Genomic DNA, 57,671 nt, shown 5'->3' with positions numbered 1-57,671 from the left:
CGAGCGCCTTGTCGTAGTAACGACCTTGCGACAGCCCCACGGCGCGCAGCGCCTTCGTGAGGTTGTCCTTGTCGAATTCGTGGATGCCGGAGAAGTCGATCGTGCCGATGGCCGGACGCTCGAGCACCTGAACGATCACGACGTTGCCTTCGGTCGCGATCTTGACGTCGTTGAAGAAGCCCGTCGCGTACAACGCGCGGATGGCTTCGGAAGCCTTGTCGTCGTCGAACGTATCGCCTTGCTTGATCGGCAGGTAGGAAAACACAGTGCCCGGCTCGACGCGTTGCAATCCTTCGATCCGGATGTCCTGCACCACGAATGGTGTCGTCGCGTGAGCCACCAGCCCATGCGCGGCGAATGCCGCGGCTACAACCGTCTTCGGTACAAAGCGATGAGGTTTAAACAACGTGCTTCCCCAGTGTGTATAGCTGCATCAGGTCAGACGGTCGTCATCGTGAACGCCGCCGGACACTTTAAAAATGGATTAAACGAGCCAGATCGTTGAAAAGCGCGATCGCCGACAATGCGACGATGCAGGCGAGTCCCGCTCTCTGCAGAACGAGCTGCCAGCGATCGGATACAGCTTTGCCGGTTACAGCTTCAACCAAATAATATAACAGATGCCCCCCGTCCAATACCGGAATTGGTAACAGGTTAAGCACACCGAGGCTAATACTGACGAGTGCGAGGAACGATAAAAACGCCGATGGTCCGAGACGCGCGCTCTTGCCTGCGTAGTCGGCGATCGTCACCGGACCGGACAGATTCTTCAACGACGCCTCGCCGACGATCATCCGTCCGAACATCCGCAACGAGTACACGCTCAGGTCCCACGTGCGGCGCGCGCCGAGTTCGACGCTCTCGAGCGGACCGTAGCGGACTTCGAGCGACGGCACCTGGGTGGCCAGCTCTGCGCCGATACGGCCGACGTCGTGGCCGGTCGCGTCGTCGCGCTGCGCGACCGGAACGATCGTGATGTTCTGGAGCGTGCCCTGTGTGTTCCCCTGCGCGCCGCGCTCGACCTGCAACGTGACGGCCCGGCCCGCGTGCGACTTGATCGTCGCGATGAAAGCGGTGGCGTTGTCGACGGCGCGGCCATCGATCGCACGCACGCGGTCGCCGGCCAGCAGCCCCGCTTTCTGCGCCGCGCTGCCCGCCTGTACGCCCGCCACCGACAGCGTGCCGCCGCCCGGCTCGAAGCCGATGCGCGACATGAAGTCGTCGTCGACGTCCTTGTCGGACACGTTGCGCAGATCGACAGGGAAATCGAAGGTGCCGTGCGCGTCCTTCGCGCTGAGAATCACGCGACGATGATCGAACGCCGCACCGAGCAGTTTCCAGCGCAGATCGGACCACGAACGCACCGTCGACGTAGCGCCACCGTCCGCATTGTCCGCATCGCGCACGGAGACCACCGTCTCGCCGCCGTCGAAACCCGCGAGCGCGGCAGGCGTGTTCGCCGCCGGTGCCGCGACGATCGCAGCCGGTTCGGTGACGCCGGTCGCGAACACCAGCGCGAACAGCACAATGGCAAGGATGAAATTGGCAATGGGCCCGGCTGCGACGATCGCGATCCGCTTGCCGACCGACTGCCGGTTGAACGCCTGCGGCAAATCGTCGACGGGAATCGGCGTGCCCTCTTCGCGCTCGTCGAGCATCTTCACGTAGCCGCCGAGCGGCAACGCCGCGATCGTCCATTCGGTGCCGGTCTTGCGGCTCACCCAGCGAACCAGCGGACGCCCGAAGCCGATCGAGAAGCGCAGCACTTTCACGCCGCACAACCGCGCGACGCTGTAGTGGCCGAACTCGTGCACGACGACCAGGACGCCGATCGCTACGACGAACGCCAGGATTTCGATCAGCAGATTCATCGCGGGCTCACTGGATCACTGGACGACGCGTTCCGTGCGATGAGCGCCCGCAGGCAGCCCGGCGATGATGCCGGCTGCAGCGCGGCGCGCGGCCGCGTCGGCGTCGAGTACATCGTCGAGGCTCGCGGCGCTGCGGTTCGGCAGCGCGTTCAGCACCGAGTCGACCACCTGCGCAATCGCCATGAAGCCGATGCGGCGATCGAGGAACGCTTCGACCGCGACTTCGTTCGCCGCATTCAGTGCGGCACTCGCGACGCCGCCTTCGGCGAGCGCTTTCATCGCGAGCGCGAGGCACGGGAAGCGCGTGTAATCGGGTTTCTCGAACGACAGCGACGCGACCTCGACGAGATCGAGCTGCGCGACGCCGGAGTCGACGCGCTCGGGAAACGCGAGCGCATGCGCGATCGGCGTACGCATGTCCGGGTTGCCGAGCTGCGCGAGCACCGAGCCGTCCACATACGACACCATCGAGTGGATCACGCTCTGCGGATGGATCAGCACGTCGATCCGGTCGCCCGGCAGATTGAACAGCCAGTGCGCCTCGATTACTTCGAGACCCTTGTTCATCATCGTTGCCGAGTCGACCGAGATCTTGCGACCCATCGACCAGTTCGGATGCTTGCAGGCTTCGTCGGGCGTGACGTCGATCAGCGACGACGGTTCGCGGGTGCGGAACGGGCCGCCCGACGCGGTCAGGATGATCTTTGATACGCCGCCGTGCTGCGCGGCTTCGCGCGGCAGGCACTGGAAAATCGCGTTGTGTTCGCTATCGACCGGCAGCAGGATCGCGCCATGGTCGCGTGCCGCGTCCATGAAGATCGCGCCGGACATCACCAGCGCTTCCTTGTTCGCGAGCAGGATGCGCTTGCCGGCGCGCGCGGCTGCCAGCGTCGGTGCAAGACCGGCCGCGCCGACGATCGCCGCGACGACGGTGTCGCACTGCGCGCTTTCCGATACGTCGACGAGCGCCTGGGCCCCGTACGTCACCTCGGTGCGGCTGCCTGCGGCACGCAGCTTCGCCGCGACCTGTGCGGCCGTGGCGGCATCGCCGACCACCGCGACTTCGGGTGCAAAGCGCAGGCACTGCTCGACGAGCTTGTCGCCGTTACGGTGCGCGGTCAGCGCGTAGATCGAAAAGCGCTCGGGATGACGCGCGACGACGTCGAGCGTGCTGTCTCCAATCGAGCCCGTGGAACCGAGCAATGTCAGACGTTTTTGCATGTATCTTTCTCTAGCCGAGCGGCTCTAGCCAAGCAGCAGCATTGCGAGTGGCAGCACCGGCAGCAATGCATCGATGCGATCGAGTACGCCGCCGTGTCCCGGCAGCAGACCGCTGGAATCCTTCACGCCGGCCTGTCGTTTCAGCATCGATTCGAACAGGTCGCCGATGACGCTGAACGCGACCAGCACGGTCAGCGCCACGAGCGTCCGCAGGCCGCCCATTTGCGCGTAAAGCGCAGAGTACAGCGTCGGATCGAACGTGTGTACGGCCACCGCGAGGACCGCGACGATCATCACCGCCAGCCAGCCGCCGACCGCGCCTTCCCAAGTCTTGCCGGGACTGATCGACGGCGCCAGCTTGTGGCGGCCGAACGCTTTCCCGGCAAAGTATGCGCCTATGTCGGCGAGCCAGACCAGAAGCAACAGGGACAGAACGAACGGCACACCGGCGATACGCGCGGCGACAAGCGCATGCCAGCACGCGACGAACACGACGATGCCCGCGAGGAACAGGAACGGACGCCATGCGCCTTCGGCGAGCGTCGGCTTGCGCAGCAGCACGAACGGACCGGCCAGCACCCAGAACACGGCAGCCGCCTGGAACAGCGGCCGCGGTGACTGCAGGCCAGTGCCGAGCCGCGTGCTCGCGACCAGTGCGACCGCGGCGATCAGCGCATAGACGATCGGGCCCGCGCCGCCGAGCTTCAGCAGACGCGCCCATTCCCACGCGGCGAATACGACGACGAATGCGATCAGTGCGCCGAATGCGCCGACCGGCGCGAACAGCGTGACCGGCAGGAAGATCGCCAGCAGGACGACCGCCGTGATGACACGGGTCTTTAGCATGGAAGCGAATCGGCGTTTTGCGATTGCGGCTCGAGCTGGGCGCTCGTACGGCCGAAACGGCGCTCGCGCTCGGTATAGGACGCCATCGCGCGGCCGAGCGCGTCGGCATCGAAATCCGGCCAGAAGGTGTCGGTGAAATAGAACTCGGTGTACGCGAGCTGCCACAGCAGGAAGTTGCTGACGCGTTGCTCGCCGCCGGTCCGGATGAAGAGATCGGGCTCGGGCGCATAGGCCATCGCCAGATGCTCGGCGAACGATTCCTCGCTGATCTCTACTGCCTCGCCCGCTTGCGCCGATTGCTCGGCGAGCTTGCGGGTGGCCTGCATGATGTCCCAGCGGCCGCCGTAGTTCGCGGCGATGGTCAGCGTGAGACGCGTGTTGCGCGCGGTCTTGGTTTCCGCACGGCGAATCAGATCCTGGATGCGGCGGTCGAACATCGACAGATCGCCGACCACACGCAAGCGGATCCCGTTCGCGTGCAGCTTGCCGACCTCGCGTTCGAGCGCGGTGACGAAGAGGCGCATCAGGAACGATACTTCGTCGTTCGGGCGACGCCAGTTCTCCGAGCTGAACGCGAACAGCGTCAGGTATTCGACGCCCTGGCGCGCGCATGCCTCGACGGTTGCGCGCACCGCGTCGACGCCGCGCGTATGACCCGCCACGCGCGGCAAACGACGCTGCGTCGCCCAACGGCCGTTGCCGTCCATGATGATCGCGATATGTCGCGGCACCGATGCGACGTCAGGCACGTGCACGGTTGAGCTGGTATAGGTCATGGCCGTCGGGACAGTGGCTGCAAATAAAGAAGTGAGGACCTTGAAGGTGCGATGCCCGAGGCATCACACCTTCATGATCTCGGCTTCTTTCGACTGCACGAGCGCTTCGATCTCGCTGACGAAACGGTCCGTCAGCTTCTGCACGTCATCACCTGCGCGACGCTCGTCGTCTTCGGAAATTTCCTTGTCCTTCACGAGCTTCTTCAACTGCTCGTTCGCGTCGCGGCGCAGGTTGCGCACGGCGACCCTGGCCGTTTCGCCTTCGCTCTTGACGACCTTCGTCAATTCGCGACGACGCTCTTCGGTGAGCGCGGGCATCGGCACGCGGATCTGGTCGCCGGCGGTGGCCGGATTCAGTCCGAGATCCGATTCGCGGATCGCCTTTTCGACGACCTGCACCATCTTCTTTTCCCACGGCTGCACGCCGATCGTGCGCGCATCGACGAGCGTCAGGTTCGCGACCTGCGAGATCGGCACCGGCGAACCGTAGTAATCGACCTGGATGTGATCGAGCAGACCGGTGTGCGCACGGCCTGTGCGGATCTTCGACAGATCGTTCTTGAATGCATCGATCGAGCGCTGCATTTTCTGCTCAGCGCCCTTCTTGACGTCAGCTACAGACATGTTTGAACCTCCGGACCTTCAAAACGGTGCGGGCTGGCCTGCGCGCATCAAGCGGCGGCTCTTGCCCGCGTTCGAACCCACAATTTCCGACAGCGAGTTTACACGTGGACGAGCGTGCCTTCGTCCTCACCCATGATGATGCGTTTGAGCGCGCCTGCCTTGAGAATCGAGAACACGCGGATCGGCAGCTTCTGGTCGCGGCACAGCGCGAACGCGGTGGCGTCCATCACCTGCAGGTTACGGCCGATCGCTTCGTCGAAGCTGATCGTCGTGTAGCGCGTCGCGGTCGGGTCTTTCTTCGGATCGGCCGAATAGACGCCGTCCACCTTGGTCGCCTTCAGCACGACTTCCGCGCCGATTTCCGAACCGCGCAACGCGGCGGCAGTATCGGTCGTGAAGAACGGATTGCCCGTGCCGGCCGCGAAGATCACGACCTTACCTTCCTCGAGCTGACGGATCGCGCGCGGCCGGATGTACGGCTCGACGACCTGATCCATCCGCAGCGCGGACTGCACGCGCGCCTCGATGCCCGCATGACGCATTGCGTCCTGCAGCGCGAGCGCGTTCATCATCGTGGCAAGCATCCCCATGTAGTCCGCCGTCGCACGGTCCATACCGGCTGCGCCGCCCGCGACACCGCGGAAGATATTGCCCCCGCCGATCACGACGGCGAGCTGCGTGCCCAGCCGCACTACCTCGGCCACGTCCGCCACCATGCCTTCGATCGTTGCGCGATTGATGCCGAAAGCATCCTCGCCCATCAGAGCTTCACCGGAAAGTTTGAGGAGAACGCGTTTGTAGGCAGTGGGCATAGAGGTATCCAGATCGCGCGGAACGGGGCAACTAGGGGCAACAACAAGGAACTAATGTAGGGGTGAAACGCTGATTCCGGCAAGCGTCGCCAAATTGATAGGCCCTGAGGCCTCTCGGGACGGACGTGCCGCGAGGATCAAACCCGCGGCAGACCTTGCGGCGCTGCCGTCCGCGGCAGGCTCTTGCCCCGCCGCGGGTACGACGATACGACCAGGATTGCGTCGCGCGATGACGCGCCGACGCTTATTGTTGCTTTGCAGCAGCGACCTGTGCGGCGACTTCGGCAGCGAAGTCGTCCTGACGCTTCTCGATGCCTTCGCCGACCACGAACAGCGCGAACTTCTGCACCGACGTCGATGCGGCCTTCAGCATCTGTTCGATGGTTTGCTTGTCGTTCTTCACGAACGGCTGGTTCAGCAGCGACACTTCCTTCAGATACTTCTGCACGCTGCCGTCAACCATCTTCGCGACGATTTCAGCCGGCTTGCCCGATTCGGCGGCCTTCTGTTCGGCGATGCTGCGTTCCTTCGCGATCAGATCGGCCGGCACTTCGTCAGACGACAGCGAGACCGGCTTCATCGCGGCGATGTGCATCGCGACGTCCTTGCCGACCTGCTCGTCCGCGCCGGTGTACTCGACCAGCACGCCGATGCGCGTGCCGTGCAGATACGCGGCCAGCTGGTTCGACGTTTCGAAACGCACGAAGCGGCGGATCGACAGGTTTTCACCGATCTTGCCGACGAGCGCGAGACGCACGGCGTCGACGGTCTGGCCTTCGAGCGGCAGTGCTGCAAGAGCGGCGACGTCAGCCGGGTTCTGCTTCGCGACCAGTTCAGCGACGGTCTTCGAGAACGTGAGGAAGTCGTCGTTCTTCGAAACGAAGTCGGTTTCGCAGTTCAGTTCGACGATCGCACCTGCGTTGCCGCCGATGAACGACGAAATCACGCCTTCAGCCGTGACACGCGATGCAGCCTTGCTCGCCTTGTTGCCCAGCTTCACGCGCAGCAGCTCTTCAGCGCGCGCCATGTCGCCGTCGGCTTCCGTCAGCGCCTTCTTGCATTCCATCATCGGCGCGTCGGTCTTCGCGCGCAGTTCTGCCACCATGCTTGCGGTAATTGCCGCCATCGTCTGCTCCTAGAGTCTGTCTTTCACACGCCGTCCGCATTCGATGCCGACGGCAAGAATTCGTTTCCGTGTGGTGCGATTTTTCTGCACCGCCGGTCAAGCTATCAAAGCGACATGACTTAAAAAAAGGGGGCCTGTAGAAAGCCCCCTTTTTTGCCGGTCGCGGGGTCGCTTACGCTTCCGCGTTGACCTCGACGAACTCGTCGCCGTCGTCGCCGCGTGCGGCCTGGACCACTTCGTTCACTGCGTTCGCACGGCCTTCGAGGATCGCGTCGGCTGCGCCTTGCACGTACAGTGCAACGGCCTTGCTCGCGTCGTCGTTACCCGGGATCACGTAGTCGATGCCTTCCGGCGAGTGGTTCGTATCGACCACTGCGATAACCGGAATGCCGAGCTTGTTCGCTTCGGTCACGGCAATCTTGTGATAGCCGACGTCGACCACGAAGATCGCGTCCGGAATGCCGCCCATGTCCTTCACGCCACCGATCGACTTCTGCAGCTTGAGCATTTCGCGTTCGAACAGCAGCGCTTCCTTCTTGCTCATGCGTTCGGTTTCACCGGCCTCGAGCGATGCTTCCATGTCCTTCAGGCGCTTGATCGATACCTTCAGCGTCTTGAAGTTGGTCAGCATGCCGCCGAGCCAGCGCGCGTTGACGAACGGCATGCCGGCGCGTTGTGCCTCTTCGGCGATCGTGTCGCGCGATTGACGCTTCGTGCCGACAAACAGGATCGTGCCGCGGTTCGCTGCCAGTTGACGCACGTACTTCAGCGCGTCGTTGTACATCGGCAGCGTCTTTTCGAGGTTGATGATGTGAATCTTGTTGCGATGGCCGAAAATGAACGGGGCCATTTTGGGATTCCAGAAGCGCGTCTGGTGACCAAAGTGGACACCGGCTTCCAGCATTTGACGCATGGTAACTGCCATGTAAATCTCCGCGAGGGTTGGGTCTTAAACCGGCTGCTGCATCTGCCGCGCGGCCTTCGCTCTCGAAGGCTCGACGCCGCGGACACCCTGGGTGCGCCGGCTTGCGAATGTGCTGCCTGTATTTCTTCGAGATGCCGGGCCACGGACTCCATGCCCCGACGCTCTCCGGCCCGCGCGGCGCAGGAAGCGCCCGCCGCGTGAACCGCATCCGCCGCTCTTTGCTTTTCTGCTGGCCTGTGACCGATCCAGAGATACCGGAGACGATCCAAACCGTAAAAACAGAGAGCGACTTAGCCTTCGATTATAGCACGGGACTATCGGCCGGCTCAAGCCGCCCAATCGCCCGGGATGAGCCGCAGCAGGCGCGGCCATCACCGCCGCTCCGGGATCGTCCGAAGGCCTTCAAAAGCCAGCGGCACCCTCGATATGGTGCGATAATTCGCCAGATAGACCGCATTTCAGGCACGTCACATGGCTATTACGATCAAAAACGAACACGATATCGCGCAGATGCGCGTCGCCTGCCGCCTCGCGAGCGAGGTGCTCGACTACATCACACCGTTCGTCAAGGCGGGCGCCACGACTGCCGAACTCGATCGCCTGTGTCACGAATACATGCTGAACGACCAGGGCACGGTGCCCGCGCCGCTCAACTACCAGCCGCCCGGCTATCCGCCGTACCCGAAAGCCACCTGCATTTCCGTCAACGATGTGATCTGTCACGGCATCCCCGGCGAGAAGACGCTGAAAAACGGCGACGCGCTGAACATCGACATCACCGTGATCAAGAACGGCTACTTCGGCGATACGAGCCGGATGTTTATCGTCGGCGAAGGATCGATTCTCGCGAAGCGGCTCGTGCAGACTACCTACGAATGCATGTGGCTCGGCATCGAGCAGGTGCGCCCCGGCGCGCATCTCGGCGACATCGGCCATGCGATCCAGCGGCATGCGGAAGCGCAGGGCTACAGCGTCGTGCGCGAATACTGCGGTCACGGCATCGGCACGGTGTTCCATGAAGATCCGCAAATTCTCCATTACGGTCGCCCCGGCACCGGTCTCGAACTGCAGACCGGCATGATCTTCACGATCGAGCCGATGATCAACGCGGGCCGTCGCGACATCCGCACGATGCCCGATCAGTGGACCGTGAAGACCAAGGACCGCAGCCTGTCCGCGCAGTGGGAACACACCATCCTCGTGACGGAAACCGGTCACGACGTGCTGACGGTCTCCGCCGGCACGCCCGCCCGGCCGGCGCTCGTCGCCGCGACCGCCTGACGCCTTCGTCCCTCGTCCGCTTCCCGTCCGCCGTGTGCCCATGAGTAGCGTCCCGGTTGTTCCTCTGTTCAGTGCCACGTCGCTCAAGGCTGACTACAAGACGGCCAAGACCGCGCTACTCGAACGCTTCCGGACGGCAGGCAACGTCGACACGCTGATGCGCTCGCTCGCGCGTCTCACCGATACCGCGTTGCGCGGCGCGTGGGCCGCGTGCGAGTTGCCGTCGTCGCTCGCGCTGCTGGCCGTCGGCGGCTATGGCCGCGGCGAACTCGCGCCCTACTCCGATATCGACATCCTCGTACTGCTGCCCGACGGTCCGAGCCCGCAGATCGAGGGGTGTCTCGAGCGCTTCATCGGCCTCGCGTGGGACCTCGGGCTCGAACTCGGCAGCAGCGTGCGCACGGTCGAGCAATGTCTCGAGGAAGCCGCCAACGACATCACCGTGCGAACCTCGCTGCTCGAGGCACGCCGCATCGTCGGCAGCACGTCGCTCGCTGATGGCTTCGCGCAGCGCTACCGCGACGCACTCGATCCGCGTGCATTCTTCCAGGCGAAGGTGCTGGAAATGCGCCAGCGCCACGCGAAATTCCAGGACACGCCGTACTCGCTCGAGCCGAACGTCAAGGAAAGTCCGGGCGGCCTGCGCGATCTGCAGTTGATCCTCTGGGTCACGCAGGCGGCCGGCTTCGGCAGCAGCTGGCGCGAACTCGATGCGCGCGGACTGATCACCGGCCGCGAAGCGCGCGAACTGCGCCGCAACGAAGCGTTTCTGAAAACCCTCCGCGCGCGGTTGCATGTGATTGCAGGACGTCGTCAGGACATCCTCGTCTTCGATCTGCAGAATGCCACCGCGGCCAGCTTCGGTTACGAGCCGACGGCCGCGAAGCGCGCGAGCGAACAGCTGATGCGCCGCTACTACTGGGCCGCAAAAGCCGTCACGCAGCTGACTACAATTCTGATCCAGAACACCGAGGCGCAGCTGTTCCCGAACACGAGCGGCATCACGCGCGTGCTGTCGGACCGCTTCGTCGAAAAGCAGGGCATGCTCGAAATCGCGAGCGACGATGTGTTCGAACGCGAACCGCAGGCGATCCTCGAAGCGTTCCTGCTGTACGAGAAAATCCGTGGCGTCAAAGGGCTGTCCGCGCGCACGCTGCGCGCGCTCTACAACGCGCGCGACACGATGGATCAGCACTGGCGCCGCGACCCGGTGAACCGCCGTCAGTTCATGGAAATCCTGCAGCAGCCGGAAGGCATCACGCACGCGCTGCGGCTGATGAACCAGACGAGCGTGCTCGGCCGCTATCTGCTGAACTTCCGGCGCATCGTCGGACAGATGCAGCACGACCTGTATCACGTCTACACGGTCGATCAGCACATCCTGATGGTGCTGCGCAATCTGCGCCGCTTCGCGGTCGCCGAACATGCACACGAGTATCAGTTCTGCAGCCAGCTGATCGCCAACCTCGAGCGACCGTGGGTGCTCTACGTGGCAGCGCTCTTCCACGACATCGCGAAGGGCCGCGGCGGCGATCACTCGAAGCTCGGCATGGCCGATGCTCGCCGCTTCTGCCGCGAGCACGACATCAATGCGGAAGATTCGGCGCTCGTCGTGTGGCTCGTCGAGCATCATCTGACGATGAGCCAGGTCGCACAGAAGCAGGACACGAGCGATCCGGAAGTCATCAAGCGTTTTGCGGAACTGGTGGGCAGCGAACGTCGGCTGACCACGCTTTATCTGCTGACCGTCGCCGACATCCGCGGTACCAGCCCGAAGGTCTGGAACACGTGGAAAGGCAAGCTGCTCGAAGACCTGTACCGCGCGACGCTCGCAGTGCTCGGCGGCGCGCGTCCCGATGCGCATTCGGAACTCAAGTCGCGTCAGGAAGAAGCGCTCACGCTGCTGCGGCTCGAGACGGTGCCGGAGAACGCGCATCGCGCGCTGTGGGACAAGCTCGACGTCGGCTACTTCCTGCGTCACGACGCCGCCGATATCGCGTGGCAGACCCGCGTGCTGTACCGCTACGTCGATACGCCGACGCCGCTTGTCCGCGCGCGGCCGTCGCCGATCGGCGAAGCGCTGCAGGTGCTCGTCTACGTGCAGGACCGCCCCGACCTGTTCGCCGGCATCTGTGCGTATTTCGACCGCAACGGACTGTCGGTGCTCGATGCACGCGTCAGCACGACGCGGCACGGCTACGCGCTCGACAATTTTCTCGTCGCGCACACCGAGCGCGACGTGCATTACCGCGACATCGCGAACCTGGTCGAACAGGAACTCGCCGCCCGGCTGACGGCCGGCGGCACATTGTTGCCGGAACCGTCGAAGGGTCGCCTGTCGCGACTCTCGCGTACGTTTCCCGTTACGCCGCGCGTCGACCTGCGGGCCGACGAGCGCGGCCAGTACTACATCCTGTCCGTGTCGGCGAACGACCGGCCAGGCCTTCTGTATTCGATCGCGCGCGTGCTGGCCGAGCATCGGGTCGGCGTCCACGCGGCGCGGATCAATACGCTCGGCGAACGCGTCGAGGACGTTTTCCTGCTGGATGGATACGGCCTCTCGGACAACCGCCTGCAAATTCAGGTCGAAACCGAACTGCTGCGCGCGATCGCAGTGTGAGATTCCATGCGAGTCAAATTGACAGCGAAGCATCCGCGGCCGGCTACGCCGGAACGCGCCCCTGTGCGTTTCGGCAGCGCGTCGGCACGCAAACCGGTGCGCGCCGCGCCGGGTAAGTCTGCAAACGAAGGCGGGTCTAAAGGGGCTGCCGCAAAGGGCGCGCCGGCGAGAACGTCGGCGGCTAAAAGTGCTGCGCCGCGTACAGGTGCGGCAGGTGCAGGTGCCAGTAAACGCCCTGCAAGCGGGTTTGCCCGCTCAGGCAGCGACGATACGCGACGCGAGCGTTCGCCGTCCGCAGGCGGTGCGGCCGCTCGAAGCCCGCGTCCCGACGCAGCACCGGATCGCGAACGCCGCCCGACCGACCGCAGTGCGACCGGTGCATCACCCCGTTACGCGGCGAAGGATCGTCCCCCGCGTGACGACGCGTCCGCGAAGCCGCGTCGTGCGGAGGGCGCACCGCGCCGTTTCGATAGCGATCGTCCGAAGCCTGCTGGTGAACGTGGGCGCTTCGATGCGGAGCGTCGTCCCGGCGGCGACCGTAGCCGCACCGATGAGCCGCGCAAACGCGCCGACGGTGAGCGTGGGCGCTTCGATGCAGAACGTCGGCGGCCCGATGGCGAACGCAGTCGCTCTGCCGCCCCCCGTGGACGTGCCGATGGCGAGCGCGGAAGTTTCAGCGCGGAACGTCGCGGTCCTGCTGGAGAGCGCAGCCGTTCCGCCGAACCGCGTGGGCGTGCTGACGGTGAGCGCGGAAGTTTCAGCGCGGAACGTCGCGGTCCCGCAGGAGAACGTAGCCGCTCGACCGAACCTCGTCGACGTGCTGACGGCGAACGTGGAAGTTTCGGCGCAGAACGTCGCGGTCCCGCACGCGACCGTAGTCGTTCCACCGAACCACACCGACGTGCCGAAGGTGAGCGCGGAAGTTTCGATAAGGAGCGTCGCAGTCCGGCCGGAGAACGCAACCGCTCCGACGAACCGCGCCGACGTGTCGATGGCGAACGCAGCCGCACCAGCGACGCCCCTCGACGCAGCACAGCCGACCGCACCGACGCCCCGCGCAGTCGCGATCGCGATTTCACACGCGCACCGCGCTCGACCAGCGAACGCGGCGCCGCTCCCGCGCGCGGCGAACGCCGCTTCGCGCAGCCGGTAAAGAGCACGACATACGGGGATCGCGAGGACCGCCCAGCCCGCGCACCGCGCGCATCGGCCGACGATCGCCCGGCCCGCGCCCCTCGTGCAACCACCCGCAAGAACGACGACGACGCCCCGCGCGCAGCAAAGCCCCGCGCCCCGCGCCGCGAGCCCGACGAAGCGCCGAAAAAACACGTAGAGCCGCAGGATTTCGAAGACGCGCCGGGCACGCTGCGCCTGTCGAAGCGCATGTCCGAACTCGGCCTCTGCTCGCGCCGCGAAGCCGACGAGTGGATCGAGAAAGGCTGGGTGCTCGTCGACGGTGTGCGGATCGACACGCTCGGCACGAAGGTCCATCCCGATCAGCGCATCGAGATCGACCCCGCTGCGCAGGCCATTCAGGCGCGACTGGTCACGATCCTCATACACAAGCCGGTCGGCTACGTATCGGGTCAGGCCGAAGACGGCTACGAGCCGGCGGTCACGCTGATCTCGCCGGAGCATCACTGGGCCGGCGACCGCTCCGCGATCCGCTTCGCGCACGTGCATCTGCGCGCGCTCGCGCCGGCCGGTCGTCTCGACATCGATTCGACCGGGCTGCTGGTGCTGACGCAGGACGGCCGCGTCGCGAAGCAGTTGATCGGCGAGCATTCGGATGTCGACAAGGAGTATCTCGTCCGCGTGACTTACGACGACGTCGACACCGATGTCGAGAGCCGCTTCCCGGCGGAGAGTCTAGAGTTGCTGCGTCACGGCCTGTCGCTCGACGACGTGCCGCTGAAACCCGCGCTCGTCGACTGGCAGAACGGCGAGCAGTTGCGCTTCGTGCTGCGCGAAGGCAAGAAGCGGCAGATCCGCCGGATGTGTGAGGCGGTCGGCCTGCAGGTCGTCGGCCTCAAGCGCGTTCGGATCGGCAATGTCGCACTCGGCTCGTTACCGCAGGGACAATGGCGTTATATGGAGCCGCACGAGTCGTTCTGATCGTGCTCCAGCAACAAAAAAAGCCCGCGTCTGAACGCGGGCTTTTTTATCGCATCGAGACATCGAAGTAGCAAGGCAGCGAAACACCCATGCCCCGCTACATCGGCCACCCTCAATCGTCGCTATTCGGATCGAGGTCCGGAAACAGAACCTCAGTAAAACCGAACTGTGAGAAATCGGTGATCCGCATCGGGTACAGCTTGCCGATCAGGTGATCGCATTCGTGCTGCACAACGCGCGCATGAAACCCTTCGGCGACGCGGTCGATCGGTGTGCCGTACTGGTCGAAGCCGTGATAACGGATCATCGAGAAGCGGCTCACCGCGCCGCGCATCCCCGGCACCGACAGACAGCCTTCCCAGCCCTCTTCCATGTCCTGCGACACCGGCGTGATGGTCGGATTGATCAGCACGGTCTCGGGCACCGGCGGCGCATCAGGATAGCGCTCGTTATGGCCGAAGCCGAAAATCACGACCTGCAGATCGACGCCGATCTGCGGTGCCGCGAGCCCGGCGCCGTTCGCGTCGTGCATCGTCTCGAACATGTCCTTCACGAGTTCGTGCAGTTCGGGTGTGTCGAAGTGATCGACCGGAGCGGCGATGCGCAGCAAACGCGGATCGCCCATCTTGAGAATTTCGCGAATCATGTTGAATGCCCCTCCAGGAGCGTGCGCATACCATCTTCGTCGAGCACGGGGATGCCGAGTTCCTCGGCCTTCGCCAGTTTGCTGCCCGCCTCCGCACCGGCCACCACGTAATCGGTCTTCTTCGACACCGAGCCCGCGACCTTCGCGCCGGCCGCCTCGAGCATTTCCTTCGCGTCTTCACGCGACAGGTTCGGCAACGTGCCGGTCAGCACCACCGTCTTGCCGGCCAGCACGCCGACCGGCGCCTTCGGTGCCGGCGGTCCCTCGGGCCACGTGACGCGGCCAGGTGCGCGCAGCTGTTCGATCACCGTGCGGTTGTGCTCTTCGGCAAAGAACTGATGCAGCGCTTCGGCCACCACTGGTCCGACGTCGTTCACTTCGAGCAGTTCCTCGACCGACGCGCTCATCAGCGGATCGAGCGAGCCGAAATGCTTCGCGAGATCCTTCGCGGTCGATTCGCCGACGTGCCGGATACCGAGCCCGTAGATGAAGCGCGCGAGCGTGGTGTGCTTCGCCTTGTCGAGCGAGTCGAGCAGGTTCTGCGCGGATTTGTCGGCGAAACGATCGAGCGCGGCGAGCGTCGAGAAGCCGAGGTTGAACAGATCGGCCGGCGTGCGCACGAGGTTCTGATCGACCAGTTGATCGATGATCTTTTCGCCGAGCCCGTCGATGTCGAGCGCGCGACGCGCCGCGAAATGCCATAACGCCTGCTTGCGCTGCGCCGGACAAAAGAGGCCGCCGGTGCAGCGTGCAATCGCTTCGTCCGGCAGACGCTCGATGCTCGACCCGCACACCGGGCACTGCGTGGGCATCACGAACTCGTGCGCGTCGGCCGGGCGCCGGTCGGGCAGCGCGCCGACCACCTCGGGGATCACGTCGCCGGCGCGCCGCACGATCACCGTATCGCCGATGCGGATGTCCTTGCGACGCACTTCGTCTTCGTTATGCAGCGTCGCGTTCGTCACCGTCGCGCCGCCGACGAACACCGGCTCGAGCCGCGCGACCGGCGTGATCGCGCCGGTGCGACCGACCTGCACGTCGATCGCGAGCAGTTTCGTCAGCGCTTCCTGCGCGGGAAACTTGTGCGCGAGCGCGAAGCGCGGCGCACGCGACACGAAACCGAGCTTGTCCTGCTCGTCGCGCCGGTTGACCTTGTACACGACGCCGTCGATGTCGTACGGCAGCCCTTCGCGCTTCTCGCCGACCGCATGAAAGAACGCGAGCAGCCCTTCCGCGCCGTGCACGACCGCGCGCTCGCCGTTCACCGGCAAGCCCATTTCCGCGTACCAGTCGAGCATGTCGCGATGCGTCGCCGGCATTTCGATACCTTCGAGCATACCGATGCCATAAGCGAAGAACGACAGCGGACGCTGCGCGGTGATCCGCGAATCGAGTTGCCGCAGACTGCCGGCCGCCGCGTTGCGCGGATTCGCGAACTCGCGTTGTTCGGCCTCGCGCTGCCGCGCGTTGAGCCGTTCAAAGTCGCGCTTGAACATCAGCACTTCGCCACGCACGTCGAGCACCTTCGGCACGCGTTTGCCCTTCAGCGTGAGCGGAATCGAGCGGACGGTGCGGATGTTTTCGGTGACGTCCTCGCCGGTCGTACCGTCGCCGCGCGTCGATGCCTGCACGAAGCGGCCGTCGACATAACGCAACGAAATCGCGAGGCCGTCGAACTTCAATTCGCACGCGTATTCGACCGGCGACGTGCCGAGCGCATCGGCGATGCGCTTGTCGAAGGCGGCGATGTCCTCATCAGCGAAACCGTTGTTCAGCGACAGCATCGGCAGATCGTGGACGACCGGCTCGAAGCCGCGCGCCACTTCGCCGCCGACACGCTGGGTGGGCGATTCGGGTGTGATCAGATCGGGATGCTCGGTCTCGATCTGCTGGAGTTCCTTGAAGAGCCTGTCGTACTCGGCATCGGGCAATTCCGGCTGATCGAGCACGTAGTACGCGTGGTTCGCGCGTTCGAGCTCGGCGCGCAGCTGGATAGCCCGCTCGGCCGGGGCGCTCGATGCCGTTCTGGAAGCACTGGTTCGGGCCATGCTGTGAGCGGTTCGCAGAGGATGGTGGGACTTTGGATTATCGCAGGAAGCGCGCGCTGTGGCATCGGCCGAATGGCCGGGTTGGTGCGCGCGCGGACGGTGCTGAATGCGGCGGACGGACCCTGTGACGCGATCCGGGTCGGGTCGGCACGGGGTGGCACTGCAACGATGCAACTCACGCGGCGTCACCGCACCGGCTAGCCGTCGGGCAAAGCACCGCGTGAATGAAGCGTGTAAGAAGTGAGCCAACAGCGAGCAGAAGGCAGCCTCGCGGGCGGCGACACGAGTCGCCGCCGCCAGCCCGATTACTGGCTAAACAACCGCCGCGTAGCCGGCGACCCCGCCGGAATCCCCGCCTGCTCGAGCTTCGCGTACAGCGTCATCAACTGCTTCTCGATCGCGAGCAGCGCAGTCTCCGGCAACGGACGACGCTGATCGTCGACCACCCGTCCACCGATCCGCTCAGCCAGCGATTTCGCGTAGTCGCACATCAGCCGGAACGGCAGGATGTCTTCGTCGGCGACCGGCACGTCGAGCACCAGCGTGATCATCTGGCCGCCCTTGTAGGTCAGGTCGTCGCGCAGGAAGTTGGTATCGCCGAACTGCAGCATGAACACCGGGCTCTGCTTTGCGTCGAGCTTCACGAAGCGCGTACCGTCGCGCGACAGCAGCAGCCCGTCCTGCGACGCGACCGCCTGCACGTAGTTCGCCGACCACGGCGCGCCGTCGGACATCACGTTGATCGACAGTTGCGCGTCGCACTGCGCGGCGAAGCCGTCGAGCTCGCGCGCCATCGACACGGTTTCGAGCATGTCGGGGAATTCGGGCACCGCGTCGATCGCATCGGCGAACTGCTGGACGCCGGCGACGAACTCCGAGAATTCGAGTTCGTTCAGCGGACCGCTGCGGTTCGCCAGCTGCGCGGCCGCACGCAGGTCCTCGTAACGCACGCCGTTCTGCAGCAGTTCCCACGCGCCGCCGCCTTCGGGCTTGCCTTCGATATGCACCGGCTTGCTGCCCGCGCGGCGCAGCCGCTGCGCGAACGGAATCACCTTGTCACCGGCAACGGGGCCAGCCGGACGGATCGGCACGATGCAGTCGATACGACGATCGACGATCGCAGGCGGCGCCGACGAGATCGTCGTCGCGGCGGGCAGGATCGGTTCGACCGGTTCGTCGTGTTCGTCATGGGGCACATCGGCCGTGTCGGGGAAACCGTTCGGCACGGTCGACTCGGCCTGGATGTCGGCGGGCGTATCGAGCGGCGCAACGGCGCCGAACGTCGGTTCGACGCGTGCGGCCTGCGCGTCCGGTTGGCCGGCCGCCGCGGGTTCGCGACGGACCGTCGGCCGCGCCGGTTCGATGAACGGGCTCTGTTCCGCCTGATCGTCCCGGGCCAGCGCATCGGCAGCATTGGCCGCGTCGGCCGGCATCGGCCGCGGCATCCGGCGACGCACCTTCGCGCCCTGCCATGCGTTGTACGCCACCACGCCGCCGACCACCACGGCGCCAGCGCCGATCAAACCGAGTGTCAACTCGTCCATGCACGCTCCATCAGCAATTCCTTTTTATCTGCGCTTTTATCGGCGCCGCACGGCCCGTTCGTGGAGCCGCGCGATCTGCTCGATATACGCTCTCACGCGCATCGCGCCATCTGTTTCAACTGCATTGTTTCAGGCCATCTTTCAGGCTGCATTCTGGACGAATCCCGACGCGCTTTCCATGTCGACTGCGACGATCCGCGACACGCCCTGCTCCTGCATCGTCACGCCGATCAGTTGCTGCGCCATTTCCATCGCGATCTTGTTGTGCGAGATGAACAGGAACTGCGTCTTCTCCGCCATCGCGCGAACGAGGTTCGCGAAGCGCTCGGTGTTCGCGTCGTCGAGCGGCGCGTCCACTTCGTCGAGCAGACAGAACGGCGCCGGATTCAGCTGGAACATCGCGAACACGAGCGCAGTCGCGGTCAGCGCTTTCTCGCCGCCCGACAGCAGGTGAATCGTCGAATTCTTCTTGCCCGGCGGCTGCGCCATCACCTGGACGCCGGCATCGAGAATTTCGTCGCCGGTCATGATGAGCTTCGCCTGGCCGCCGCCGAACAGACGCGGGAACAGCTCGCCGAAATGCCGGTTGACCTCGTCGAACGTGCCTTGCAGCAGCGTGCGGGTTTCCTGGTCGATCTTGCGGATCGCGTCTTCGAGCGTGTCGATTGCGTTGGTCAGGTCGGCCGATTGCGCGTCGAGGAACGCCTTGCGCTCACTCGCAGCCTTCAGCTCGTCGAGCGCCGCCATGTTCACCGGACCCAACGCGGCGATCGCGTTATTGATCCGCGTGACTTCGCCCTGCAGGTACGCGGGCTTCATGTCCGGCGTGAGCTTCGCCTGCAGCTCGGCCTCGTCGACGCCCGCTGCTTCCAGCTGTTCGATGAACTGCTCGGCGTTCAGGCGCGCGGCCTGTTCCTTCAACTGCAGTTCGGTGATGCGGTCGCGCAGCGGCTGCAAAGCGCGCTCGGCGGTAAGACGCGTTTCGTCGGCCTGACGCAGCTTCGCGGTGAGGTCGTCGAGTTCGAGCCGTGCGGCCTGCAACGCGGCTTCCTTCGCTGCACGGATTTCGAGCGCGTCCTGCAGCCCGGTGTGCGCGGTCTGCTGGTTGATCGTTTCGAGTTCGGCGCGCGCGTCTTCCAGCGATACGGCAACGCGTTCGCTCTGTTCGTGCGCGATCTGGATGCTGCGTTTCAGCTCGTCGATCCGGTTCGCCATGTTGCGCGCAGCGAAGCGCGCATCGGTGGCTGCACGATCGAGGTCGCGCGTTTCGGCGCGCGCGGCGCTCAGGGTTTCGTCGAGTGCTTCGAACGCGAGCTGGTTATCTTCGAAACGCGCCTGCAACTCGGCGAGCTGCGCGTCATGCCGTTCGAAGTTCGTTTCCGATTCGGCGCGCAGCGCGCGCTGCTCGTCGATCTGCGCGGTGATTTCCTCAAGCTCTTCGCGGATCTGCGTGCTGCGCTGCGTGTAACGCTCGTGTGCCTGCGCGAGCTTTAGCACGTCCATCTGCAGCGCATGCACGCGTTGCGTCGCGCGCTCGGCCTGCTGACGCACGTCGGTCAGCGTTTGCGATGCCTGCGTGTGCGCCGCTTCGGCACGAATGGCCGCGCTGCGCGCTTCTTCCGCGAGTAACGCCTGCGCGCGCACCTGGCGCGTCAGGTTCTCGATTTCCTGCTGACGCGCGAGCATCCCGGCCTGCTCGGAATCGGCCGCATACAGCTGCACGCCGACGCGCGTCACCTGATGCCCCGCCTTCACGACGAACGAGCCGCCTTCCGGCAATTGCGTGCGTGCGGCGAGCGCCTGCTGCAGATCGTCCGCGACGAACGCGCGGCCGAGCCAGTCGTTGAGGACCGCGCGCAAACCCGCGTCGTCGATGCGCACGAGCGACAGCAGCGGCCGGAGCGCAGACGGTGTTTCCGGCGCGGCACCTGCCGCAGGCGGCGAGTAGAACGCGAGCTTCGCGGGCGGTGCGTCGGTGGCGAATGCCTTCACCCAGTCGAGGTTCGATACCTCGAGCGCGGCGAGCCGTTCGCGCAGCACGGATTCGAGCGCCGTTTCCCAACCCGGTTCGACGTGCAGCTTCTTCCACAGCCGCGGCAGCCCACCCAGTTCGTGACGGTCGAGCCACGGCTGGATCTTGCCTTCCGTCTGGACGTTTTCCTGCAGCTGTTTGAGCGCTGCGAGCCGTGCGTCGAGCTGATGGTTCGACGCGCTTTCGGCCTGCACGCGCTCCTGCGCGGCGCGGCGCTCCGCGTCGAGACGCGGCAGCGTTTCCTGCGCGTCGGCGAGTTGCGCCTGCGCGTCGTGGAGGATTTCTTCCTGCTCGGCGAGCTGCATGCGCTGCTCTTCGAGCTGCGCTTCGTCCGGTGCGTCGAGACCGCCGGCTTCCGACTTCAGACGCTCATGCCGCTGCTGCAGCTGTTGCAGCTGCTGATCCGCATTGCGCTGATGCGCGGCTTCGAGTTTCAGCCCCTGTTCGGTCTGCGCGATGTTGCCGCGCTCTTCATTCAGCTGCGTCTGCGCATCGCGCCAGCGCGCTTCGAGTGCGGGTAGCGCATCGTGCTTCGCGGCTGCATTTTCTTCGGCGACGGCGGCGAGTTCTTCGGAGACCGCCAGTTGTTCTTCGGCTTCTTCGAGATCGCCGCGCGCTTTTTCGGCCTGCGCCTGCCATTGCTCGCGCTGCGCGGTCAGCGCCGCGATCTGCGCCTGCACGCGATTACGCGACTCGACGATGAACTTGATCTCCGCCTCGAGCCGGCTCACCTCGGCATTCGCTTCGTAGAGCGAACCCTGCGCACCCTGCATCGCGTCGCTGGCCGCGTAGTGTGCAACTCGCAGCGTTTCGAGTTGCGCTTCGACTTCGCGCAGCTTCGCGGTATGCGCTTCGAGGTCGATCTGCGCCTGCTCGATCGCGCGTTGCTGGCGTTCCTGCTCGTTGCCCGCATCGTTCTTGCGCAGCAGCCACAGCAGACGCTGCTTCTCTTCGCCGTCGACCTGCAGTTCCTTGAACTTCGTCGCGACGACCGCCTGCCCTTCGAGCTTTTCGAGATTCGCGCCGAGTTCGCGGACGATGTCCTCGACCCGCGTCAGATTCTCACGCGTGTCGTGCAGACGGTTCTCAGTCTCGCGACGACGTTCCTTGTACTTCGACACGCCCGCGGCTTCTTCGAGGAACACGCGCAGCTCTTCGGGCTTCGCCTCGATGATCCGCGAGATCATCCCCTGCCCGATGATCGCGTACGCGCGCGGCCCGAGGCCGGTACCGAGGAAGATGTCCTGGATGTCGCGGCGACGGGCCGGCAGGTTGTTGATGTAGTAGCTCGACGTGCCGTCGCGCGTCAGCACGCGCTTGACGGCGATTTCGGCGTATTGGCCCCACTGGCCGGCGGCACGGCCGTCGGCATTGTCGAAGATGAGTTCGACGCTGGCCCGGCTACCCGGCTTGCGCGCGGTCGAGCCGTTGAAGATCACGTCCTGCATCGATTCGCCGCGCAGTTCGGATGCGCGCGATTCGCCCAGCACCCAGCGGACGGCATCGATGATGTTCGACTTGCCGCAGCCATTGGGACCGACCACGCCGACGAGCTGGCCCGGAACCTGGAAATGCGTGGGATCGACGAAGGATTTGAAGCCAGCGAGTTTGATCGAGGTCAGACGCACGGCGATATCGCTGTTTGAAAAGAGAAAAGGAACACGGACCGCGGAGGCCGGCCGCGCCGTTCGACTACCCGGCGAGACGACACGCGGACCCGCCGCGAACCTGGCGCCGCATACGCACAATCAGGCGCGCTGCGGCGGGCATGGGGAATCATACCATCGCACGCGAGCGGTCCCGGCGGGTTGCTGTGTCCGCTGCATCGCTCTGTGTGATGTCCTGTTCACCGTCCTGCACGCCTTCATGCATAACGGGTGCGCGCCGGTGCGCCCAGCTCGCGAGCAGCGACGCCAGCACGATGCACGCGCCGCCCGCCCACTCGCGCGGACCGGGTGTCTCGCCGGCGAACAGCCACGCGGACAGCGCGGTCACGACGATCTCGAACAGCATCACCACCGACGCGCGATTCGCGGCCACCCGAGCGAGCCCGTACTGCACGAGCACGTTGTTCGACGCGAGCACGAAGCCGAGCGCCAGGACCAGCAGCACCGCAAAGCCAGGCTGCACGACATGCGCGAGCGGCAAACTGGCGGCAGCACCCGCAGGCGCGAACACGGTCTCGAGCAACACCGCACACGAACTGAAAACCGCCGCGCCACCGAAGATCGTCGCGGTGCGCACCTCGGCCTTCATGTCCGGCAGCACGCGACTCGTCTTGACGATCAGCACGTTGCTCATCGCGAAGCCCATGCCTGCCGCGAGGCCGGCCCATTCGGCGGGATTGCCGGGCATCGGCATGCCGAGTCGCGGCGACCACAGCATCAGCATCGCGCCCGTCAGCGACAGCGCGGCGAGCCCGGCCGTCGTCCACGTCAGACGCTCGCGCAGCACGAAGTGCGCGAACAGCGCGGTCCATGCGGGCGTCAGATAGAACAGCAGCAGCACGCGCATCACTTCGCCGTGAATCGTGCCCCACACGAAACCGAGATTGGTGATGCCGGATGTGAAACCGAGGGCCGGCACGAGCCAGTGCCAGCGGACTGTCGCGAGTGCGCGGCGGCGCGCGATCAGCACGCACAGGAACGCGGCTGCGCTGGTCAGCGCGCTGGCCTCGGTGCCGCTGACGCCGAGCGCCGCGAGCATCCGCAGCGGATACCAGATCACGCCCCAGACCGACGCGCCGAGCATGATCGCGAGCACGGGCCACGCGTGTAAGGCGCGGTGGGTCATGCGGCGCTCCGCAGACGGAGCGTTGCGTTGTGCGTGGCGTGTGCCGCTGCCGGTCCGAAGAGTACTGCCATTACCACCACCCGTTTCTCCTGTGTCGACCGGTGTCGGCGATTTGCTTCAACGCCCGCTCCGATCCCAAAGTGTTTGCTTGCTGCGGCCCGTGCAGGACGGTTGCCGTGTTCGCTATCCTGCCTGCCGTCCGCGCGGAATGCGAGCGCTTTCGACCGCCTCGGGCAGGCCCGGCGTCCGCGTATCGGCGACCAGCCGCACAGGCCCGGCCCCACGAGGCCACGCTATAATCGCGAAGTCATGCGGGCACTGCGGCAGACGCTACGCCCGCGCTGTTTTTCATGCGCCGCGTGTGCCATCGCTGCAGTCCCGTTACAGGTTCGCCGCGCGCCCGCCCCCGTTGCCTATCGTCCGTCTTCATCAAGCTCGACCGCCCACGTGAATCCGCTACTCGACTCTCTCCAGCCCTACCCGTTCGAAAAGCTGCGCTCGCTGTTCAAGGGCGCGACGCCGCCGGCCGCGTTGCCGCACATCAGCTTCGGCATGGGCGAGCCGAAACACCCGACGCCCGCGCTGATCCGCGACGCCGTGATCGATTCGCTCGGCGGCCTCGCTTCATATCCGTCGACGCTCGGTTCCGAAGCATTGCGCACGGCCATCGCGCAGTGGGTCATGCGACGCTACAACCTGCCGTCGGTCGATCCGCTCACCCAGGTGCTGCCGGTCGCGGGCTCGCGCGAGGCGCTGTTCGCGCTGGCGCAAACGGTCATCGATCCGTCGCGTCGGGTCGGCGGCGAGGCGGCGATCGTACTCTGCCCGAACCCGTTCTATCAAATCTACGAAGGCGCCGCGCTGCTCGCCGGTGCGCAGCCGTATTTCGCGAACAGCGATCCGGCGCGCAACTTCGCGTGCGACTACGCGTCGATTCCCGCCGACATCTGGGCGCGCATCCAGCTGCTGTACGTGTGCTCGCCGGGCAACCCGACCGGCGCAGTGCTGACGCTCGACGACTGGCGCGAGCTGTTCGCGCTGTCCGACCGCTACGGCTTCGTGATCGCATCGGACGAGTGCTATTCAGAGATCTACTTCGACGAAGCGAATCCGCCGCTCGGCTGCCTCGACGCGGCACACCGGCTCGGTCGCGGCTTCGAGCGTCTGGTGATGCTGTCGAGTCTGTCGAAGCGCTCGAACGTGCCCGGCATGCGCTCGGGCTTCGTCGCCGGCGATGCAGCGATCCTCGCGAAATTCCTGCTGTACCGCACCTACCACGGCACCGCGCTGTCGACGGTCTATCAGGCCGCGAGCGTCGCCGCGTGGAGCGACGAGGAACACGTGCGCGAAAACCGCGCGAAGTACGTGCAGAAGTTCTCGACCGTCACGCCGATGCTCGCCGACGTGCTCGACGTGCGGTTGCCGGACGCCGCGTTCTACCTGTGGGCCGACGTGACGCGCACCGGCCTCGCGGACGACGAATTCGCCCGGCGCCTGTACGCCGACTATAATGTGACGGTTCTGCCGGGCTCGTATCTCGCACGCACCGCGCAAGGCACGAATCCGGGTCGCGGCTTCGTCCGGATGGCGCTGGTCGCCGACGTCGACGAATGCACGACAGGTGCGCAGCGCATCGTCGATTTCTGTCGGGGTCTCGCACGTTAGCTCGTGCGTTAGGCCGCTGCCCCGCACCCGCCGCTTCATCACCGATTTCATCTACTTTCTCTTCAAGCAGCCACGCATATGTCGCAACAACTTCAGCAGATCATCGATAACGCCTGGGAAAACCGCGCCGAGCTGTCGCCGAAAGCCGCGCCCGCCGACGTGCGCGAAGCCGTCGCACACGCAATCGAACAACTCGATCGCGGCACGCTGCGCGTCGCCGAAAAGAAGGACGGCGACTGGGTCGTCAATCAATGGCTGAAGAAAGCCGTGCTGCTGTCGTTCCGTCTTGAAGACAACGTGCCGCAACCGGCCGGCGGTTACTCCCAGTTCTACGACAAGGTGCCGTCGAAGTTCGCGAACTACACCGCCGAAGACTTCGCCGCCGGCGGCTTCCGCGTCGTGCCGCCGGCCATCGCGCGCCGCGGCTCGTTCATCGCGAAGAATGTCGTGCTGATGCCGTCGTACACCAACATCGGCGCGTACGTCGACGAAGGCACGATGGTCGACACGTGGGCCACCGTCGGCTCGTGCGCGCAGATCGGCAAGAACGTGCATCTGTCGGGCGGCGTCGGCATCGGCGGCGTGCTGGAGCCGCTGCAGGCGAACCCCGTCATCATCGAAGACAACTGCTTTATCGGCGCGCGTTCAGAGGTGGTCGAAGGCGTGATCGTCGAAGAGAACTCGGTGATCTCGATGGGCGTGTACCTCGGCCAGAGCACCAAGATTTACGATCGCGAAACCGGCGAAGTCACGTACGGCCGCATTCCGGCCGGCTCGGTCGTGGTCGCGGGCAACCTGCCGTCGAAGGACGGCTCGCACAGCCTGTACTGCGCGGTGATCGTCAAGAAGGTCGACGCGAAAACGCGCGCGAAGGTCGGCCTGAACGAACTGCTGCGAGGCGACTGAGCGATGGCTGCTGCGCCGAAAATCGTCGTCTACGGCATCCCGAACTGCGACACCGTGAAGAAGGCCCGCGTGTGGCTCGAGGAACACGGCGTCGAGTTCGAGTTCCATGACTTCAAGAAACTCGGCGTCACGGCGCCGCTCGTGCAGGACTGGCTGAAGGACGTGTCGCTCGACGCGCTGGTGAATCGCCGCGGCACGACATGGCGCGCGCTGTCCGACAGCATGAAGGCCGCCGCCGACAGCAAGGACGGTGCAATCGCGCTGATGATCCACAAGCCTTCGGTGATCAAGCGTCCGGTGGTCGTCGTGAACGGCCGCGTGAAGACGCTCGGTTTTTCGGCGGAGCAGTACGAGACGCTGTTCAGTTGAGCGGCCTGGCGGCAAAAAGCCGCCCGCGCGCTGCACGAACAAGATGGTTGCCGGCCCCTGGGCCGGCATTTTTTCATTCGAATGTGGTCGATAACGAATTCATGTCCGGCACCCTCGCCCTTACCGAACAGCTGATCGCACGCGCGTCCGTCACGCCCGATGACCAGCACTGCCAGCAACTCCTGACCGAGCGCCTCGCCGCGATCGGCTTCACGTGCGAGACGATCGAGTCGCACGGCGTCACCAATCTGTGGGCCGTGCGACGCGGCACGGCGGGCACCACCGGCAAGTTGCTCGTGTTCGCGGGCCACACCGACGTCGTGCCGACCGGCCCGCTCGAACAATGGACCTCGCCGCCGTTCGAACCGACCCAGCGCGACGGCAAGCTGTACGGTCGCGGCGCCGCTGATATGAAGACGTCGATCGCCGGCTTCATCGTCGCGAGCGAGGAATTCGTCGCGGCGCATCCGGAGCATCGCGGCTCGATCGCGTTCCTGATTACGAGCGACGAAGAAGGCCCCGCCACCGACGGCACGATCAAGGTCGTCGAAGCGCTGCAGTCGCGCGGCGAACGGCTCGACTACTGCATCGTCGGCGAACCGACGTCGAGCGCGACGCTCGGCGATATGGTGAAGAACGGCCGACGCGGTTCGATGTCGGGCCGGCTGATCGTCAAGGGTGTGCAAGGCCATATCGCGTATCCGCATCTCGCGAAGAACCCGGTGCACGAACTCGCACCCGTGCTCGCCGAGCTGGTCGCCGAACGCTGGGACGACGGCAACGAATATTTCCCGCCGACCACGTGGCAGGTGTCCAATCTGCACAGCGGCACCGGCGCAAGCAACATCATTCCGGGCCACGCGGAGCTGCTGTTCAACTTCCGTTTCTCGACGGCGAGCACCGTCGAAGGTCTGCAAGCCCGCGTTCACGCGATCCTCGATCGTCACGGTCTCGAATACGATCTGCACTGGAGCATCAGCGGCCTGCCGTTTCTCACGCCGCGCGGCGATCTGTCCGACGCGCTCGCGAAGGCGATCGTCGATGAAACCGGCGTCACGACCGAACTGTCGACCACCGGTGGCACGTCCGACGGCCGTTTCATCGCGCGCATCTGCAAGCAGGTCGTCGAGTTCGGGCCGCCCAACGCCAGCATCCACAAGATCGACGAACACATCGATCTGGCATTCATCGAGCCGCTGAAGAACGTCTATCGCCGCGTGCTCGAACAACTGGTCGCATAACCTGGGGCTGGGACCATCCATGACACTTCCGTTTTCCACTGTCCGCGACGTGCTGCGCTTCGCGGTGTCGCGTTTCAATCAGGCCGGCCTCGCGTTCGGCCACGGCTCGGCGAACGCGTACGACGAAGCGGCGTATCTGGTGCTGCATACGCTGCATCTGCCGCTCGATCTGCTCGACCCGTTTCTCGATGCACGCCTCACGCCCGCCGAAATCGACGCGGTACTGAACGTGATCGAGCGACGCGCGCAGGACCGCGTGCCCGCCGCGTACATCACGCACGAAGCGTGGATGCACGGCTTCCGCTTCTACGTCGACGAGCGGACGATCGTGCCGCGCTCGTTCATCGGCGAACTGCTACAGGACGGTCTGCAGCCGTACGTCGCCGATCCGGAACAGGTCGTGTCGGTGCTCGAGCTGTGCACCGGTTCCGGTTGCCTCGCGATCCTCGCCGCGCACGCGTTTCCGAACGCGGACATCGATGCGGTGGATCTATCCGCGCCCGCACTCGAAGTGGCCGCGCGCAACGTGCGCGACTACGAACTCGACGAGCGCGTCGCGCTGTTCGAGGGCGATCTTTATACGCCACTGGCCGGGCGCCGCTACGACGTGATCCTGACCAACCCGCCGTACGTCAACGCGCAGTCGATGCAGGATCTGCCGCCCGAATACCGGCACGAGCCGGAGATGGCGCTCGCAGGGGGCGCGGACGGCATGGACATCGTGCGACGCATCATCGGTAGTGCGCGCGAGTGGCTGACCGACGAAGGCGTACTCGTCGTCGAGATCGGCAATGAACGCGAACACGTCGAGGCGGCGTTCGGCGGCCTCGACCTGGTCTGGCTGCCGACGAGCGCAGGCGACGACAACGTGTTTCTGATCCAGGCCGCCGATCTGCCGGTCTGATTTGCACGGCGGCAGGTCTCACGCATAGTGGTGCCCGCGCGCGACTCGCTTCGGTAAGATGGGCGTGATCCGCCGGGGCTTCTCCTGCATGCCGTGCATGGAGAACGCGCCGGTTCACTGCCGCTCGCCTATGCCACTCGATCTACTTCATCTCGGCCCGCTCCTCCTGCTCGCTCACGTCCTGGGCGCAGTCGCCGCGTGCCACGCGATCCTGCATACGCGGACGTCGCAAGGCGCGATTGCGTGGGCGGTGTCGCTGGTCGCGATGCCGTATCTGACACTCGTGCCGTATCTGTTTCTCGGCCGCAGCAAGTTCGCCGGTTACGCGGATGCGCGGCGCATCGAGAACGAAACGCTGCGCTCGCGCGCGCATCCGCCGGAGTGGGACACGCATGCGTCGTCGGCAGGTGCGCCGACCGATGTGCTCGGCCACAGTCTCGTGCGCTCGCTCACGCATCTTGGCGGGATGCCGTTCCTGCCGGGCAACACGGTGCGCACGCTCGTCAACGGCGAAGCAACCTTCGCGGCGATCCTCGAAGCAATCGAGCAGGCGCAGCACTACGTGGTCGTGCAGTTCTTCATCGTGCGGGCCGACGCGCTCGGCGACATGCTGAAGGAAGCGCTGCTGACGAAGGCCGCGCAAGGCGTGCGGATCTACTTCCTGTACGACAGCATCGGCAGTTTCGATCTGCCGCATCGCTACATCGCGGCGTTGCGCGCGGGCGGCGTCGAAACGCATCCGTTCGCGACGAACCGCAAGTTCGTCAACCGCTTCCAGCTGAACTTCCGCAATCACCGCAAGATCGTCGTCGTGGACGGCGAGCGCGCGTTCGTCGGCGGGCATAACGTGGGCGTCGAATATCTCGGCGCGAAGCCGCCGCTGTCGCCGTGGCGCGACACGCACATCGAGGTTCGCGGACCGGCGGCAGCCAGCATCCAGTTCGTCTTCACCGAAGACTGGTACTGGGCGACCCAGCAACTGCCGCCGCTCGACACACCACCGTTCGATGAGACCAGCGAGGGCATGCATTGCCTCGTGATGCCGACCGGCCCCGCCGACCGCTTCGAAACCTGCTCGCTGTTCTTCGTCGAATCGATCAACGCGGCGCGCAAACGAGTCTGGATCACGACGCCGTATCTCGTCCCCGACGAAGCGGTGCTGTCCGCACTGCGGCTCGCGGTGCTGCGCGGCGTCGACGTGCGCATCCTGATTCCGAGCCGCCCCGATCACAAGGTAGTGTTCGCCGCATCGACGCTCTACGCGTACGACGCGGTACGCGCCGGCATCCGCATCTTCCGCTACCAGCCGGGTTTCATTCACCAGAAGGTCGTGCTGATCGACGACGTCGCCGCTGCGGTGGGCAGCGCGAATCTCGACAACCGTTCGTTCCGCCTGAACTTCGAGATCATGGTGCTGACCGTCGACCACGGTTTCGCCATCGAGGTCGAGACGATGCTCGAGCACGACTTCACGCAGGCCATCGAGATCGATCGCAGCGAGTATCGCGGCGCTCCCGCATGGCGACGCATGGCGATGCATGTGGCGCGGCTGTTCGCGCCGATCCTGTAGTCTCCTACAGCAGCTTCTCGATATCCGCGCGAATCGCATCGGGTTTCGTCAACGGCGCATAGCGCTTCACGACGTTACCCTCGCGGTCGATCAGAAACTTCGTGAAGTTCCACTTGATCGCCTCGATGCCGAGCAGCCCCGGCGCTTCTTCGGTCAGGTATTTGTACAGCGGATGCGCGTTCGCGCCGTTCACGTCGATCTTGTCGAACATCGGAAACGACACGCCGTAGTTCTTCTCGCAGAAGCTGCCGATCTGCGTCGCGTCGCCCGGCTCCTGCTTGCCGAACTGGTTGCACGGAAAGCCGAGCACTTCGAGCCCGCGCTCCGCGTATTCGCCGTACACCGCCTGTAGCCCCGCGTATTGCGGCGTAAAGCCGCATTCGCTCGCCGTGTTGACGATCAGCAGCACCTTGCCGCGATACCGGTCCAGCCCGATCGTCTCGCCGCCGAGCGTACGCGCCGAGAAATCATGGATCGATGCCATACGTCCTCCCGTGAAAGCGCCCAGTCTAAGCGAAAAGGCCCGCGCCGGGAGCTAGCCGTTCGGCCGATGCTCAGGGCGTCGCTGCGCAGTCTAGAATAGCGACTTTCCCGTTCCGAGCATCTGCGTTCCCGTGATCCGTTTCAACCAGTTCAGCCTTGCGCGCGGCATCAAGCCGCTCTTCGATCAAGCCACGTTCACCCTCAACCCGGGTGAGAAGGCCGGCTTGATCGGCGCGAACGGCGCGGGCAAGACCACCCTCTTCGCGGTGCTGCGCGGCGAACTGCACGCCGACGCCGGCGATTTCTTCTTGCCGCCCGCGTGGCGCATCGCGCACGTGATGCAGGAAACGCCGTCGGTCGCGCGCTCCGCGCTCGATTACACGCTCGACGGCGACACCACGTTGCGTGCAATCGAAGCCCGTATCGAGGCGGCCTCCGCGGCACACGACGGCGCCGCCGAAGCCGACGCGCACGCGGCCTTCGCCGACGCCGACGGCTACACCGCGCCGGCACGCGCCGAAACGCTGCTGCTCGGCCTCGGCTTCACGCTCGAACAGACCCGCGAGCCGGTCAGCAGTTTTTCGGGCGGCTGGCGCATGCGGCTCAACCTCGCGCAGGCGCTGATGTGCCCGTCCGATCTGCTGCTGCTCGACGAACCGACGAACCACCTGGACCTCGACGCGATCGTCTGGCTCGAAGACTGGCTGCATCGCTATGCGGGCACGCTGATCGTGATCTCGCACGATCGCGAATTCCTCGATTCGATCTGCAACGTCACGCTGCACCTCGAGAACCAGCAGGTGAAGCGCTACGGCGGCAACTACTCGCAGTTCGAAATCCTGCGTGCGCAGCAGCTCGCGCTGCAACAGGCCTCATACGACAAGCAGCAGAAAGCCGTCGCGCATCTGCAGAGCTTCATCGATCGCTTCAAGGCGAAGGCGAGCAAGGCGCGTCAGGCGCAGAGCCGCGTGAAGGCGCTCGAACGGATGGAACTGATCGCGCCCGCGCATGCAAGCTCGCCGTTCACGTTCGAGTTCCGCACGCCCGAGTCCGCGCCGAACCCGATGCTGGTAATGGAAGACGTGCGTTGCGGCTATCTCGCGGAAGACGGCTCGCCGATTCCGATCGTCGACCAGGTCACGCTGTCGATCCAGAACGGTCAGCGCATCGGTCTGCTCGGTGCGAACGGCCAGGGCAAGTCGACGCTGATCAAGACGCTCGCCGGCACGCTCGGCGCGCTTAGCGGCGACGTGCGCGAGGGTAAGGGGTTGCGCGTCGGCTACTTCGCGCAGCACCAGCTCGAAACGCTGCGCCCCGACGATTCGCCGCTGCAGCATCTCGCGCGCCTCGCACCGGACACACGCGAACAGGAACTGCGCGACTTCCTCGGCGGCTTCAACTTTCCCGGCGAAATGGCGAGCGCGCGCATCGCGCCGTTCTCCGGCGGCGAGAAGGCACGGCTCGCGCTCGCGCTGATCATCTGGCAGAAGCCGAACCTGCTGCTGCTCGACGAGCCGACCAATCACCTCGACCTCGAAACGCGGCATGCGCTGACGATGGCGCTCGCGCAGTTCGACGGCACGCTGATTCTCGTATCGCACGACCGGCATCTGCTGCGCGCGACGACCGATCTGTTCATGCTGGTCGCGAAGCATCGGCTGCAACCTTTCGACGGCGACCTCGACGACTATCGCGACTGGCTGCTGCAGCACGCGGCCGAACAGCGTGCCGCGTTGAAGGCGGCGGGATCGTCGACCGGTTCACCAGGTAGCGATGCGGACGCGGGCGTCAATCGCAAGGAACAGCGGCGTCTCGAAGCCGAGACGCGGCAAAAGCTGTCGCATCTGAAAAAGCCGCTGCAGACGCGGATCGCGAAGCTCGAAAAGGAAATGGACGCGCTCCACACGGAGAAGTCGACGCTCGATGCCTTCGTCGTCGATCCGGCCAGCTACGAGCCCGCCCTCAAGACCCGGCTGACCGATTCGATCCGGCGCCAGGCGGAAGTGAATGCGCGCCTCGAGGCGCTCGAAGCCGAATGGCTCGGAGCACACGAGGAACTTGAACAGATCGGCTGACGGCACCTTGCACGGTCCGCGCCGGCTTCGATGAGAGGTTCGCCTTGTCCGTCCTGTCGTCCGGGTTTTCGTCCTCCCCTGCCGCGCTGCAAGGTCTGCGCGTACTCGATCTGACGCGTCTGCTGCCCGGCCCCGTCGCCACGCTGCGGCTCGCCGAACTCGGTGCCGAAGTGCTGAAGATCGAACCGCCCGGCGCCGGCGACGCTACCCGCACGATGATGCAGAGCACGAGCGACCGCGTCGCAGGCCGACCGAGTGCGTTCTACCGGCTCGTCAATCGCGGCAAGCGCGAGATGCGGCTCGATCTGAAATCGGAAGCCGGGCTCACGGTGCTGCGTGCGCTCGCACGCGAAGCGGACGTGCTGATCGAGAGTTTCAGGCCAGGCGTGATGGACCGGCTCGGCGTGGGTCATGACGCGCTGCTCGCGCTGAATCCGAAGCTCGTCTATTGCGCGATCAGCGGCTACGGCGTGCAGGGGCCGTTCTCGCAGCGCGCGGGTCACGACATCAACTACGTCGGCTATGCGGGTGTGCTCGATCAGCTCGCGGATCGCGACGGCGCACCGGTGCTGCCCAATTTCCAGATCGCCGATCTGCTCGGCGGCGCGCTCAGCGCGGTCACGCAGATTCTCGCGGCGCTGTGGCATGTCGCGCGCGGCGGCAATGGACGCTTCGTCGATGTATCGATGGCTCATGCGACCTACGCGCACAACGTGGTCGCGCAAGTCGCGCTCGCGAACGACGGCACGACGCCGCCCGCGGGCGGCGGTCTGCTGAACGGCGGTGCGCCCTGCTACAACCTGTATCGCACGCTCGACGGACGCTGGCTCGCGGTCGGCGCGCTCGAACTCAAATTCTGGGAAACGCTGTGCACGGCGCTTGGCCGGCCGGACTGGGGCGCGCGCCACTGGAGCCTGGGACAGGCAATCGGTGGGCCGGACGCGGCTGCGCTGACGCAGGAACTCGCCGCGATCATCGCGGGCAATCCGCTGGAAGACTGGGTGGCGTTGCTGGAACCGCTCGACTGCTGCGTGTCGCCGGTGTTGACGGCTGCGGAGGCCGCGCGGCATCCGCTGTTTGCGCCTCAGCTGGACAGCGGCGAAGACGTTAGCGACGCGCCGGATTAATAGCCCGGCACGTCGTCAGATGCCAGCAGCAATTTGAGTCAGACTAAAACGCCTAGCGGCGCGGCAAGGTTTGCCGCTGCGTCGGGCCATCGTCGATGAGCGTATGTTTGCGGCCCTGCACATGCTGGCGAATGGTCGCGCGCACCTGGTCGGCGGTCACGTTCTCGGCGACGACGCGGCGCGAGAGTTGCCCGTGTTCATCGATCCACTCGACGATCCGGCAACCGCCGCCCCACGGCGGCTGGATCGGCGGCGACACGCGGCAGCCGCGCAGATTCGAGAGTCGATCGCTCGCTGCTTCATGAGGCTGTTTCAAGACGTCATCCTTTCCGCTTCGGGGGACACGAATACACACCCGGTCAGCATAGGGAAAACGTGCAGCAGTCTGGTTACAGTAATCCCGGTGTTATTTACAGCGGATTACAGGGGCACGATCTACTCGATCCGCCCGATTCGTCACTCGAGCGTCCGCACCCGGTCAATCGCCTGCTCGATGCGTTCCACCGCGATCACCTGCAATCCGTCGATCGGCTGCTTTGGCGCATTCGCCTTCGGAATCAACGCAATCGAGAAGCCGAGCTTCGCGGCTTCCTTCAGACGCTCCTGACCGCGCGGCGACGGCCGGATCTCGCCGGCGAGCCCCACTTCGCCGAACACGATCAGCCCCTTCGGCAGCGGCTTGTTGCGCATCGACGAATGGATCGCGAGCAGCACGGCGAGATCGGCCGCTGGCTCGGTGATCTTCACGCCGCCGACCGCGTTCAGGAACACGTCCTGATCGAAACACGCGATGCCCGCGTGCCGGTGCAGCACGGCGAGCAGCATCGCGAGCCGGTTCTGTTCGAGCCCGACCGCGAGGCGTCGCGGATTCGGCACGTTCGCGGTATCGACGAGCGCCTGCACTTCGACGAGCAGCGGCCGCGTGCCCTCCTGCGTGACCAGCACGCACGAGCCCGGCACCGACTGCTCGTGCTGCGACAGAAACAGCGCAGACGGATTAGCGACACCGCGCAGGCCGCGCTCGGTCATCGCGAACACGCCGAGTTCGTTCACGGCGCCGAAGCGGTTCTTGAACGCGCGCACGAGGCGGAACGACGAATGCGTATCGCCCTCGAAGTACAGCACGGTATCGACAATGTGCTCGAGCACGCGCGGCCCCGCGAGGTTGCCCTCCTTCGTCACGTGGCCGACCATGATGATCGCGGTGCCCGACTGCTTCGCGACGCGCGTCAGTTGCGCCGCGCACTCGCGCACCTGCGCGACCGAGCCGGGTGCGGACGTGAGTGCGTCCGAGTAGATTGTCTGGATCGAATCGATGACCGCGACGTCGGGCCGTTCGGCCGCAATCGTCGCCTGGATTTTTTCGAGCTGGATTTCGGCGAGCAGTTGCAGGTCGTTCGCCTGGCTGCCGGTTTCGAGCAGCGACAGCCGCTGCGCGCGTAAAGCGATCTGCGCGGCCGATTCTTCGCCGCTCACGTACAGCGCGCGCCGCTCGCTCGAGATCGCCCCGAGCGACTGCAGCAGCAGCGTCGATTTACCGATGCCCGGATCGCCGCCGATCAGCACCACGCCGCCCGCGACAAGACCGCCGCCGAGCACGCGATCGAATTCGCCGACGCCGGTCGAGAAACGCGGCACGTCCGATGCTTCGATGTCCGCGAGCCGCTGCACCGGCGCGTTCTTCGCGAGCGACTGATAGCGATGCGTGCCCGCCTGCTCCGCGACGCCCTCGACGAGCGTATTCCATGCGCCGCACGCCGGACACTGGCCCTGCCACTTCGGCACCTGTCCGCCGCATTCGCTGCAGGTGTACAACGTTTTCTGTTTAGCCACGCGTGTTCCGCTGTTGCTGCGATTTATCCTGGTGCTGTATGCGCATTCTGCGCGTTCACTCGGCTCTTACGGGCACGCGCTGCGCGATCGCGCACATCAGTTCGTATCCGATCGTGCCACACGCCTGCGCGACTTCGTCGATCGACAGCGAGGCGCCCCACAACTCGACGCGCGAACCGACGCCCGCATTCGGGCATGGCGTGAGGTCGACGGTGATCATGTCCATCGACACGCGACCGACCACCTGCGTGCGCACCCCATCGACGATGATCGGCGTGCCTTCCGGCGCGATCCGCGAATAGCCGTCCGCATAACCGCACGCGACCACGCCGATGCGCATCGGTCCGCGCGCCGCGAACTTCGAGCCGTAGCCGACGGTCTGCCCGTCGGTGAGCGTCTGCACCGCGATCAGCTCGGACGCGAGCGTCATCGCCGGCTGCAGACCCGTGCCCGCGATCGCGCTGTGCACACCCGACGGCGAACCGCCGTACAGGATGATGCCTGGCCGCACCCAGTCGAAATGCGACTCGGGGTGCCACAGCGTCGCCGCGGAATTCGCGAGGCTGCGCGCGCCGGCGATGCCTTCCGCGCCGCGCTCGAACGCGGCCATCTGGTGAGCGATGCCTCGCTCGCCGTCGGCATCGGAGAAATGGGTCATCAACGTGATCTGCCCGATGCCCTGGCATGCGCGCGCGCGCTCCCACGCGCTGCGAAAACGCTCGGGCGTGTAGCCGAGGCGATTCATGCCGCTGTTCATCTTCAGCTGGATGTTGACCGGCTTCGACAGGCGCGCCATTTCGAGCATCCGCATCTGCTCGTCCGAATGCACCGCCGTGGTGAGGCTGTAGCGATCGATGACGTCGATGTCGGTGGGACGGAAAAAACCTTCGAGCAACAGAATCGGTCCGGCCCAGCCGAGTTCACGCAACTTCACGGCTTCTTCGAGGTCCAGCAGACCGAAGCCATCGGTTGCGCGCAATCCGGGGAACGCTCGCGCGAGACCGTGGCCATACGCATTGGCTTTGACCACTGCCCAGACCTTCGATTTCGGCGCGTGGCGGCGGACGACAGCGAGATTATTGGCGAGTGCGGCGGTGTGAATCGTGGCTGAGAGAGGGCGCGGCATGAGGGTTTTTCATAAAGACGCTTGCGAATCAGCGGCTTACTGGGCGTTTTCGATACGTCCGGAGCCCGCTGGGCGGCGCGATCAAGGATTTTGCTAGTCCGAATGCAGCTATTTTCATGATATAAAGCCGTGCGCACAACCCATTTCGAACGGAATAAGCCCGAACGCCGACCGCACGCGGGGGCCGGACAGACAGCGGCGAGGAAAGCATCGCATCAGATGAAAAAAGGTTTTTACACCATTATGGCCGCGCAGTTTTTTTCCTCGCTGGCCGACAATGCGCTTCTGATCGCTGCTATTGCACTGCTGAAAGATCTTCACGCCCCGAACTGGATGACGCCGCTGCTCAAGTTGTTCTTTGTGCTGTCGTACGTCGTGCTCGCGGCTTTCGTCGGCGCCTTCGCGGACTCCCGTCCGAAGGGCCGCGTGATGTTCGTCACCAATACGATCAAGGTGGCGGGTTGCCTCGTCATGTTGTTCGGTGCGCATCCGCTCCTTGCATACGGCATCGTCGGCTTCGGCGCAGCCGCCTACTCGCCGGCCAAGTACGGCATCCTCACCGAACTGCTGCCGCCTGACCGGCTCGTTGCCGCGAACGGCTGGATCGAAGGCACGACCGTCGGTTCGATCATTCTCGGCACCGTACTCGGCGGTGCGCTGATCAGCCCGCACATCGCGGCGCACGTGATGAAGTACACGCCGCCGAACATCAACACACCGGCCGAAGCCGCGATGCTCATCATCATCGCGATCTACATCGTCGCCGCACTGTTCAATCTGCGTATTCCCGATACCGGCGCGCGTTATCCACGCCAGGAACGCGGGCCGATCAAACTGGTCACCGATTTCGCCGAGTGCTTCCAGGTCCTCTGGAACGACAAGCTCGGGCAGATCTCGCTCGCGGTCACGACGCTCTTCTGGGGCGCCGGCGCGACGCTGCAATTCATCGTGCTGAAGTGGGCCGAGGTGTCGCTCGGCATGTCGCTGTCCGAAGGCGCGATCCTGCAGGCCGTCGTCGCGGTCGGCGTCGCGGCCGGCGCGATGATCGCCGCCGCCCGCGTGCCGCTGAAGAAGTCGCTGTCGGTGCTGCCGGTCGGCATCATCATGGGCATCGCGGTGATGCTGATGGCGTTCTACACGAAGCAGTTGTTCCCGGCGCACTGGGGCATCTATTTGGGCAGAATGCATGTGCCGGGTTACCTGCTGGTTGCGTATCTGTTCCTGATCGTCGTCGGCGGGCTGTCGGGCTTTTTCGTCGTACCGATGAACGCGCTGCTGCAGCATCGCGGCCACGTGCTGCTGTCGGCCGGTCACTCGATCGCGGTGCAGAACTTCAACGAGAATCTGTCGGTGCTCGTGATGCTGTGCCTGTACGCGGTGCTCGTGTGGCTCGACGTGCCGGTCGCGCTGGTGATCGTGCTGTTCGGCACGTTCGTCTGCCTGATGATGTGGTTCGTGATGCGACGCCACCAGGCGAATCAGCGCGCGTTCGATTCGGTCGCGCTGATCGGTGAAATGCGGCATTGATGCACGGCTGGTAGCGACGCTCGCGTCTTTGTTCGCGTCTCATCATCACCTCGCCGTCTCCGTGCCGTCCCACTCCCGCCTCTTTTCCGCCGTATCCGCGTTCCGATGACAACCGCCTCCTCTCCCTCTCCCGTTATCGCCAATGTGCTCACCATCGCCGGCTCGGACTCCGGCGGCGGTGCCGGCATTCAGGCTGATCTCAAGGCGTTCTCCGCGCTCGGTGCGTACGGCGCGAGCGTGATCACCGCGCTGACCGCGCAGAACACGCGCGGCGTCACGGCCATTCATGCACCCGACGCGGGCTTCGTCACTGCGCAGCTCGATGCGGTGTTCGACGACATCCGCATCGACGCCGTGAAGATCGGCATGCTCGCGAACGCGCCGATCGCGCGCGCAGTCTCCGATGCGCTGCAGCGCTACCGGCCGCGACACGTCATACTCGATACGGTGATGATCTCGAAGAGCAATCACGCGCTACTGTCGTCCGATGCGGTCGCGGCGATTCGCGACTTGCTGCTGCCGCTCGCGACGCTCGTCACGCCGAACCTGCCGGAAGCCGCCGCGCTGCTCGGCGAAACCGCTGCTACCGACGAGGCCGGCATGGTCCGTCAGGGCGAAGCACTGCGTGCGCTCGGCGCGCGGGCGGTGCTGATGAAAGGCGGCCACCTCGAATCCACGGATAGCCCCGACTGGCTCATTCGGGACAACGGGACGCTGCGTCTCGGCGGTCCGCGCGTGCCGGTGAAGAACACGCATGGCACGGGCTGCACGCTGTCGTCAGCGATCGCGGCACTCGTCGCGCAATGCGACGATCTCGCGAGCGCCGTCACCGACGCGAAGACGTATCTGACCGGCGCACTGCAGGCAAGCGACCGGCTCGACGTCGGCTCGGGCGTCGGTCCGGTGCATCATTTTTATCGGTGGTGGTGACGGCGCGCGTGCATGTTATTGCGCGCGCCAGGCTCCGTTACGCTTCGCGTGCGAATGCGTGCGCAAGCGCTGGCCATGTGTCCGGCACCACGAAGCCGCGCGATCGTTCGATCCAGCGGCCTTGTGCATCGCTGGCGAAACCAGCGACCATCGTCGGCCCGGTCTGACGAACGAGCCGCAGCGCAAGCGTCGCTGCATCGACAAGCTCTGTGACCGCAGCATCCCCTGCTTCATAACGGCGCGGCGCAAGCCATTCGAGACGCGGCAGCACACGCCATGCAGGCGCATGCGCGGTCGCGAAATCCGGCCACGCGGTACGCGTCGTCCACCAGCCGCGCGGGTGCGCGGGATCGAGTTCGGGTGCGTCGGGTGACTGCGTGGAAAGCATGCTGATATCAGTTGCTTCCGGCTGCGGATAAAACAGCCAGCCCTTGATAAACATCTGCGCGTGCCACGGCCCCACGAGCCCCAGCGAAGCGAACTCCTCACGCGCGCTGAGTGGCAACTGATGACCCAGCAGATGCGCGAGCTTGCGATCGAAACGGTCCTGCAGATTCGGTCCCACGTAATCGGCAAGCTGTCCACGCGCGGCGCCGGTGTGCAGATAGCACTTCACTGCCAGCTCCCAGTGGAGACGCCGACCATCCGCCGTCTCAACGAGAAAATCGCATTCACCGAGCGTCACGCCCGCGCGACGCAGCGCGACGTTCGCAGCGACCAGATGCGTCGCGGGATCATGTTCGAGGAACCACGCGAGCAGAGATTCGGCGTAACGCCCGAGACGCGTCACGTGCGCGTCGGCGAGCGTGCGGTGCAATACAGCGGGATTGGCATCGAGTGCGCGCAGCAGGTCCGCGATGCGAGCCGCCTCGCCCGGTGCGGCGAGCGGGTCGGCAAGCACGCCGACCGGCAACTGCTCGCGCAGTAACGCGGGGCTGGCGAGCAGCCACGCAAGATCGCGCACGATCGGGTCGGTCAGCGAATCGATCGGCAGATCGGGAAACGCACTGCCCGTTGCCGCAGTCCCGGCCGCCACGGACGCGGGCGCGCTCATCAATGCTCCGTCGAACCGGCAGCCTGGCGCAGCGTATCGCGCGCGAGACAGAGATCGGCCCACGACTTCGACTTGTCGTGCAGACTGCGCAGCAGATACGCCGGGTGATACGTGACGATCACCGGCACGCCTTCATACGCATGCACGCGACCGCGCAGCGACGAGATGCTCGAATCGGTCTTCAGCAGACTCTGCGCGGCGAAACGACCGAGCGCGACGATCAGCTTCGGTTTGACGAGCGCGACCTGACGCTGCAGATACGGTTCGCAGCGCGCGACTTCATCGGGTTCCGGATTACGGTTGCCGGGTGGCCGGCACTTGATCACGTTCGCGATGTAGACGTTGCGGTCGCGCGCGAGATCGAGCGAGCGCAGCATGTTGTCGAGCAGCTTGCCCGCCTGGCCGACGAACGGCTCGCCCTGGCGGTCTTCGTTCTCCCCGGGAGCTTCGCCGACGAGCATCCAGTCGGCGTCGCGATCGCCGACGCCGAATACGGTCTTCGTGCGCTTCTCGCACAGACGGCAGCGCTCGCATGAGGCAACGCGCTCGCCGAGTGCATCCCAGTCGAGGGTGGCGACCGACGGCAATGACGGTTCCGTCGACGCTTCGATCGCGGGCTGCTCCGTGCTGTTGCGTGCGCCGGGTTGCGGCGGTGTGGTGGGCAGGTCGTCGAACCAGGCGAAGTCGTCGTCTGGCGGAGACTGGGGTTGCGACTGCGGTGCAGTTGCGGCATTCGCGGGCGCGCGGCGTGGCGTATCGTTCGCGCCTGCAGTCTCTCGATCGGCAACTGGTTCCGCGTCGCGCCGGGGCACACGCGCTTCCGCTGGCGGCTCCGCCGTGCGCAACTGCGCCGGCTGCGTGCTGACAACGGTTTCTTCACCAGGAGCAACCGCTTCGGCAACCACGCTGCCGCGTGTCACCCAACGGGTCGCGAGCCCGAGTTCTTCCAGCGCGGATTCATGCAGCGCCATCTGCGCCCTCCTCTGCAAACGAAAAACGCATCACGATGGCATCCTCCCGGCCGCGATGCCGCGCCGGATAATAGTTCTTGCGCCGGCCGATCGTCGCGAAGCCGAAGCGCTCGTACAACCGGACGGCCCGGAGATTCGACGGCCGCACTTCCAGCAGCAGACCCTCGAGCTTTTCGGCACGCGTCACGCGCACCGCTTCGCGCAGCAACGTGAGGCCGGCACCCGCACCTTGCGCCGCCGGGGCGACACACAGATTCAACAGATGCATTTCATCGACGACCGGCATCAGCACGCAGTAGCCGAGCAGCGTGCCGGTCACGTGCCGCAGACAGATGCCGAGATAACCGTTGCGCAGTGAGTCCTCGAAGTTGCCTCGGCTCCACGGAAACTCGTACGCGGTTTTTTCGATTGACGCGACTTCGTCGAGATCGCCTTCGGTCATCTGCGAGACGTAGCGGTCGGCGAGCAGCACACCGCTCATTGCACGCCCTCGCTGCGGGCAGCCTTCGCGGCCATCCGCTCGGCCGTCGTCTGCGCGACCTTGTTGCGCACGTACTCGGGCGCGGCCTGGTCGGCCGGCACGGTCCGCCCCGCGCGCAACGCGCGTAGCGCGGCGAATGCAAGCGGGAGCGCATGCGGCACTGCATCGCCATCGACCACGCGGGCGGCCGCGGCTGCAGACAATCGCGCGCCGAAGACGGCCGCCGCATTGCCTGCGAGCGTGAACGGCGCGTCGGGGAGCGGCAACGCATCCGGCGCATCGAGCGCGGCCGCGTGCAGCGTGCGCCATTCGCCCAGCAGATCGTCCCACTCGAAGTCGGCCCAGTAGACCTCGTCCATCCGCGCATCGAGCGCCGCGAGCACACGCATCGCCGACGGGTCGCGCAGCCGCGCGCTTTCCGCGCACGCGAGCAGCGTGCTCACCGGCACCACCGGACGATCGAGCCCGAACGCGAGTCCCTGTGCGACGCCGGTCGCGGTGCGCAGACCCGTGAACGAACCGGGACCGGCACCGAACGCGATCGCATCGCAGGCCGACAGCGGCAGACCGGCTTCATCGAACAGTTCGCGGATAGCGGGCAACAGACGCGCGCTCGATACCGCGCCGGTCGCTTCGTGGCGCACCCAGGTTTGCGGATCGGCAGCGGGAGTAGAGACAGACAGCAGCGCGACCGAACAGAATTCAGTCGACGTATCGAGGGCAAGCAGCACGGTTCGAGTCATGCCCGCTATTGTAATGCGGTGCTGCGCGTCGCCGGGCATGCTGCGTGCGGACAATGGGGACCGGCCATCGGCCGGTCGATACACATTGTTTGGAAGAATCGCTCCAGCCTGCGTGCGGCGGTGCTTGCTATGATCGACGCCCCTATCTCGATCTGGCATGGAGAAATCGATGAGCGACGTCAATGCGCTGTTCGCGCAAGCCCAGGAAGATGTGAAGCAGTTGCCGGAACGCCCGGGCAACCTGACGCTGCTGCGTCTTTACGCGCTGTTCAAGCAGGCCACCGACGGCGACGTCCACGGCGACAAGCCCGGCTTCACCGACATCGTCGGCAAGTACAAGTACGACGCGTGGGCTGCGCTTAAAGGCACATCGCAGGATGCGGCGAAACAGCAATATACCGAGCTGGTCGAATCGCTGAAGAGCGGCGCCTCGGCCTGACGCGGCGGCCGGCGACCCGGCCTCTCTCGCAGCAGCCCCTTTGCCCCGGCCAGTTGCCGGCGATCCCGCAACTGGTATCTCAACGGGCTGGCGCAGTGCAGCAAACTCGGCTACAATGTGGCCTGCGCTTCACTTTGTCCGCCCGGTCCTGCGTTCTGCTTGGCCGGATCAGTCGGTGCAGCGCCTCGTAGCGTTTTGCTCCAATCCAGTTTAGAACCTGTCCCCTCCTGCTTAGGCTCTCTTCTTCGGGCCGTCATGTAAGGCTGGCGACAATGCCGGAATGGCCTGTCGCATCCGATACAGCTTCTAACGAAACACTTGCCGTACGCTGGCAAGTTGCCCCCGTTTTTCGATTTGCTCGCTGCTTCTTTGCTCGCTGAATCCGACGACTTGGGTATGCCGATTGGCGCCGACGTTTTATTCCCTGTGTTCCAAGGATTCACATGACTTCGAGCAATATCTCCAGCCCCCTGACCGCCATCGCCGACGAAGCGCTCGGCATCGATGCACCTGGCGTGACCAGCGCGGCTGAAACTCCGGCGACTGAAACCGCGGCACCGCAAGGTCCGACGTTCGCGTCGCTGGGCCTGTCGGCGGATGTCGTCTCGGCGCTGGTTGCCGCCGGCTACCAGACCCCGACGCCCGTGCAGCAACGCGCGATTCCCGCTGCGATCGCCGGCCGCGACCTGATGGTCTCGAGCCCGACCGGTTCCGGCAAGACCGCCGCCTTCATGCTGCCCGCGATCGAACGCTTCTCGCAACTGCAAAAAACCCAGGCAGCGCAACCGCGCGAACCGCGCGATGCGGCTGGTGCCGATCGTCGCACGCGCCGTCCGCAGCCGGTCGCCCGTCCGAGCCTGCTGGTCCTCACGCCGACCCGCGAACTCGCGATGCAGGTGACGACCGCCGCTTCGACGTACGGCAAGCACCTCAAGCGTCTGCGCACCGTCAGCATTCTCGGCGGCGTCGCCTACGGCCAGCAGCTGATGCTGCTCGCCAAGAACCCTGAAATTCTCGTCGCAACGCCGGGCCGTCTGCTCGACCATCTGGAGCGCGGCCGTATCGATCTGTCGCAACTGCAGATCCTCGTGCTCGACGAAGCCGACCGCATGCTCGACATGGGCTTCATCGACGACATCGAAACGATCGTCGCCGCTACGCCGGCGTCGCGTCAGACGATGCTGTTCTCGGCCACGCTCGACGGCAAGATCAGCTCGCTGACCGGCCGTCTGCTGAAAAACCCGGAACGCATCGAGATCGTCCAGCGTCTGGAAACCGCGACGAACATCGCGCAGACCGTGCATTACGTGGACGACCGCGATCACAAGGATCGTCTGCTCGATCACCTGCTGCGCGATTCCGGCCTCGACCAGGCCATCGTGTTCACGTCGACCAAGATGGAAGCCGACCAGCTCGCCGGCCGTCTCGCCGACGCGGGTTTCGAATCGGCCGCACTGCATGGCGACCTGCCGCAAGGCGCGCGTACCCGCACGATCCGCGCGCTGCGCGAACGTCGCGTGCGCGTGCTGGTGGCCACCGACGTCGCTGCTCGCGGTATCGACATCCCGGGCATCACGCACGTGTTCAACTATGACCTGCCGAAGTTCGCCGAAGACTACGTGCACCGTATCGGCCGTACCGGCCGTGCGGGCCGCTCGGGTATCGCCGTGAGCCTCGTGCATCACGCCGAACAGGGCGCACTGAAGCGTATCGAACGTTTCGTTCGCCTGACGCTGCCGGTCAATGTCGTCGTCGGCTTCGAGCCGCGCAAGTCGGCCCCGGCCAATGGTCGCGGCGGATTCGGCGGTGGCCGTGGCCGTCCTGGCGGCGGTAATGGCGGCGGTGGTGGTCGTCGTTTTGGCAACAGCAGCAGCAAGCCGGCAGGTAGCGCCGGTGCTCGCAGCGGTAGCGGCACCGGCAATAGCTGGGGCGGCAAGCCGTCGGGCAATGGCGGCAACCGTGAAGGCTACGGCGGTTCGCGCGACGGCGGCTACGGCGCCCGTCGCAGCGACGGCCCGCGCACCGCACGACGCGGCAGCTGATCGGGCTTATCCCCGCTCTCGCCGACGGACGGCAACCCGCCGTCCCGTCATGCCAGACAGAAAACCGGCGCTTCGGCGCCGGTTTTTTTACGTCTCCGTCAGCGTTTCACGATACGAAAAAAATTTTTGATCCGTGAAAAATCGTGTTGCGTGGCACAACACACGCTATTGCAACATGGAAAATATCGTTTCTCAATGCGAAACGATTGAAATAACACCATGATTTATTTGATAAAAAAATAGCACACCAAACGCTCCTTGCCGCTGTCCCCGATCGGTCGATTTGCCTAGACTCTTATATAAGAGTTCGCGAAACAAAACGCCTCGAGCAACGGTTTCGCAGAAGACACGAGTCGACCGATCCACCTTCAACGCCATCAGGGAGCACACCATGTCACGTCAACAACAAGCCCAGCAACTTCAGCAGCAGTGGGAAACCGATCCGCGCTGGAAAGGTATCAAGCGCAGCTACACCGCCGACGATGTGGTGCGTCTGCGCGGCTCGCAGCCGGTCGAGCACTCGCTCGCGAAGCGCGGCGCCGAAAAGCTGTGGGAGCTGGTGAACACTGAACCGTTCGTCAATTCGCTCGGCGCGCTGACCGGCAACCAGGCGATGCAGCAGGTCAAGGCCGGCCTCAAGGCGATCTATCTGTCGGGCTGGCAGGTGGCGGGCGACGCGAACGTCGCCGGCGAGATGTACCCCGACCAGTCGCTGTATCCGGCGAACTCGGTGCCGCTCGTCGTGAAGCGGATCAACAACACGCTCACGCGCGCCGACCAGATCCAGTGGTCCGAAGGCAAGAATCCCGGCGACGAAGGCTACGTCGATTTCTTCGCACCGATTGTGGCCGACGCGGAAGCGGGCTTCGGCGGCGTGCTCAACGCGTTCGAACTGATGAAGGCGATGATCGAAGCCGGCGCATCGGGCGTGCACTTCGAAGACCAGCTCGCATCGGTGAAGAAGTGCGGCCACATGGGCGGCAAGGTGCTGGTGCCGACCCGCGAGAACATCGCGAAGCTGAGCGCCGCGCGTCTCGCGGCCGACGTGTCCGGCGTGCCGACTGTGCTGCTTGCCCGCACGGATGCGGAAGCCGCCGACCTCGTCACGTCCGACATCGACGACAACGACAAGCCGTTCCTCACCGGCGAGCGCACGGTCGAAGGTTTCTACCGTACGCGCCCGGGCATCGAGCAGGCGATTTCGCGTGGCCTCGCGTACGCGCCGTACGCCGACATGATCTGGTGCGAAACCGGCAAGCCGGACCTCGAGTTCGCGAAGAAATTCGCCGAGGCGATCCACAAGCAGTTCCCGGACAAGCTGCTGTCGTACAACTGCTCGCCGTCGTTCAACTGGAAGAAGAACCTCGACGACGCGACGATCGCCAAGTTCCAGAAAGAACTCGGCGCGATGGGCTACAAGTTCCAGTTCATCACGCTGGCCGGTTTCCATGCGCTGAACTACTCGATGTTCAACCTCGCGCACGGCTATGCCCGCAATCAGATGACCGCGTTCGTCGAAATGCAGCAAGCCGAATTCGCCGCCGCCGAGAAGGGCTTCACCGCGGTCAAGCATCAACGCGAAGTCGGCACCGGCTACTTCGACGCGGTGACGCAGACCGTCGAGCGCGAAGCATCGACCACGGCACTGCACGGTTCGACCGAAGACGAACAGTTCTTCGACAAGAAAGTCGCCTGATGTGGCTCGCGGGCTTCATCGCCCGCGACGCGACAAGGCACGCATCAGCGGTCCCGCAGAGGACCGCGTTCAGGGAGGGAATGGCGGTTCGTAGTTTGGGCCGTCATTCGGGCAGTCGAAGGATCTGGGAGGAGTTGGAGAAGCTAAAGAAGCGGCACGGTTCAAGATGCCGCGATTGAAGTCACGCGCGCCGGCGGCCACGTCGGCGCGCGCCTTCTTTATCTGTCCCGCGCGGCGCCATGTGCCGCTATCGATACACAATCACTGGAATTTTCGTATGCGTGAGCACGCGCTGGGTCTCGCTGCCGATCAGCAGGCTGCCGAGGCCGCGTCGTCCGTGCGACGCCATGAAGATCACGTCGCAGCCACCCTGCTCCGCCGCCTCGATGATCCCGAGATACGGCGACGGATGCACGCTGGTCTGGCTCGCGAATACCACGCCCGCTTCGTGCGCGGCCTGCTCGACTTCCTGCAGATGCTGACGCGCTTCGCGTTCGCTACGCTCCATGAAATCGACCGGCGGTTCGATCACGACCTCGGAGAACGGCGAGTACGGATATTGCGGCAGACACGCATACGCGGTCACGCGCGCGCCGACGGAGCGCGCGAGATCGATCGCACCGTCAATGGCCTTTTTCGACAGATCCGAACCGTCGGTTGGAACCAGGATGTGCGTGAACATGATGTCCTCCATCGCCGGCCGGTGCCGTGCCGCTGCCGCGACGGTCATCGAGGCCGTGCGCGAACGTGGATGCGGCGGCACCCTTGTACCGATTGTAGTGCGTGCGAGCAGCCATCGCGTGCTCGTTCCGCCCGGTCGATCTTGTCAGCCCCAGTAACCGGGATGGCCGTACGTATGCTTGAGGAAATCGAGAAACAGCCGGACCCGCAACGGCAGATGACGCCGCTGCGGAAACACCGCGTGGATGCCGATCGGCGGCGCGGCGAACTCGTCGAGCACGCTGACGAGCCGACCCGCCGCGATGTCCGTGCCGACCTCCCACCACGAACGCCACGCGAGCCCGTAGCCCTCGAGACACCATTCGTGCAGCACCGCGCCGTCCGAACACTCCATCGTGCCCGACACCTTGATCGACACGACCTTGTCGTCCTGCTGGAACATCCAGCCGCGCTGCTGGTTCGCGCTCGCGCCGAGCGCGAGGCAGTTGTGATGACCGAGATCGGCGAGCGTGCGCGGCGCGCCGCGACGTGCGAGATACGCCGGCGACGCGACGCAGACGCGGCGGTTTTCTCCGAGCCGCAGCGACACCAGCGACGAATCCGGCAACTCGCCGAGCCGCACCGCGCAGTCGAAACCCTCGTTGACGAGATCGACCATCCGGTCGGACAGATCGAGCGTGATCGACACATCCGGATGCGCAACCGTGAACGCGGGAACCAGCGGCGCAACGTGACGACGCCCGAACCCCGCCGGCGCCGACACGCGCAGATGACCGCTCGCCTTGACGCCGCCGGCCGACACGCTCGCCTCCGCGTTCTGCATGTCGTGGATCACGCGCTGGCAGTCTTCGAGGAATGCGGAACCCTCGAACGTCAGCGTGATGCGGCGTGTCGTGCGCACCAGCAGCTTCACGCCGAGCCGCTCTTCGAGCGCGTCGATGCGGCGGCCGATGATCGCCGGCGCGACGCCTTCGGCCTGCGCGGCTGCGGACAGGCTGCCTTTGGCGGCCACGGTCACGAAAGTCTCGATCTGCTTGAAGCGGTCCATGAAGTCGACGAGCCGGTGCAAACGCCTGTGTCTAGGGATGCGCGTCAGATTAGGTGGGTGAAAGTAAAAGATCAAGTGATCTCAAAGGACTTTTTTAGCATTGGCGATCACTAATACAATTCATCTTGACCTCTGAACTGGAGCGCACGGCAATGTCGGCCACAACGACACTCTTCCCCAAGGCAGTTATCTTCGACGCGTACGGCACGCTGTTCGACGTGCATTCTGTCGTGGCCGCGGCGGAACAGATGTTTCCCGGCCACGGTGACGCCCTGTCGCAGTTGTGGCGGCAAAAACAGATCGAATACACGCAGCTGCGCACGCTGTCCGATCCGGCCGGCGCACGTTATCAACCGTTCTGGAACATCACGCTCGATGCGCTGCGCTACGCGGCGCGCCGTCTTTCGCTCACGCTGAACAGCGCCGCCGAAAAGCGGCTGATGGACGAATACGCGTGTCTCTCGGCATTCCCCGACGCTGTCCCTGTGCTGCGCCGTCTGCACGCGCAACGCGCGGCCAATGAAAACACTACGCACGCTGCGCACGTTGGTCTGGCGATCCTGTCCAACGGCAATCCGCAGATGCTCGACATCGCGGTGAAAAGCGCGGGCATGACGGGCCTGTTCGACCACGTACTGTCCGTCGACGCAGTGCACGCGTACAAGCCCGCGCCTGCCGCCTACGCACTCGGCACGCAGGCATTCGCCGCGAACGCACGCGACATCGTGTTCGTGTCGTCGAACGGTTGGGACGTGAGCGGCGCAACGTGGTTCGGCTATACGACGTTCTGGATCAACCGCCAGCGCCTGCCCGCCGAAGAACTCGGCGTGACGCCGCACGGCACCGGAAGCAGCATGGCCGACCTGCCCGAATTTCTAAAAACCTTCGCGCCGTCCGACCGACCGTCCGAGCGCGCACGCCACAGCCCTGGCGCGTGAGCATCGGACCGATGATCGATATGACGACGCACTTCATCCGCATCTTTGCAATCTGACCGACCAAGGAGAAACCATGGCGAACACGCTGACGCTGCCGCAGGGCATGCAAATCACTGCCGCGATCGAACCCGGCTTCGAAACGATCCTGACTCCCGACGCGCTCGCGCTCGTCGCGAAGCTGCATCGCACGTTCGAGCCGCGCCGCCAGGAACTGCTGAAGCTGCGCGCCGAGCGCACAAAGCGCCTCGATGCGGGCGAGCGCCCCGACTTCCTCGCGGAAACGAAGAGCATCCGCGATGCCGACTGGAAGATCGCACCGCTACCGAAAGATCTCGAATGCCGTCGCGTCGAGATCACCGGACCGGTCGAACGCAAGATGATCATCAACGCGCTGAACTCGGGCGCCGATTCGTACATGACGGACTTCGAGGATTCGAATACGCCGAACTGGACGAACCAGATCACCGGTCAGTTGAACCTGAAGGAAGCGGTACGCCGCACGATCTCGCTCGAGCAGAACGGCAAGTCGTACAAACTGAACGACAAGATCGCGACGCTGATCGTCCGGCCGCGCGGCTGGCATCTCGACGAAAAGCACGTGACGGTCGATGGCCAGCGCGTCTCGGGCGGTATCTTCGATTTCGCGCTGTTCCTGTTTCATAACGCGAAGGAACAGCTCACGCGCGGATCGGGTCCGTACTTCTATCTGCCGAAGCTGGAGAGCCATCTCGAAGCGCGCCTGTGGAACGACATCTTCATCGCTGCTCAAGAAGCGGTCGGCGTTCCGCGCGGCACGATCCGCGCAACGGTGCTGATCGAGACGATCCTCGCCGCGTTCGAAATGGACGAGATCCTGTACGAACTGCGCGAGCACAGCTCGGGCTTGAACGCGGGTCGCTGGGACTACATCTTCTCGGCGATCAAGAAGTTCAAGAGCGACAAGGACTTCTGCCTCGCGGACCGTGTGCAGATCACGATGACCGTGCCGTTCATGCGCGCGTACGCGCTGGAATTGCTGAAGACCTGCCATCGCCGTAACGCGCCGGCTATCGGCGGGATGAGCGCGCTGATTCCGATCAAGAACGACCCGACCGCCAACGACAAGGCAATGGGCGGCGTGCGTTCGGACAAGGCACGCGATGCAGGCGACGGCTACGACGGCGGCTGGGTCGCGCACCCGGGCCTCGTGTCGATCGCGATGGAAGAGTTCGTGAAGGTGCTCGGCGACAAGCCGAACCAGATCGCGAAGCAACGCGACGACGTGCAGGTGACGTCGGCCGATCTGCTCGACTTCCGTCCGGAAGCGCCGATCACCGAAGCGGGTCTGCGCTACAACATCAACGTCGGCATCCACTACCTGGGTTCGTGGCTCGCGGGCAATGGCTGCGTGCCGATTCACAACCTGATGGAAGATGCGGCCACCGCGGAAATTTCGCGCTCGCAGGTGTGGCAGTGGATCCGTTCGCCGAAGGGCAAGCTCGACGACGGCCGCAAGGTCACCGCCGAACTGATCGGTCAGTTGACGCAGCAGGAACTCGACAAGGTCAAGCAGGTGGTCGGCGGCGATACGAAGCCGTACGATCGCGCCGCGCAGATCTTCGAACAGATGTCGACGTCGGAGACCTTCACCGAATTCCTGACGCTGCCGCTGTACGAGGAAATCTGAACGCGCGTTGCCGCGTCGGCGCCGCTCATGTCACCGCGAGCGGTTGATGATTCGATCAATGCAAGCCGGACCGGCCACACGCCGCTCCGGCTTTTTTATTCGACTGCGGCCGTGGCAGCGTTATCGCGAATGCGGACGCGCACGACGATGTTCGACCCAATCGCCCGACGCGATCTCCGGCAAGCCTTTCACCGCGTGAGCTGCGACCGGATAGATCAGGCATTCGAGCGGCGCGCCTGCAACGTCAATGGTCAGCCGATGCGCGCGAAAAAGTCCCTCGACGCCCGGATACACCGCCTCGATTTCGTCGAGCACCGCGACGAGCGCATCGTCGACCTCGTACACGTCGCCACGCACCGGCACGCCGCCACCGTCGATGACGAGCCCCGGATAAGAACCAAAATCGAACAGACGCCCACGCACCGACGCCTCGCCGAGCAACGTCGGCGCTGCGATGTCATGACGCGCGGCGGCTGCGCCGATGTCGTTGACCTCGCCGGCCCGCAACGTCCCATAAACGAACACCTTCTGCATTGCCGTTGATCCTCCTGTTGTCGATTGTCGATAAACGATGACTGCGCGTCACACGAGCGCAGCGCTGGCGACCAGCACGCCGTCGACGTCAGCGTAAATCCATTCGCCGGGCCGCACGTTCGAACCCGGCAACTGCACGACGACGTCGCGCTCGCCGATACCGCGCTTCTCGCAGCGGTGCGGGTGCGTGGCCAACCCCGCGACGCTGATGTTGGATTCATTCAGTTCGAGCGTATCGCGCACGCAACCGTTCACGACGATGCCGGCCCAGCCGTTCGCTTCGGCAATCTGCGCGAGATTGCCACCGACCAGCGCGCGCCGCAGGCTGCCGCCGCCGTCGACGACCAGCACGCGGCCGGCGCCCTTTTCCTCGAGCGTCGTGCGCACGAGCGCGTTGTCCTCGAACACTTTTACCGTGACCGCCTCGCCGCCGAAACGCACGGCGCGACCGAACAGACGAAAGACCGGATCGAGCACACGCAACGTACCGGCGGCAAGCTGGTCTTCGTGAGCGTCGCAGAGATCCGCGGTGGCGAAGAGCATGTATGACTCCATCGATGAATGCGATCGGTGAATTATGCCTCGGCCCCATCGCGCGAAACACCTGGCCGAATGGACGAGTCAGGCAGGCGCGGACAGACCGGGACAACGCCCCTACAATATCGACGGAGTCCCTCCGATCGCCGGAGTTCCAGGACCGAGACCCGCCGATGAATTCATCCAGTACCGCGCCGCTGTCGACTGTCGTCGAATTCGCCGATATCCCACCGGAATTCGCGCCGACGCCGCTGCATCCGATCCGTGTCCGTTCGCGGCCGATGCAGGCCGGCGTGCGGATCGCGCGTCACACGCACGCGTGGGCACAGGTCGCGTATACGTCGCGTGGCGTACTACGGGTCGGCACCGTCGGCACGACGTGGATGGTGCCGCCGTCGCGCGCAATCTGGGTGCCGCCGCACGTGCTGCATGAGGTCGCGATCGTCGAAGACGCGTTCCTGCGGACGCTGTACGTGAATGAAACCGTGGTACCCGCAGGGCTCGACGCGTGCCGCGTCGTCGAAGTGTCGGGGCTGCTGCGCGAAGTGATCGCGGCACTCGATACGCCGAACCTGCCGCCCGCGCGAGAGCGTCTGCTAGGCTCGCTTGCACTCGACGAACTGACGCGCTCCGAGCCGCTGCCGTTGTCGGTGCCGATGCCGAACGAGAAGCGGCTGCGTGCGCTCTGCGAAGCCGTGCTCGCCGATCCGGCAAATGCGGACTCGCTTGAGAATTGGGCCGCGACAGTCGGCGCGAGCACGCGCACGATCGCGAGGCTTTTTCGTCAGGAACTCGGGGTGAGTTTTTCGCAGTGGCGGCAGCAGGCGATTCTCGCGCGCGCGATTCCTCTGCTGAGTCAGGGACGGCCGTTGTCGCTTGTTGCGCAGGAACTGGGCTATCAGAGCCAGAGTGCGTTTTCTGCGATGTTCCGTCGCGCGTTCGGACAAAGCCCGCGTGCGTTCATTGAGCGCGGTGCCGAACACCGCACGGCCGGAGACGATAGTTTCGATGCGCCTTCAGACGTCGCGAACGACGAGCGTATCGAGTCGCGTTGAAGCAATTGCAGTAACAACACCGCGCCCTCGCTCGGCAAGCGCGTCAGACGCGTCGCGCCATGTGCCGGATCGCACCGAACTGCGCGAGACGCGGACCAGCGAGACGATATCCCATCCGCTGATAAAGCTGCGCAGCCGGGTTATCGACGAACACACGCAACTGCAGTTCGCGAAGACCACGCGCTCGCGCCCAGCGATGCGACACGTCGAGCAGATAGGTGCCCGCACCTTGTCGCCGATATCCTTCGGCAATCTGCACATCGCGGATATGCAGCGAGTCGCCTTCTTCAGTCACACGCAGCACACCGATCGGCTCGCCGTCGGATTCGAGAATATAGTTTTCCGATTCGCGCCAGCTCGCGAGAAAGAGATCGCCGCGCCACACCAGATGATGGCGGCGATAGTAGCCGCCCATGTTGTTGCGCGTCAGTGCTTCCGCAAACTCGAAGTCATCCATGGCAGCCTTGCGCAGCTGGAAGCGGGGCAACGCTGGAGTGGGATCGAACATGGCTCGATGCGCGGGAGAGATCGTCGCACAACGGTAAGACACGCCGCGCCCGCTGGCAATGGCTGTTTTTCCGTAGCAACGACTGAGGCATGCAAACCGGACACGCAGAAAAAAAGCCCGTTCAGCGAACTGAACGGGCTTCTCTTTCTGGCGGAGCGGACGGGACTCGAACCCGCGACCCCCGGCGTGACAGGCCGGTATTCTAACCAACTGAACTACCGCTCCGTTTTACTTCGGCCCACGAACACATCGTGTTTCGCGAGCGGCATCGCGTATAACCCGCGATGCGATATCTGGCGTCCCCTAGGGGATTCGAACCCCTGTACTCACCGTGAAAGGGTGATGTCCTAGGCCTCTAGACGAAGGGGACAACGTACGCTTACACCTTTAATGAAAAAGCCCGCTCAAGCGTACCTGAACGGGCTTCGTCTGGCGGAGTGGACGGGACTCGAACCCGCGACCCCCGGCGTGACAGGCCGGTATTCTAACCAACTGAACTACCACTCCAATTCCTGCATCGTAGCCTGCGAGTGCCGGCCGACTCTACGCAAACCGCACCGCCGCCATTCCGTGCGATGCCGATGTCTGGCGTCCCCTAGGGGATTCGAACCCCTGTACTCACCGTGAAAGGGTGATGTCCTAGGCCTCTAGACGAAGGGGACATGATCTTTTAGGACATGTCCTGCAGCGACACATCTACTGCTTTTTACCACTGCGTTTCACACTATTCGCTGCTAATTTCAGCCAACAGCGAAGAACGCTATTTTAACTGCCTTACATCCGTTTGTGAAGTCTTTTTTACTACGCGCTGCTTGCTACATAAAGACTTTCACTTGTTCTGGTGGTGGAGGTAAGCGGGATCGAACCGCTGACCTCTTGCATGCCATGCAAGCGCTCTCCCAGCTGAGCTATACCCCCTTGCAGAACAGAAGCGAGATTGTAGATAGAGAACGACGTGTTGTAAATACCTTGCGCATCGACGCGCCCGATTTTTTGCATGGCTTGCATGACCGCCGCACATGGAAGCGCAACGGTCATGCATCGCTCACATCACGCAAGCACCTTCTCGATACGGCTCACCACAACATCGCGACCGAACAGCATCAACACGCTGTCGATCGACGGCGTGTGCGTCGTGCCCGCGACGAGCAGACGCACCGGCATCGCGAGCTGCGGCATCTTCAGCTTGTGCGTGCCGAGCGTCGTCTTCAACGTTGCAGCAATGCCCTCCTTCGTCCACTCGGCGCTCTTCAATGCCGCGACGAAATCGACGAGTGCGGGGCGCACCACATCAGTCACGTGCTGCGCGATCGCATCGGGTTCGGGGCTCGGCTCGCGATAGAACATCGCGGCGTTCTCCGCTATCTCCTTCACCGTCGAAGCACGATCCTTTAGCAGTGCGACGACTGCCGTCAGATCCGCGCCCTTCGCAAGCGCGGCGTCGTCGATACCGAGCGCAGCGAAGAACGGACGCGCGAGGTCTGCCAGTCGACCGTTATCCGCTTCCTTGATGTAGTGGTTGTTCAACCACTTGAGCTTGTCGTGATCGTATTGCGCCGGCGACTTGCCCAGATGCTCGAGATCGAACCACTCGACGAACTGCTCGCGCGTGAAGATCTCCGCATCGCCATGCGACCAGCCGAGCCGCGCAAGATAGTTGAGCACCGCTTCCGGCAGAAAACCTTCGTCGCGATAACCGGTCACGCTCATCGCGCCGTGCCGCTTGCTCATCTTTTCGCCCTGCTCGTTGAGCACGGTGGGCAAATGCGCGTAGACCGGAATCTCGCCGCCGAGCGCGCGCAGGATGTTGATCTGGCGCGGCGTGTTGTTCACGTGATCGTCGCCGCGAATGACGTGCGTGATGCGCATGTCGAGGTCGTCGACCACGACGCAGAAGTTATACGTCGGCGTGCCGTCGGGACGCGCGATCACGAGATCGTCGAGTTCTTCGTTCGATATCTCGATGCGCCCTTTCACTGCATCGTCCCACGCGACGACACCTGTTAACGGATTGCGGAAGCGCAGCACCGGCTCGACGCCGGCCGGCGGCACCGGCAGCGTCTTGCCCGGCTCCGGACGCCACGTGCCGTCATAGCGTGGCTTCTCGCCGGCCGCACGCTGACGTTCGCGCAGTGCGTCGAGTTCTTCCGTCGACATGTAGCACGGATACACGAGCCCCTGCTCCGTCATCTGCGTCAGCACCTCGCGATAACGGTCCATGCGCTGCATCTGATAGAACGGACCTTCGTCGAAATCGAGTTCGAGCCACGCCATCCCTTCGAGAATCGCGTCGACCGACTCCGACGTCGAACGCTCCACGTCGGTGTCTTCGATCCGCAGCACGAAGGCACCCTTCGTTTTGCGGGCGAACGCCCACGGGTACAGCGCGGAGCGGATGTTACCGAGGTGGATAAAACCGGTGGGACTGGGCGCGAAACGGGTACGAACGGAGGTAGTCATAAGCGGTTACTCGAGGGCGGCCGCCGGTTGGGCCACGACATTAACAACATCAACATCGTGGCAAAGCGGCGGCGAAACGGGCCGCGCGAACGAAGCGCGCAGCGCGCAGCGCGTGGACGGAATGAAAATGCAAGTCACGGATTATACCTGCCGTCGACATCGACCGATGTCTCGATACGTCGCAACGCCGCGCGCTGTGGATCGCCATCACGCGCATTTTCGCCGCCCCTGCGCTTTGCTTTATGATGTGCGCGCACCGTCGTCCGCTTCGACGGTTCGCGACGATCGCCGTGCGATCGTGTTCGCAAGATCGCGGTGGCTGCCTGCTTCGTCGTGCGCCATCCGCCTGCTGGAGAATTCGTTGAATCCATCATCGCCACGCCCCGGGCGCCGCGCGTTTTCGCTGGCCGCCGCTTCCGCCGTTCTCGCGGCCTGTACTACGACGGGCGGCAGCAAGCCCGCCAGCGACACGTCCGCCAGCGCCAACCCGCCAACACCGCCAGTCGTGAAGCCGCCGCGTCCGCTGCGGATTGGGCTTGCACTCGGCGGTGGCGCCGCACGCGGCTTCGCGCACATCGGCGTGATCAAGGCGCTCGAAGCGCGCAACATCCAGGTCGATCTGATCGCAGGGACGAGCGCGGGCTCGGTGGTCGGCGCGCTGTACGCGTCGGGAATGAACGGCTTCGCGCTGAACAAGCTCGCGCTGAAAATGGACGAGGCGTCGATCAGCGACTGGGCGATGCCCTTTCGCACGCGCGGATTCCTGCAGGGCGTCGCGTTGCAGAACTACCTGAACACGACGCTCAACAACCGGCCGATCGAGAAAATGGCGAAGCCGCTCGGCGTCGTCGCGACGGATCTGAAAACCGGCCAGCCGATCCTGTTCCAGCGCGGCAATACAGGGATCGCAGTACGTGCGTCGTGCAGCGTGCCGTCGATATTCGAGCCGGTGAAGATCGGCGATCACGAGTATGTCGACGGCGGGCTGGTGAGCCCCGTGCCGGCGTCGTTCGCGCGCAAGATGGGCGCCGACTTCGTGATCGCGGTGGACATCTCCGCGCGCCCAGAGACCGCCCAGACGCAGAGCTCGTTCGACGTGCTGCTGCAGACGTTCACGATCATGAGCCAGACCATCAAGGCCTACGAACTCGACAAATACGCGGACATCGTGATTCGCCCGAATCTGAACGCGATGAGCGGCAGCGATTTCGGCCAGCGCAACGCGGCGATTCTCGCCGGCGAGGAAGCGGTAGCGAAGCTGATGCCTGAACTGCAGCGCAAGCTCGCAGCCGCGAGCGTCGCGACGGCCTGACCTGGAAAAGAAAAAGCCTGCTCGTTTCGGAGCAGGCTTTCTTATATCTGGCTTCTGTCAGAACAGAGCAAACCGCGGCGGAATATCAGTTACCGCCGCCAATCGACGCGCTCACACGCTGCCGAAGATCCTGAATTTCCTGCGACTGCTGATACGACGTCTCAACCCGGCGCGCACCGGTGAAACGCTTTTCCCAGTAACCGCTATCCAGATCGTCGACGCGGATCGTGCTGCCGGTGGACGGCGAATGCACGAACTTGTTGTCGCCGATGTAGATGCCCACGTGCGAGAACGTCCGGCGCATCGTATTGAAGAACACGAGATCGCCCGGCTTCAGTTCGCTCATCCGAACCTTCTCGCCGACGCGGCTCATTTCTTCTGCGCGACGCGGCAGTGCCATACCCAGCGTGTCCTGGAACACGTAGCGGACGAAACCGCTGCAATCCAGTCCGGAATCCGGCGTGTTGCCG

50 protein-coding genes and 5 tRNA genes (2 of these 55 cut by a window edge) are annotated in these 57,671 nt (G+C 64.7%); 21 read left to right on the top strand and 34 right to left on the bottom strand.

Annotated elements, in window-relative coordinates:
• From bamA to rpsB, 9 genes are all read right to left on the bottom strand, one after another.
• Positions 1-406, bottom strand: the 5' end (the start) of a protein-coding gene (bamA, locus tag E1748_RS17850) for an outer membrane protein assembly factor BamA (RefSeq protein WP_133648494.1). The gene continues 1,898 nt to the left of window position 1, outside the view; 406 of the gene's 2,304 nt are visible here — the first part of the coding sequence; the start codon lies at positions 404-406; its stop codon lies beyond the left edge, outside the window.
• Between the two features lie 67 nt (positions 407-473).
• On the bottom strand, positions 474-1,871 hold the full coding sequence (gene rseP, locus E1748_RS17845) for an RIP metalloprotease RseP (RefSeq protein WP_133648493.1): 1,398 nt from the start codon (positions 1,869-1,871) through the stop codon (positions 474-476).
• A 15-nt stretch (positions 1,872-1,886) separates the two neighbouring features.
• A complete protein-coding gene (locus E1748_RS17840; protein ID WP_133648492.1) occupies positions 1,887-3,092 on the bottom strand; it encodes a 1-deoxy-D-xylulose-5-phosphate reductoisomerase in 1,206 nt (401 codons plus the stop codon).
• Between the two features lie 24 nt (positions 3,093-3,116).
• A complete protein-coding gene (locus E1748_RS17835) occupies positions 3,117-3,938 on the bottom strand; it encodes a phosphatidate cytidylyltransferase (RefSeq protein ID WP_133648491.1) in 822 nt (273 codons plus the stop codon).
• Entirely contained in the window at positions 3,932-4,714 is a 783-nt protein-coding gene (uppS, locus tag E1748_RS17830; protein WP_133648490.1) for a polyprenyl diphosphate synthase, read from the bottom strand. Before uppS ends, E1748_RS17835 begins: the two co-directional genes overlap by 7 nt.
• A 63-nt stretch (positions 4,715-4,777) precedes the next feature.
• Positions 4,778-5,338 carry a ribosome recycling factor gene (frr, locus tag E1748_RS17825; protein WP_133648489.1) on the bottom strand — a complete coding sequence of 187 codons (561 nt, stop codon included), beginning with the start codon at positions 5,336-5,338 and terminating at the stop codon, positions 4,778-4,780.
• A gap of 98 nt (positions 5,339-5,436) precedes the next feature.
• Positions 5,437-6,150: a UMP kinase gene (gene pyrH / locus E1748_RS17820; RefSeq protein WP_133648488.1), complete on the bottom strand. Its 714-nt coding sequence runs from the start codon at positions 6,148-6,150 to the stop codon at positions 5,437-5,439.
• A gap of 244 nt (positions 6,151-6,394) precedes the next feature.
• Complete coding sequence (gene tsf, locus E1748_RS17815) at positions 6,395-7,276, bottom strand: translation elongation factor Ts (RefSeq protein ID WP_133648487.1); 882 nt, start codon at positions 7,274-7,276, stop codon at positions 6,395-6,397.
• 172 nt (positions 7,277-7,448) lie between these two features.
• Positions 7,449-8,201 (bottom strand): 30S ribosomal protein S2, encoded by a 753-nt coding sequence (gene rpsB / locus E1748_RS17810; RefSeq protein WP_133648486.1) that lies wholly within the window; start codon positions 8,199-8,201, stop codon positions 7,449-7,451.
• Positions 8,202-8,672: 471 nt separating this feature from the next.
• Here rpsB and map point away from each other — a divergent pair, with 471 nt between their 5' ends.
• From map to E1748_RS32015, 4 genes are all read left to right on the top strand, one after another.
• Positions 8,673-9,482 (top strand): type I methionyl aminopeptidase, encoded by an 810-nt coding sequence (gene map, locus E1748_RS17805; RefSeq protein ID WP_133648485.1) that lies wholly within the window; start codon positions 8,673-8,675, stop codon positions 9,480-9,482.
• Positions 9,483-9,522: 40 nt separating this feature from the next.
• Positions 9,523-12,102, top strand: a complete 2,580-nt coding sequence (locus tag E1748_RS17800; RefSeq protein WP_133648484.1) for a [protein-PII] uridylyltransferase — start codon at positions 9,523-9,525, stop codon at positions 12,100-12,102.
• Positions 12,103-12,652: 550 nt separating this feature from the next.
• Positions 12,653-13,255, top strand: a complete 603-nt coding sequence (locus E1748_RS32020; protein ID WP_338119601.1) for a hypothetical protein — start codon at positions 12,653-12,655, stop codon at positions 13,253-13,255.
• A gap of 212 nt (positions 13,256-13,467) precedes the next feature.
• Entirely contained in the window at positions 13,468-14,217 is a 750-nt protein-coding gene (locus E1748_RS32015; RefSeq protein ID WP_338119599.1) for a pseudouridine synthase, read from the top strand.
• Positions 14,218-14,329: 112 nt separating this feature from the next.
• Here E1748_RS32015 and def read toward each other — a convergent pair whose 3' ends face one another.
• The 5 genes from def to E1748_RS17770 form a co-directional block, all read right to left on the bottom strand.
• Entirely contained in the window at positions 14,330-14,863 is a 534-nt protein-coding gene (gene def / locus E1748_RS17790) for a peptide deformylase (RefSeq protein ID WP_133648482.1), read from the bottom strand.
• Entirely contained in the window at positions 14,860-16,911 is a 2,052-nt protein-coding gene (gene ligA / locus E1748_RS17785) for an NAD-dependent DNA ligase LigA (RefSeq protein ID WP_133648481.1), read from the bottom strand. Before ligA ends, def begins: the two co-directional genes overlap by 4 nt.
• Before the next feature lie 305 nt (positions 16,912-17,216).
• Complete coding sequence (locus tag E1748_RS17780; protein ID WP_133648480.1) at positions 17,217-18,455, bottom strand: cell division protein ZipA C-terminal FtsZ-binding domain-containing protein; 1,239 nt, start codon at positions 18,453-18,455, stop codon at positions 17,217-17,219.
• Positions 18,456-18,596: 141 nt separating this feature from the next.
• Entirely contained in the window at positions 18,597-22,115 is a 3,519-nt protein-coding gene (gene smc / locus E1748_RS17775) for a chromosome segregation protein SMC (RefSeq protein WP_133648479.1), read from the bottom strand.
• 148 nt (positions 22,116-22,263) lie between these two features.
• On the bottom strand, positions 22,264-23,280 hold the full coding sequence (locus E1748_RS17770; RefSeq protein ID WP_133648478.1) for a DMT family transporter: 1,017 nt from the start codon (positions 23,278-23,280) through the stop codon (positions 22,264-22,266).
• 447 nt (positions 23,281-23,727) lie between these two features.
• Between E1748_RS17770 and dapC the strand changes: the two genes are divergently transcribed.
• From dapC to cls, 6 genes are all read left to right on the top strand, one after another.
• On the top strand, positions 23,728-24,945 hold the full coding sequence (dapC, locus tag E1748_RS17765; protein ID WP_133648477.1) for a succinyldiaminopimelate transaminase: 1,218 nt from the start codon (positions 23,728-23,730) through the stop codon (positions 24,943-24,945).
• A gap of 78 nt (positions 24,946-25,023) precedes the next feature.
• A complete protein-coding gene (dapD, locus tag E1748_RS17760; protein WP_133648476.1) occupies positions 25,024-25,851 on the top strand; it encodes a 2,3,4,5-tetrahydropyridine-2,6-dicarboxylate N-succinyltransferase in 828 nt (275 codons plus the stop codon).
• A 3-nt stretch (positions 25,852-25,854) separates the two neighbouring features.
• Positions 25,855-26,220, top strand: coding sequence for an ArsC family reductase (locus tag E1748_RS17755; protein WP_133648475.1), 366 nt, complete (start codon positions 25,855-25,857; stop codon positions 26,218-26,220).
• A gap of 101 nt (positions 26,221-26,321) precedes the next feature.
• The gene (gene dapE / locus E1748_RS17750) at positions 26,322-27,461 is read left to right on the top strand and encodes a succinyl-diaminopimelate desuccinylase (protein WP_133648474.1); all 1,140 of its coding nucleotides are present in this window, start codon (positions 26,322-26,324) and stop codon (positions 27,459-27,461) included.
• A 19-nt stretch (positions 27,462-27,480) separates the two neighbouring features.
• Positions 27,481-28,365: a 50S ribosomal protein L3 N(5)-glutamine methyltransferase gene (gene prmB, locus E1748_RS17745; RefSeq protein WP_133648473.1), complete on the top strand. Its 885-nt coding sequence runs from the start codon at positions 27,481-27,483 to the stop codon at positions 28,363-28,365.
• Between the two features lie 130 nt (positions 28,366-28,495).
• A complete protein-coding gene (cls, locus tag E1748_RS17740; protein ID WP_133648472.1) occupies positions 28,496-29,935 on the top strand; it encodes a cardiolipin synthase in 1,440 nt (479 codons plus the stop codon).
• A 4-nt stretch (positions 29,936-29,939) separates the two neighbouring features.
• Here the strand turns inward: cls and E1748_RS17735 are convergent, their stop codons facing one another.
• Positions 29,940-30,419 carry a glutathione peroxidase gene (locus E1748_RS17735; RefSeq protein ID WP_133648471.1) on the bottom strand — a complete coding sequence of 160 codons (480 nt, stop codon included), beginning with the start codon at positions 30,417-30,419 and terminating at the stop codon, positions 29,940-29,942.
• A 130-nt stretch (positions 30,420-30,549) separates the two neighbouring features.
• On the opposite strand from E1748_RS17735, the gene E1748_RS17730 reads away from it, so the two are divergent.
• Positions 30,550-32,493, top strand: coding sequence for an ATP-binding cassette domain-containing protein (locus E1748_RS17730; RefSeq protein ID WP_133648470.1), 1,944 nt, complete (start codon positions 30,550-30,552; stop codon positions 32,491-32,493).
• Between the two features lie 44 nt (positions 32,494-32,537).
• On the top strand, positions 32,538-33,620 hold the full coding sequence (locus tag E1748_RS17725; protein WP_240766681.1) for a CaiB/BaiF CoA transferase family protein: 1,083 nt from the start codon (positions 32,538-32,540) through the stop codon (positions 33,618-33,620).
• Between the two features lie 52 nt (positions 33,621-33,672).
• Here the strand turns inward: E1748_RS17725 and E1748_RS17720 are convergent, their stop codons facing one another.
• The 3 genes from E1748_RS17720 to alr all read right to left on the bottom strand — a co-directional run bounded on the left by E1748_RS17720 (position 33,673) and on the right by alr (position 36,579).
• A complete protein-coding gene (locus tag E1748_RS17720; RefSeq protein WP_133648469.1) occupies positions 33,673-33,936 on the bottom strand; it encodes a DUF2866 domain-containing protein in 264 nt (87 codons plus the stop codon).
• Positions 33,937-34,076: 140 nt separating this feature from the next.
• Complete coding sequence (gene radA / locus E1748_RS17715; RefSeq protein ID WP_133648468.1) at positions 34,077-35,453, bottom strand: DNA repair protein RadA; 1,377 nt, start codon at positions 35,451-35,453, stop codon at positions 34,077-34,079.
• A gap of 55 nt (positions 35,454-35,508) precedes the next feature.
• Positions 35,509-36,579 (bottom strand): alanine racemase, encoded by a 1,071-nt coding sequence (alr, locus tag E1748_RS17710; protein ID WP_133648467.1) that lies wholly within the window; start codon positions 36,577-36,579, stop codon positions 35,509-35,511.
• Positions 36,580-36,798: 219 nt separating this feature from the next.
• Here alr and lplT point away from each other — a divergent pair, with 219 nt between their 5' ends.
• Together lplT and thiD are read left to right on the top strand one after the other, a co-directional pair.
• On the top strand, positions 36,799-38,106 hold the full coding sequence (gene lplT / locus E1748_RS17705) for a lysophospholipid transporter LplT (RefSeq protein ID WP_133648466.1): 1,308 nt from the start codon (positions 36,799-36,801) through the stop codon (positions 38,104-38,106).
• Between the two features lie 105 nt (positions 38,107-38,211).
• Positions 38,212-39,036: a bifunctional hydroxymethylpyrimidine kinase/phosphomethylpyrimidine kinase gene (thiD, locus tag E1748_RS17700; RefSeq protein ID WP_133648465.1), complete on the top strand. Its 825-nt coding sequence runs from the start codon at positions 38,212-38,214 to the stop codon at positions 39,034-39,036.
• Between the two features lie 37 nt (positions 39,037-39,073).
• Here thiD and E1748_RS17695 read toward each other — a convergent pair whose 3' ends face one another.
• From E1748_RS17695 to tsaB, 4 genes are read right to left on the bottom strand one after another with little or no spacing between them, the layout of a single operon-like run.
• On the bottom strand, positions 39,074-40,090 hold the full coding sequence (locus tag E1748_RS17695; protein ID WP_133648464.1) for a DUF1853 family protein: 1,017 nt from the start codon (positions 40,088-40,090) through the stop codon (positions 39,074-39,076).
• Positions 40,090-41,061, bottom strand: coding sequence for a uracil-DNA glycosylase (locus E1748_RS17690; protein ID WP_133648463.1), 972 nt, complete (start codon positions 41,059-41,061; stop codon positions 40,090-40,092). Before E1748_RS17690 ends, E1748_RS17695 begins: the two co-directional genes overlap by 1 nt.
• Complete coding sequence (rimI, locus tag E1748_RS17685) at positions 41,048-41,542, bottom strand: ribosomal protein S18-alanine N-acetyltransferase (protein WP_133648462.1); 495 nt, start codon at positions 41,540-41,542, stop codon at positions 41,048-41,050. Before rimI ends, E1748_RS17690 begins: the two co-directional genes overlap by 14 nt.
• Complete coding sequence (gene tsaB, locus E1748_RS17680) at positions 41,539-42,285, bottom strand: tRNA (adenosine(37)-N6)-threonylcarbamoyltransferase complex dimerization subunit type 1 TsaB (RefSeq protein WP_133648461.1); 747 nt, start codon at positions 42,283-42,285, stop codon at positions 41,539-41,541. Before tsaB ends, rimI begins: the two co-directional genes overlap by 4 nt.
• A gap of 169 nt (positions 42,286-42,454) precedes the next feature.
• On the opposite strand from tsaB, the gene E1748_RS17675 reads away from it, so the two are divergent.
• From E1748_RS17675 to aceA, 3 genes are all read left to right on the top strand, one after another.
• Entirely contained in the window at positions 42,455-42,724 is a 270-nt protein-coding gene (locus tag E1748_RS17675; protein WP_133648460.1) for an acyl-CoA-binding protein, read from the top strand.
• Between the two features lie 443 nt (positions 42,725-43,167).
• The gene (locus E1748_RS17670; RefSeq protein WP_133648459.1) at positions 43,168-44,766 is read left to right on the top strand and encodes a DEAD/DEAH box helicase; all 1,599 of its coding nucleotides are present in this window, start codon (positions 43,168-43,170) and stop codon (positions 44,764-44,766) included.
• A gap of 391 nt (positions 44,767-45,157) precedes the next feature.
• Positions 45,158-46,462, top strand: a complete 1,305-nt coding sequence (gene aceA, locus E1748_RS17665; RefSeq protein ID WP_133648458.1) for an isocitrate lyase — start codon at positions 45,158-45,160, stop codon at positions 46,460-46,462.
• Positions 46,463-46,709: 247 nt separating this feature from the next.
• Here aceA and E1748_RS17660 read toward each other — a convergent pair whose 3' ends face one another.
• Together E1748_RS17660 and E1748_RS17655 are read right to left on the bottom strand one after the other, a co-directional pair.
• Complete coding sequence (locus E1748_RS17660) at positions 46,710-47,144, bottom strand: universal stress protein (RefSeq protein ID WP_133648457.1); 435 nt, start codon at positions 47,142-47,144, stop codon at positions 46,710-46,712.
• Positions 47,145-47,288: 144 nt separating this feature from the next.
• Positions 47,289-48,191, bottom strand: coding sequence for a LysR family transcriptional regulator (locus E1748_RS17655; RefSeq protein WP_133648456.1), 903 nt, complete (start codon positions 48,189-48,191; stop codon positions 47,289-47,291).
• Between the two features lie 152 nt (positions 48,192-48,343).
• Here E1748_RS17655 and E1748_RS17650 point away from each other — a divergent pair, with 152 nt between their 5' ends.
• Both E1748_RS17650 and aceB read left to right on the top strand, forming a co-directional pair.
• Positions 48,344-49,129, top strand: coding sequence for a haloacid dehalogenase type II (locus E1748_RS17650; RefSeq protein ID WP_133648455.1), 786 nt, complete (start codon positions 48,344-48,346; stop codon positions 49,127-49,129).
• A 73-nt stretch (positions 49,130-49,202) separates the two neighbouring features.
• Positions 49,203-50,795, top strand: coding sequence for a malate synthase A (gene aceB, locus E1748_RS17645; RefSeq protein WP_133648454.1), 1,593 nt, complete (start codon positions 49,203-49,205; stop codon positions 50,793-50,795).
• 120 nt (positions 50,796-50,915) lie between these two features.
• Here aceB and E1748_RS17640 read toward each other — a convergent pair whose 3' ends face one another.
• Together E1748_RS17640 and rraA are read right to left on the bottom strand one after the other, a co-directional pair.
• Positions 50,916-51,329: a gamma-glutamylcyclotransferase family protein gene (locus E1748_RS17640; RefSeq protein WP_133648453.1), complete on the bottom strand. Its 414-nt coding sequence runs from the start codon at positions 51,327-51,329 to the stop codon at positions 50,916-50,918.
• A gap of 48 nt (positions 51,330-51,377) precedes the next feature.
• A complete protein-coding gene (gene rraA / locus E1748_RS17635) occupies positions 51,378-51,872 on the bottom strand; it encodes a ribonuclease E activity regulator RraA (protein WP_133648452.1) in 495 nt (164 codons plus the stop codon).
• Between the two features lie 167 nt (positions 51,873-52,039).
• Between rraA and E1748_RS17630 the strand changes: the two genes are divergently transcribed.
• Positions 52,040-52,921: an AraC family transcriptional regulator gene (locus E1748_RS17630; protein WP_166653585.1), complete on the top strand. Its 882-nt coding sequence runs from the start codon at positions 52,040-52,042 to the stop codon at positions 52,919-52,921.
• A 43-nt stretch (positions 52,922-52,964) separates the two neighbouring features.
• Here the strand turns inward: E1748_RS17630 and E1748_RS17625 are convergent, their stop codons facing one another.
• The 7 genes from E1748_RS17625 to gltX all read right to left on the bottom strand — a co-directional run bounded on the left by E1748_RS17625 (position 52,965) and on the right by gltX (position 55,889).
• Positions 52,965-53,429, bottom strand: a complete 465-nt coding sequence (locus E1748_RS17625; RefSeq protein ID WP_133648451.1) for a GNAT family N-acetyltransferase — start codon at positions 53,427-53,429, stop codon at positions 52,965-52,967.
• 148 nt (positions 53,430-53,577) lie between these two features.
• A tRNA-Asp gene (locus tag E1748_RS17620) sits at positions 53,578-53,654 on the bottom strand.
• 69 nt (positions 53,655-53,723) lie between these two features.
• Positions 53,724-53,799, bottom strand: a tRNA-Glu gene (locus E1748_RS17615).
• Positions 53,800-53,859: 60 nt separating this feature from the next.
• Positions 53,860-53,936: transfer RNA gene (locus E1748_RS17610), tRNA-Asp, on the bottom strand.
• Between the two features lie 79 nt (positions 53,937-54,015).
• Positions 54,016-54,091: transfer RNA gene (locus E1748_RS17605), tRNA-Glu, on the bottom strand.
• A 180-nt stretch (positions 54,092-54,271) separates the two neighbouring features.
• A tRNA-Ala gene (locus E1748_RS17600) sits at positions 54,272-54,347 on the bottom strand.
• A 132-nt stretch (positions 54,348-54,479) separates the two neighbouring features.
• Positions 54,480-55,889: a glutamate--tRNA ligase gene (gltX, locus tag E1748_RS17595; RefSeq protein WP_133648450.1), complete on the bottom strand. Its 1,410-nt coding sequence runs from the start codon at positions 55,887-55,889 to the stop codon at positions 54,480-54,482.
• Between the two features lie 361 nt (positions 55,890-56,250).
• On the opposite strand from gltX, the gene E1748_RS17590 reads away from it, so the two are divergent.
• The gene (locus E1748_RS17590) at positions 56,251-57,201 is read left to right on the top strand and encodes a patatin-like phospholipase family protein (protein ID WP_205965255.1); all 951 of its coding nucleotides are present in this window, start codon (positions 56,251-56,253) and stop codon (positions 57,199-57,201) included.
• An 85-nt stretch (positions 57,202-57,286) separates the two neighbouring features.
• Here the strand turns inward: E1748_RS17590 and E1748_RS17585 are convergent, their stop codons facing one another.
• A protein-coding gene (locus E1748_RS17585) for a C40 family peptidase (RefSeq protein WP_133648449.1) crosses the window boundary here: on the bottom strand, positions 57,287-57,671 show its 3' portion. It continues 323 nt past the right edge of the window; 385 of the gene's 708 nt are visible here — the last part of the coding sequence; its start codon lies beyond the right edge, outside the window — the gene reads right to left on this strand; it ends in the stop codon at positions 57,287-57,289.

Source organism: Paraburkholderia flava (assembly GCF_004359985.1).
In the GTDB taxonomy this organism is placed as follows: domain Bacteria; phylum Pseudomonadota; class Gammaproteobacteria; order Burkholderiales; family Burkholderiaceae; genus Paraburkholderia; species Paraburkholderia flava.
The sequence above is the reverse complement of the archived record's forward strand: the minus strand, read 5'-3'. Positions and strand labels throughout refer to the sequence as shown.

What these genes read in the sequence shown, in the direction of transcription:
- E1748_RS17800 (WP_133648484.1), top strand. Translation starts at nt 9,523, where the DNA reads ATGAGTAGCGTCCCGGTTGTTCCTCTGTTCAGTGCCACGTCGCTCAAG.
- dapE (WP_133648474.1), top strand. Translation starts at nt 26,322, where the DNA reads ATGTCCGGCACCCTCGCCCTTACCGAACAGCTGATCGCACGCGCGTCC.
- tsf (WP_133648487.1), bottom strand. Translation starts at nt 7,276, where the DNA reads ATGGCGGCAATTACCGCAAGCATGGTGGCAGAACTGCGCGCGAAGACC.
- E1748_RS32020 (WP_338119601.1), top strand. Translation starts at nt 12,653, where the DNA reads ATGAGCCGCGCAAACGCGCCGACGGTGAGCGTGGGCGCTTCGATGCAG.
- dapD (WP_133648476.1), top strand. Translation starts at nt 25,024, where the DNA reads ATGTCGCAACAACTTCAGCAGATCATCGATAACGCCTGGGAAAACCGC.
- cls (WP_133648472.1), top strand. Translation starts at nt 28,496, where the DNA reads ATGCCACTCGATCTACTTCATCTCGGCCCGCTCCTCCTGCTCGCTCAC.
- rimI (WP_133648462.1), bottom strand. Translation starts at nt 41,542, where the DNA reads ATGAGCGGTGTGCTGCTCGCCGACCGCTACGTCTCGCAGATGACCGAA.
- frr (WP_133648489.1), bottom strand. Translation starts at nt 5,338, where the DNA reads ATGTCTGTAGCTGACGTCAAGAAGGGCGCTGAGCAGAAAATGCAGCGC.
- E1748_RS17840 (WP_133648492.1), bottom strand. Translation starts at nt 3,092, where the DNA reads ATGCAAAAACGTCTGACATTGCTCGGTTCCACGGGCTCGATTGGAGAC.
- E1748_RS17660 (WP_133648457.1), bottom strand. Translation starts at nt 47,144, where the DNA reads ATGTTCACGCACATCCTGGTTCCAACCGACGGTTCGGATCTGTCGAAA.
- E1748_RS17650 (WP_133648455.1), top strand. Translation starts at nt 48,344, where the DNA reads ATGTCGGCCACAACGACACTCTTCCCCAAGGCAGTTATCTTCGACGCG.
- aceB (WP_133648454.1), top strand. Translation starts at nt 49,203, where the DNA reads ATGGCGAACACGCTGACGCTGCCGCAGGGCATGCAAATCACTGCCGCG.
- tsaB (WP_133648461.1), bottom strand. Translation starts at nt 42,285, where the DNA reads ATGACTCGAACCGTGCTGCTTGCCCTCGATACGTCGACTGAATTCTGT.
- thiD (WP_133648465.1), top strand. Translation starts at nt 38,212, where the DNA reads ATGACAACCGCCTCCTCTCCCTCTCCCGTTATCGCCAATGTGCTCACC.
- E1748_RS17695 (WP_133648464.1), bottom strand. Translation starts at nt 40,090, where the DNA reads ATGAGCGCGCCCGCGTCCGTGGCGGCCGGGACTGCGGCAACGGGCAGT.
- map (WP_133648485.1), top strand. Translation starts at nt 8,673, where the DNA reads ATGGCTATTACGATCAAAAACGAACACGATATCGCGCAGATGCGCGTC.
- E1748_RS17755 (WP_133648475.1), top strand. Translation starts at nt 25,855, where the DNA reads ATGGCTGCTGCGCCGAAAATCGTCGTCTACGGCATCCCGAACTGCGAC.
- prmB (WP_133648473.1), top strand. Translation starts at nt 27,481, where the DNA reads ATGACACTTCCGTTTTCCACTGTCCGCGACGTGCTGCGCTTCGCGGTG.
- E1748_RS17625 (WP_133648451.1), bottom strand. Translation starts at nt 53,429, where the DNA reads ATGTTCGATCCCACTCCAGCGTTGCCCCGCTTCCAGCTGCGCAAGGCT.
- aceA (WP_133648458.1), top strand. Translation starts at nt 45,158, where the DNA reads ATGTCACGTCAACAACAAGCCCAGCAACTTCAGCAGCAGTGGGAAACC.
- rseP (WP_133648493.1), bottom strand. Translation starts at nt 1,871, where the DNA reads ATGAATCTGCTGATCGAAATCCTGGCGTTCGTCGTAGCGATCGGCGTC.
- rraA (WP_133648452.1), bottom strand. Translation starts at nt 51,872, where the DNA reads ATGCTCTTCGCCACCGCGGATCTCTGCGACGCTCACGAAGACCAGCTT.
- E1748_RS17630 (WP_166653585.1), top strand. Translation starts at nt 52,040, where the DNA reads ATGAATTCATCCAGTACCGCGCCGCTGTCGACTGTCGTCGAATTCGCC.
- alr (WP_133648467.1), bottom strand. Translation starts at nt 36,579, where the DNA reads ATGCCGCGCCCTCTCTCAGCCACGATTCACACCGCCGCACTCGCCAAT.
- pyrH (WP_133648488.1), bottom strand. Translation starts at nt 6,150, where the DNA reads ATGCCCACTGCCTACAAACGCGTTCTCCTCAAACTTTCCGGTGAAGCT.
- gltX (WP_133648450.1), bottom strand. Translation starts at nt 55,889, where the DNA reads ATGACTACCTCCGTTCGTACCCGTTTCGCGCCCAGTCCCACCGGTTTT.
- E1748_RS17735 (WP_133648471.1), bottom strand. Translation starts at nt 30,419, where the DNA reads ATGGCATCGATCCATGATTTCTCGGCGCGTACGCTCGGCGGCGAGACG.
- E1748_RS17675 (WP_133648460.1), top strand. Translation starts at nt 42,455, where the DNA reads ATGAGCGACGTCAATGCGCTGTTCGCGCAAGCCCAGGAAGATGTGAAG.
- E1748_RS17655 (WP_133648456.1), bottom strand. Translation starts at nt 48,191, where the DNA reads ATGGACCGCTTCAAGCAGATCGAGACTTTCGTGACCGTGGCCGCCAAA.
- E1748_RS17770 (WP_133648478.1), bottom strand. Translation starts at nt 23,280, where the DNA reads ATGACCCACCGCGCCTTACACGCGTGGCCCGTGCTCGCGATCATGCTC.
- uppS (WP_133648490.1), bottom strand. Translation starts at nt 4,714, where the DNA reads ATGACCTATACCAGCTCAACCGTGCACGTGCCTGACGTCGCATCGGTG.
- lplT (WP_133648466.1), top strand. Translation starts at nt 36,799, where the DNA reads ATGAAAAAAGGTTTTTACACCATTATGGCCGCGCAGTTTTTTTCCTCG.
- rpsB (WP_133648486.1), bottom strand. Translation starts at nt 8,201, where the DNA reads ATGGCAGTTACCATGCGTCAAATGCTGGAAGCCGGTGTCCACTTTGGT.
- E1748_RS17640 (WP_133648453.1), bottom strand. Translation starts at nt 51,329, where the DNA reads ATGCAGAAGGTGTTCGTTTATGGGACGTTGCGGGCCGGCGAGGTCAAC.
- E1748_RS17780 (WP_133648480.1), bottom strand. Translation starts at nt 18,455, where the DNA reads ATGGACGAGTTGACACTCGGTTTGATCGGCGCTGGCGCCGTGGTGGTC.
- ligA (WP_133648481.1), bottom strand. Translation starts at nt 16,911, where the DNA reads ATGGCCCGAACCAGTGCTTCCAGAACGGCATCGAGCGCCCCGGCCGAG.
- def (WP_133648482.1), bottom strand. Translation starts at nt 14,863, where the DNA reads ATGATTCGCGAAATTCTCAAGATGGGCGATCCGCGTTTGCTGCGCATC.
- E1748_RS17670 (WP_133648459.1), top strand. Translation starts at nt 43,168, where the DNA reads ATGACTTCGAGCAATATCTCCAGCCCCCTGACCGCCATCGCCGACGAA.
- E1748_RS17835 (WP_133648491.1), bottom strand. Translation starts at nt 3,938, where the DNA reads ATGCTAAAGACCCGTGTCATCACGGCGGTCGTCCTGCTGGCGATCTTC.
- E1748_RS17690 (WP_133648463.1), bottom strand. Translation starts at nt 41,061, where the DNA reads ATGGCGCTGCATGAATCCGCGCTGGAAGAACTCGGGCTCGCGACCCGT.